General features: G+C 71.9%; 28 protein-coding genes and 2 pseudogenes (1 of these 30 running past the window's edge). 16 read left to right on the plus strand and 14 right to left on the minus strand.

Translation table 11 applies throughout. The features are described from left to right. On the plus strand, nt 1-6,318 hold a 6,318-nt coding region (locus ACZ53K_RS19785), incomplete at its 5' end, for an SDR family NAD(P)-dependent oxidoreductase (RefSeq protein ID WP_468838022.1). A gap of 135 nt (nt 6,319-6,453) precedes the next feature. Here the strand turns inward: ACZ53K_RS19785 and ACZ53K_RS19790 are convergent. After that, nucleotides 6,454-7,575 (minus strand): tyrosine-protein phosphatase, encoded by a 1,122-nt coding sequence (locus ACZ53K_RS19790; RefSeq protein ID WP_468838024.1) that lies wholly within the window; start codon nt 7,573-7,575, stop codon nt 6,454-6,456. A gap of 227 nt (nt 7,576-7,802) precedes the next feature. Here ACZ53K_RS19790 and ACZ53K_RS19795 point away from each other — a divergent pair, with 227 nt between their 5' ends. The 4 genes from ACZ53K_RS19795 (at nt 7,803) to ACZ53K_RS19810 (ending at nt 17,610) form a co-directional block, all read left to right on the plus strand. After that, nucleotides 7,803-9,461, plus strand: coding sequence for a GMC oxidoreductase (locus tag ACZ53K_RS19795; RefSeq protein ID WP_468838026.1), 1,659 nt, complete (start codon nt 7,803-7,805; stop codon nt 9,459-9,461). A gap of 216 nt (nt 9,462-9,677) precedes the next feature. Then, nucleotides 9,678-11,063, plus strand: coding sequence for a glycosyltransferase (locus ACZ53K_RS19800; protein ID WP_468838028.1), 1,386 nt, complete (start codon nt 9,678-9,680; stop codon nt 11,061-11,063). A gap of 70 nt (nt 11,064-11,133) precedes the next feature. Next, the gene (locus ACZ53K_RS19805) at nt 11,134-12,192 is read left to right on the plus strand and encodes a DegT/DnrJ/EryC1/StrS family aminotransferase (RefSeq protein ID WP_468838030.1); all 1,059 of its coding nucleotides are present in this window, start codon (nt 11,134-11,136) and stop codon (nt 12,190-12,192) included. Nucleotides 12,193-12,348: 156 nt separating this feature from the next. Next, a complete protein-coding gene (locus ACZ53K_RS19810) occupies nt 12,349-17,610 on the plus strand; it encodes a type I polyketide synthase (RefSeq protein WP_468838420.1) in 5,262 nt (1,753 codons plus the stop codon). A gap of 84 nt (nt 17,611-17,694) precedes the next feature. Here the strand turns inward: ACZ53K_RS19810 and ccrA are convergent, their stop codons facing one another. The 3 genes from ccrA to ACZ53K_RS19825 form a co-directional block, all read right to left on the minus strand. Next, nucleotides 17,695-19,041, minus strand: coding sequence for a crotonyl-CoA carboxylase/reductase (ccrA, locus tag ACZ53K_RS19815; RefSeq protein WP_468838032.1), 1,347 nt, complete (start codon nt 19,039-19,041; stop codon nt 17,695-17,697). A 295-nt stretch (nt 19,042-19,336) separates the two neighbouring features. Next, nucleotides 19,337-21,826: a SpoIIE family protein phosphatase gene (locus ACZ53K_RS19820; RefSeq protein WP_468838034.1), complete on the minus strand. Its 2,490-nt coding sequence runs from the start codon at nt 21,824-21,826 to the stop codon at nt 19,337-19,339. Nucleotides 21,827-21,900: 74 nt separating this feature from the next. Next, on the minus strand, nt 21,901-26,478 hold the full coding sequence (locus ACZ53K_RS19825; RefSeq protein ID WP_468838036.1) for a HAMP domain-containing protein: 4,578 nt from the start codon (nt 26,476-26,478) through the stop codon (nt 21,901-21,903). A gap of 363 nt (nt 26,479-26,841) precedes the next feature. Between ACZ53K_RS19825 and ACZ53K_RS19830 the strand changes: the two genes are divergently transcribed. Continuing rightward, nucleotides 26,842-27,246 (plus strand): AEC family transporter, encoded by a 405-nt coding sequence (locus ACZ53K_RS19830; protein ID WP_468838039.1) that lies wholly within the window; start codon nt 26,842-26,844, stop codon nt 27,244-27,246. A 35-nt stretch (nt 27,247-27,281) separates the two neighbouring features. Here ACZ53K_RS19830 and ACZ53K_RS19835 read toward each other — a convergent pair whose 3' ends face one another. After that, the gene (locus ACZ53K_RS19835) at nt 27,282-28,259 is read right to left on the minus strand and encodes an alpha/beta fold hydrolase (protein ID WP_468838041.1); all 978 of its coding nucleotides are present in this window, start codon (nt 28,257-28,259) and stop codon (nt 27,282-27,284) included. 341 nt (nt 28,260-28,600) lie between these two features. Between ACZ53K_RS19835 and ACZ53K_RS19840 the strand changes: the two genes are divergently transcribed. After that, a complete protein-coding gene (locus ACZ53K_RS19840) occupies nt 28,601-29,341 on the plus strand; it encodes an SDR family NAD(P)-dependent oxidoreductase (RefSeq protein WP_468838043.1) in 741 nt (246 codons plus the stop codon). Nucleotides 29,342-29,544: 203 nt separating this feature from the next. On the opposite strand, the gene ACZ53K_RS19845 is transcribed toward ACZ53K_RS19840, so the two are convergent. Further along, nucleotides 29,545-30,750, minus strand: coding sequence for a TIGR04053 family radical SAM/SPASM domain-containing protein (locus tag ACZ53K_RS19845; RefSeq protein ID WP_468838045.1), 1,206 nt, complete (start codon nt 30,748-30,750; stop codon nt 29,545-29,547). Between the two features lie 246 nt (nt 30,751-30,996). Between ACZ53K_RS19845 and ACZ53K_RS19850 the strand changes: the two genes are divergently transcribed. The 6 genes from ACZ53K_RS19850 to ACZ53K_RS19875 all read left to right on the plus strand — a co-directional run bounded on the left by ACZ53K_RS19850 (nt 30,997) and on the right by ACZ53K_RS19875 (nt 40,330). Further along, the gene (locus tag ACZ53K_RS19850) at nt 30,997-34,692 is read left to right on the plus strand and encodes a nitrate reductase subunit alpha (RefSeq protein WP_468838048.1); all 3,696 of its coding nucleotides are present in this window, start codon (nt 30,997-30,999) and stop codon (nt 34,690-34,692) included. Between the two features lies 1 nt (nt 34,693). After that, on the plus strand, nt 34,694-36,241 hold the full coding sequence (gene narH, locus ACZ53K_RS19855) for a nitrate reductase subunit beta (protein ID WP_468838051.1): 1,548 nt from the start codon (nt 34,694-34,696) through the stop codon (nt 36,239-36,241). Next, on the plus strand, nt 36,238-36,999 hold the full coding sequence (gene narJ / locus ACZ53K_RS19860) for a nitrate reductase molybdenum cofactor assembly chaperone (protein WP_468838054.1): 762 nt from the start codon (nt 36,238-36,240) through the stop codon (nt 36,997-36,999). Before narH ends, narJ begins: the two co-directional genes overlap by 4 nt. After that, nucleotides 36,996-37,778, plus strand: a complete 783-nt coding sequence (gene narI, locus ACZ53K_RS19865) for a respiratory nitrate reductase subunit gamma (protein WP_468838057.1) — start codon at nt 36,996-36,998, stop codon at nt 37,776-37,778. The genes narJ and narI overlap by 4 nt, the downstream gene beginning before the upstream one ends. Before the next feature lie 246 nt (nt 37,779-38,024). Further along, nucleotides 38,025-39,209: an MFS transporter gene (locus tag ACZ53K_RS19870; protein ID WP_468838422.1), complete on the plus strand. Its 1,185-nt coding sequence runs from the start codon at nt 38,025-38,027 to the stop codon at nt 39,207-39,209. 383 nt (nt 39,210-39,592) lie between these two features. Continuing rightward, a complete protein-coding gene (locus ACZ53K_RS19875) occupies nt 39,593-40,330 on the plus strand; it encodes a response regulator (RefSeq protein WP_468838060.1) in 738 nt (245 codons plus the stop codon). A 109-nt stretch (nt 40,331-40,439) separates the two neighbouring features. Here the strand turns inward: ACZ53K_RS19875 and ACZ53K_RS19880 are convergent, their stop codons facing one another. After that, a complete protein-coding gene (locus ACZ53K_RS19880; protein ID WP_468838063.1) occupies nt 40,440-41,144 on the minus strand; it encodes a CBS domain-containing protein in 705 nt (234 codons plus the stop codon). A gap of 276 nt (nt 41,145-41,420) precedes the next feature. Here ACZ53K_RS19880 and ACZ53K_RS19885 point away from each other — a divergent pair, with 276 nt between their 5' ends. Continuing rightward, nucleotides 41,421-43,112: a sensor histidine kinase gene (locus ACZ53K_RS19885; RefSeq protein ID WP_468838066.1), complete on the plus strand. Its 1,692-nt coding sequence runs from the start codon at nt 41,421-41,423 to the stop codon at nt 43,110-43,112. A gap of 132 nt (nt 43,113-43,244) precedes the next feature. Here ACZ53K_RS19885 and ACZ53K_RS19890 read toward each other — a convergent pair whose 3' ends face one another. The 4 genes and pseudogenes from ACZ53K_RS19890 to ACZ53K_RS19905 form a co-directional block, all read right to left on the minus strand. Next, nucleotides 43,245-43,745 carry a pyridoxamine 5'-phosphate oxidase family protein gene (locus ACZ53K_RS19890; RefSeq protein WP_468838068.1) on the minus strand — a complete coding sequence of 167 codons (501 nt, stop codon included), beginning with the start codon at nt 43,743-43,745 and terminating at the stop codon, nt 43,245-43,247. Between the two features lie 195 nt (nt 43,746-43,940). Then, entirely contained in the window at nt 43,941-44,933 is a 993-nt protein-coding gene (locus tag ACZ53K_RS19895; protein ID WP_468838070.1) for an aldo/keto reductase, read from the minus strand. Nucleotides 44,934-45,388: 455 nt separating this feature from the next. Continuing rightward, nucleotides 45,389-46,076 (minus strand): annotated as a pseudogene (locus tag ACZ53K_RS19900) (universal stress protein). Nucleotides 46,077-46,196: 120 nt separating this feature from the next. Beyond that, the gene (locus ACZ53K_RS19905; protein ID WP_468838073.1) at nt 46,197-46,892 is read right to left on the minus strand and encodes an SDR family NAD(P)-dependent oxidoreductase; all 696 of its coding nucleotides are present in this window, start codon (nt 46,890-46,892) and stop codon (nt 46,197-46,199) included. Between the two features lie 176 nt (nt 46,893-47,068). Here ACZ53K_RS19905 and ACZ53K_RS19910 point away from each other — a divergent pair, with 176 nt between their 5' ends. After that, nucleotides 47,069-47,905 carry a LysR family transcriptional regulator gene (locus ACZ53K_RS19910; protein ID WP_468838425.1) on the plus strand — a complete coding sequence of 279 codons (837 nt, stop codon included), beginning with the start codon at nt 47,069-47,071 and terminating at the stop codon, nt 47,903-47,905. A gap of 41 nt (nt 47,906-47,946) precedes the next feature. On the opposite strand, the pseudogene ACZ53K_RS19915 reads toward ACZ53K_RS19910, so the two are convergent. Then, nucleotides 47,947-48,639, minus strand: a pseudogene (locus tag ACZ53K_RS19915) (sirohydrochlorin chelatase); the annotation flags it as partial. A 220-nt stretch (nt 48,640-48,859) separates the two neighbouring features. Here ACZ53K_RS19915 and nirB point away from each other — a divergent pair. Beyond that, nucleotides 48,860-51,715, plus strand: a complete 2,856-nt coding sequence (gene nirB / locus ACZ53K_RS19920) for a nitrite reductase large subunit NirB (RefSeq protein WP_468838076.1) — start codon at nt 48,860-48,862, stop codon at nt 51,713-51,715. A 69-nt stretch (nt 51,716-51,784) separates the two neighbouring features. Here nirB and ACZ53K_RS19925 read toward each other — a convergent pair whose 3' ends face one another. Together ACZ53K_RS19925 and ACZ53K_RS19930 are read right to left on the minus strand one after the other, a co-directional pair. Continuing rightward, nucleotides 51,785-54,334, minus strand: coding sequence for a caspase family protein (locus tag ACZ53K_RS19925; protein WP_468838078.1), 2,550 nt, complete (start codon nt 54,332-54,334; stop codon nt 51,785-51,787). A 45-nt stretch (nt 54,335-54,379) separates the two neighbouring features. After that, nucleotides 54,380-57,671: the 3' portion of a CHAT domain-containing protein gene (locus tag ACZ53K_RS19930; RefSeq protein WP_468838080.1), read on the minus strand. It continues 209 nt past the right edge of the window; only the last 3,292 of its 3,501 coding nucleotides appear in the window; its start codon lies beyond the right edge, outside the window; the stop codon is at nt 54,380-54,382.

The following is a 57,671-nucleotide window of genomic DNA, read 5'->3' on the forward strand; positions in this document are numbered from 1 at the left end:
GCGTGTGATGTGACGGACGCGGCGGCGGTGACCGACCTGATTGCCCGTCATGCGCCTACGGCTGTGGTGCATACGGCCGGTGTGCTGGACGACGGTGTGGTGGGCTCGCTGACGCCGGAGCGGTTGGCGGCGGTATTGCGTCCGAAGGTGGATGCGGCCTGGAACCTTCACGAGGCGACTCGGGCCCTGTCTCCGGCTCTGGATGCGTTCGTGGTGTTCTCGTCCGTGGCCGGCACGATCGGCAGTCCCGGTCAGGCGAACTACGCGGCGGGCAATGCCTTCCTCGACGCCCTGGCCCACCACCGCCGTGCGGCGGGCCAGCCTGCCGTATCGCTGGCCTGGGGCCCCTGGTCCCAGAACAGCGGTATGACCGGCACCCTCACCGAAGCCGACCTCCAGCGCATCGCCCGTCAGGGGATGCCGCCGCTGTCCGCCGAGGAAGGCCTCGCCCTCTTCGACGCCGCGCTCGGCAGCACCGAACCCATGGCACTTCCCGTGCGCTTCGATCTGGCGGCCCTGCGCGAACAGGGCGAGGTGCCCCCGCTGCTCCGCGGCCTGATCCGTACGAAGCCCCGCCGCACCGGAAGCGCCGCGGCGTCCGGCATCGTGCAGCGCCTGTCCGGACTGTCCACGGCGGAGCGGCGCGAGGCGCTGCTCGACGTCGTACGGGCCCAGGTCGCGGCCGTACTGGGCCACGCGAGCCCGGACACGGTCGCCCCGGACCGGGCCTTCCAGGACCTCGGATTCGACTCCCTCACCGCGATCGAACTCCGCAACCTGCTGGGCAAGGCCACCGGGCTGCGGCTCCCCGCGACGACCGTGTTCGACTATCCGACGGCCGACGCCTTGGCGGGCCACTTCCTCGACGAGCTGTTCGGCACGGAAGCCACGGAGCCCCTCCCGGTGTCCGCCCTCCCGTCCCTGACCGACGACCCGGTCGTGATCGTTGGCATGAGCTGCCGGTTCCCCGGCGGCGTCGCCTCGCCCGAGGACCTGTGGCGGCTGGTGTCCGAAGGGGTGGATGCCGTTTCGGGCTTCCCCACCGACCGGGGCTGGGAGATCGACGCCACCTACGACCCCGACCGCGAGGGCGCCATCGCCACCCGCTCCGGGGGCTTCCTCCACGACGCGGCGGAGTTCGACCCCGAGTTCTTCGGGATGAGCCCCCGCGAGGCCCTGACCACCGACGCCCAGCAGCGGCTGCTGCTGGAGACGGCCTGGGAGGCGCTGGAGCGCTCCGGCATGGACCCGGCCACCCTGCGGGGCAGCCGTACGGGAGTCTTCGCCGGGGTGATGTACCACGACTACTCGACGCTGCTCTCCGGGCGCGAGTTCGAGGGCTACCAAGGCAGCGGCAGCGCGGGCAGCGTGGCCTCGGGCCGGGTGTCGTACACCTTTGGCTTCGAGGGTCCGGCGGTCACGGTGGACACGGCGTGCTCGTCGTCGCTGGTGGCCCTGCACCTCGCCGCGCAGTCGCTGCGCCAGGGCGAGTGCTCGCTGGCGCTCGCCGGCGGCGTGACGGTGATGTCGACGCCGCTGACCTTCGTGGAGTTCACCCGCCAGGGCGGACTCTCGCCCGACGGCCGCTGCAAGGCGTTCGCCGACGGCGCCGACGGCGTCGGCTGGGCCGAAGGCGCCGGACTCCTGGTGCTGGAGCGGCTGTCGGATGCGCGTCGTCACGGGCATCGGGTGCTTGCGGTGGTGCGGGGTTCCGCGGTGAATCAGGATGGTGCGTCGAATGGTCTGACGGCGCCGAACGGCCCGTCGCAGCAGCGGGTGATCCGGCAGGCGCTGGCAAGCGCGGGTCTGTCGGCGGCGGATGTCGACGCGGTGGAGGCGCACGGTACGGGTACGACGCTGGGTGATCCGATCGAGGCCCAGGCGCTGCTCGCCACGTACGGCCAGGACCGCCCGGAGGACCGGCCCCTGCGACTGGGCTCGGTGAAGTCCAACATCGGCCATGCGCAGGCGGCCTCCGGTGTCGCGGGCGTCATCAAGATGGTGCAGGCCATGCACCACGGCGTGCTCCCTGGAACGCTGCATGTCGATGAGCCGTCGTCGCACGTGGACTGGAGTGCCGGTGCCGTTGAGCTGCTGACCTCTGCGGCCGAGTGGCCGCAGGGCGACGGACCGCGCCGCGCGGGCGTCTCCTCCTTCGGCATCAGCGGTACGAACGCCCACGTCATCCTGGAACAGCCCGAAGACCAGCCCGGACCGGTCGCGGCCGACACCGCACCGGACGCCGCCGAGGACCAGACCGCTGAGTCTGGACCGCCGGTCCCGGTGCCGGTGCTGCTGTCGGGCCGGAGCGAGCCGGCGTTGCGGGCGCAGGCAGCACGGCTGCTGTCCCACCTGAACGGTGAGCCGGGGGCGCGCCTCACGGATGTCGCCTACACGCTGGCAACGAGCCGCTCGACGTTCCAGCACCGTGCGGTGCTGCTGGCCGCGGACCGTGACGACCTGCTGCGTTCGTTGTCCGCCCTGACCGAGGGCCGCAGTGAGACGGCCGTCGTGGCGCAGGACCGGGCCCGCTCGGGCAAGACGGCGTTCCTCTTCTCGGGGCAGGGCTCGCAACGCCTGGGCATGGGCCGTGAACTGCACAGCCGCTACCCGGCGTTCGCGGAGGCGTTCGACACGGTGTGCGCTGCCCTGGACGAGCACTTGGACCGCCCCCTCCGGGATGTCGTGTGGGGTGAGGACGCCGACCTGCTGAACCAGACCGCATACACCCAGGCGTCCCTCTTCGCGGTCGAGGTGGCACTGTTCCGCCTGCTGGAGTCGTGGGGTGTACGCCCGGACCAGCTGCTGGGGCACTCCGTCGGAGAGATCGCCGCGGCGCATGTGGCGGGCGTCTTCTCCCTCCCGGACGCCTGCGCGCTGGTCGCGGCCCGTGGCCGGCTGATGCAGCAGCTGCCCGCCGGGGGAGCGATGGTGGCGATCCGGGCGGCGGAGGACGATGTCCTCCCGCACCTGACGCCGGATGTGTCGATCGCGGCGGTCAACGGTCCGTCGTCGGTCGTGGTCTCCGGTGCCGAGGACGCGGTGCTTGCGATCGCACGCCACTTCGAGGGGGAGGGGTGCAAGACCAGCAGGCTGCGGGTCTCGCACGCCTTCCACTCACCGCTGATGGAACCGATGCTGGCCGGCTTCCGCGCCGTCGCCGACGGCATGACGTATGGAACACCACGCATCTCCGTGGTCTCGAACGTCACCGGCGAACCCGCCACCGCGGAGCAACTGTGCTCCCCGGAGTACTGGGTCAGCCACGTCCGTGAGGCGGTACGGTTCGCCGACGGCATCGGCGCGCTGCACGCGCAGGGCGTCACGGCATACCTGGAGCTGGGGCCCGACGGCGCCCTCTCCGCGCTCGCCGCGGAGTCCGCCACGGACGAGTCGGTACTGGCTCCCGTACTGCGCAAGGACCGCCCGGAGGCCCCGGCGCTGCTCACGGCCCTGGCCCGCCTGCACGCCCACGGCGTGCCGGCCGACTGGTCCGCCGTCTTCGCCGGTTCGGGTGCGCGGTGGGTGGACCTGCCGACGTACGCGTTCCAGCACGAGCGGTTCTGGCCGTCGGGCGGCGCGGTACGTGCGGGGGATGTGCGGTTCGCGGGTCTGGGGTCGGCGGGGCATCCGTTGCTGGGTGCCGCGGTGGAGCTGGCGGGCTCGGGTGGCTTGCTGTTCACCGGGCGGTTGTCGGTGTCCTCGCATCCGTGGCTGGCTGATCATGTGGTGCTGGGGTCGGTACTCGTGCCGGGTACGGCGCTGGTGGAGCTGGTGCTGCGAGCGGCCGACGAGGTGGACTGCGGTGAGCTGGAGGAGCTGACGCTGGCCGCGCCCCTGGTGCTGCCCGCCTCGGGCGCCGCGATCCAGGTGCAGGTATGGGTCGGCGAACCCGACGACGAGGGGCACCGGCCGACGTCGGTCCACGCGCGGGAAGGCGAGGGCCTATGGACGCTGCACGCCAGTGGCGCCCTGGCCCCGGCCGCCGCCGAGGCGGAGCCGTTCGACGCGACGGTGTGGCCCCCGCAGGGCGCCGAGCCGCTTGAGGTGGCGGGCTGCTACGAGCGGTTCGCGGATGCCCGGTTCGAGTACGGCCCGGTGTTCCAGGGCCTGCGGGCGGCCTGGCGGGCGGGCGAAGACCTCTACGCCGAGGTCGGGCTCCCCGAAGGCACCGACGGCGACGCGTACGGTCTGCACCCCGCCCTCTTCGACGCGGCGCTGCACGCGGCGCTGCTGGGCGACGGGGGAGCGGCCGAGGGGGCGGTCCCCTTCTCCTGGAACGGGGTGACGCTCCACGCCACCGGCGCCTCCCGGGTACGGGTACGCATCCGCCGCACCGAGAGCGGCATGTCGATCGCCCTTGCGGACACTGCCGGAGCGCCGGTCGCTTCGGTACGGTCCCTGACCGCGCGTCCGATCACCGCCGGGCAGCTGCAGACCGGCGACCGCGACTCCCTCTTCAAGGTCGACTGGACCGCCGGCCCCCGCACCGGCGAGCCCGCGGGCGCCCTCGCTCTGCTCGGCAAGGACACCGAGGGCATGCTCGACGGTCTCTCGCTGCGGCCCCACTCGGATCTCGACGACCTCGCGGAGACTGGCAGCCACGACACCGTGCTGGTCCCGCCGACGGCGGGAACCGACGGGACGGTGGAGTCCGTCCACGCCGCGACGGCGGAGGCGCTCGACGTGCTCCAGTCGTGGCTGGCCGACGAGCGGTTCGCCGCCTCGCGTCTGGTGTTCGTGACGCGTGGCGCGGTGTCCGGTACGGATCTCGCGGGCGCGGCGGTGTGGGGTCTGGTGCGGTCGGCGCAGTCGGAGCATCCGGGCCGGTTCGTGCTGGTGGACCTGGAGGGCGACGCCGATACGACGGTGCTGCCGCAGGCGCTGGCGTCGGACGAACCGCAGCTGTTGGTGCGGGGCGGCGAGGTGCTGGTGCCCCGCCTGGCCCGCGCTGAGGTACAGCGGGACGTCGCGTGGGACCCGGCCGGGACGGTTCTGATCACCGGTGGTACCGGTGGCCTGGGCCGCGCTGTCGCCCGGCACTTGGTGGCTGAACATGGCGTACGGAGCCTGCTGCTGGTCAGCAGGCGCGGCCCGGATGCCGAAGGCGTACAGGAGCTGGTGGCCGAACTCCGGGACGGCGGTGCCGAAGCCGTCGTCGAGGCGTGCGATGTGACCGATGCGGCGGCCGTGACCGACCTGATTGCCCGTCATGCGCCTACGGCCGTGGTGCATACGGCCGGTGTGCTGGACGACGGGGTGGTGGAGTCGCTGACGCCGGAGCGGTTGGCGGCGGTGCTGCGTCCGAAGGTGGATGCGGCCTGGAACCTTCACGAGGCGACTCGGGCCCTGTCTCCGGCTCTGGATGCGTTCGTGGTGTTCTCGTCCGTGGCCGGCACGATCGGCAGCCCCGGTCAGGCGAACTACGCGGCGGGCAATGCCTTCCTCGACGCCCTGGTTCACCACCGCCGTGCGGCGGGCCAGCCTGCCGTATCGCTGGCCTGGGGCCCCTGGTCCCAGAACAGCGGTATGACCGGCACCCTCACCGAAGCCGACCTCCAGCGCATGGCCCGCTCGGGGATGCCGCCGCTGTCCGCCGAGGAAGGTCTCGCCCTCTTCGACGCCGCGCTCGGCAGCACCGAACCCGCGGCACTCCCCGTCCGCCTGGACCTCGCCGCGCTGCGGCAGCAGGGTGACATCCCGCCGCTGCTGCGCGGCCTGATCCGTGCCCCGGGGCGGCGCGCTGCGGCGGCAGCTGCGGACGGTGACGCCTCGGCTGCCTTCGCCCAGCGCTTGGCCGGCCTGTCGGCGGCCGAAGGACGCGAGGTGGTGCTCGACGCCGTACGCGGCCAGGTCGCGGCCGTCCTCGGGCACGCCGGAGCCATGGAACTCGACGAGGACCGGGCCTTCCTGGATCTCGGATTCGACTCCCTCACCGCGGTCGAACTCCGCAACCGGCTCGGTGCGCTGACCGGCATCCGCCTGCCGGCGACCCTGCTCTTCGACTACCCGACCCCGGCGGAACTCGTCGGCCATCTCCATGCCCGGATCGCCCCCGAGCCGGCCTCCGGACCGGAGGCACTCCTGGGCGAGCTCGAAAAGCTGGAGAAGTCCTTCGGCGGTCTGGAGATCACCGAGGAGGTGCACGAGCAGATAGCCGGCCGGCTGGAAGTCCTCAGGGCGAAGTGGAACGACCTGCGGGACACCGCCGCGGCAGCCGAGCGGGACGAGTCCCGGTCCGACAAGGACTTCGACTTCGAGTCCGCCTCCGACGAAGAAGTCTTCGACCTGCTCGACAACGAACTCGGCCTGTCCTGACCGGACGGGACGACAGGTACCGCTGAGCCGGGGCTTTCGGGCCCCGGCTCCCGGTCCTCCCGAGCCGGCCGATTCGCACACGGCCATGGGGCGCCGCCGAGCAACTCGGCGGCGCCCCATGGCGTACGGAGCCGGTCAGCCGGTGAGCAGTGCCTCGCGCAGCCGCTCCAGAATCTGTGCGTTCAGGCCCAGCCCGTCCCGCAGATAGGCGTCGAAGGTGCCGAAGCGGTTCTCGATCTCGTCGAAAGCCGCGTCGAGGTACTCGGCCCTGGCGTCCAGGATCGGCGCGAGCCGGGCGGCGGCCTCGGGCGGCAGCGCGGCGAGGGTGGCGGCGTTGCCCGCGGCGAGGTGGTCGTTGCTGGCCAGGTAGTCGCGCAGGACCGTGTCGCGGTCCACACCCAGGGCCGTGAGCAGGACGGCGGTGGCCACGCCCGTACGGTCCTTGCCGTCTTTGCAGTGGTAGGCCAGCGCGTAGGAGCCGGGGTCGTCGGCGAGACCGAACAGCGCACGGTAGGCGCTGGTCGCCGAGGGCTTGGAGACGAGCCGCCGGTAGGAGCCGGTCATCAGCCGCTCGGACGCCTCGGCCGTGGCGGGCAGCTCGTCGTCGACGTCCCCGCCGAAGACGTCGGCGACGACATGGCGCGCGGCCGCGGGCACGCGGTCCGGGGCCTCGGCGCGCTCGGTCGGCGTACGCAGGTCGAAGGCCGTGCGGATGCCCAGGCGTTGGAGCGTGGCCAGGTCGGCGTCGGTGAGTGCGTGCAGGGCGTCGGCGCGGTACAGCACGCCCATCTTCACCCACCAGCCGTCGGCGGTGCGGTAGCCGCCCGCGTCACGGAAGTTGGCGGCACCCGCCAGGCGCAGCGACCGGTCGGCGAGGGTGAGCGGAGCGCCCCGGCCGGGCACCAGGCGGAACCACCGGCGGTCGGCGGCGGGCAGCCCGCGTACGGTGACGGTGCCCTCGGCCCCGCCGTGTGCCACGGCCTTGCCGCCGGTGTAGACGGTCACCGCGTCGACGCCGGGCGCCTGCCAGGACACGGTGAAGGAACCGTCCTCCTGCTGGGTCACCGTGGCGTCGGTGAACGGAATCCCGTGCGCGGCGAGCGGCGCCTGCGGCGCGTGCCGCCCCGCGCCGGCGGGGGCGGCGTGGGCCTCGGCCGGAGCGAGCGGCGCGGTGACCGCCACTGCCGACACGGTGGCCACGAACGACACGGCGATACGGCGGGCGGTCAGCACGGCCGCCGTGGAATGTGAGTTCATGGCCGGACCGTACGGCTCGAAACAGCCTGGAATTCCTAGAGTTGTGCTGCCTGCCGTGCCGGTCGAGGACTCCGTGACTCTGGAAGAATCCCCAGTCTTTTCCGGGCAGCATGGTGGCGCGCGGCGAAGCGGGCCGGTGGGCGACGTCTGCGGCCCCCACCGAGGGCGCCGCCGTGAGAACAGCCCTCCGGGGACGAGTCCAGTCGGCGAAGGTCGGTACTTCCAGCGTGTTCGAAAACCAGCAGAACCCTCATCTGTCACGGCGCCGTCTGCTCGGACTGGCCGCCCTCGGCGGTGCTGCCGCCGCCGGACTGACCACGATCACCGCCGCCCCGCGCGCCGCGGCCGCCGGCCAGGGCAGCCCGCGGGCCGACAGCGGCTCGTTCGTACCGGCCGTGGTGATCGGCACCGGTTACGGCGCCGCGGTCTCCGCGCTGCGGCTCGGCGAGGCGGGCGTCCCGACGCTGATGCTCGAAATGGGTCAGCTGTGGAACGAGCCGGCCGACGACGGCAATGTCTTCTGCGGGATGCTCAAGCCGGACCGCCGCTCCAGCTGGTTCAAGTCGCGCACCGAGGCCCCGCTCGGCTCGTTCCTGTGGCTGGACGTGATCAACAGGAACATCGACCCGTACGCGGGCGTGCTGGACAAGGTGCACTTCGACGAGATGTCGGTGTACGTCGGGCGGGGCGTCGGCGGCGGCTCGCTGGTCAACGGCGGCATGGCCGTCGTACCCAAGCGCTCGTACTTCCAGGAGGTCCTCCCGCGGGTGGACGCCGCCGAGATGTACGACCGGTACTTCCCGCGCGCCAACTCCATGCTCAAGGTGAACCACATCGACAAGGGCTGGTTCGAGGAGACGGAGTGGTACAAGTACGCCCGGGTCTCGCGTGACCAGGCCGGCAAGGCGGGCCTGAACACCACCTTCGTCCCCAACGTCTACGACTTCGGCCACATGCGGCGGGAGGCGGACGGTACGGCCCCCAAGTCGGCGCTGGCCGGCGAGGTGATCTACGGCAACAACCACGGCAAGCAGAGCCTGGACAAGACCTACCTGGCCCAGGCGCTCGGCACCGGCAAGGTCACCATCGAGACCCTGCACCGGGTCAAGGCGATCCGCCGGCAGCCGGACGGCAGCTATGTCCTGTCCGTGGAACAGATCGACGCCGACGGCAAGACCGTCGGCCACAAGGAGATCGGCTGCCGCCACCTGTTCCTCGGCGCCGGCAGCCTCGGCTCCACCGAACTGCTGGTGCGCGCCCGGGACACCGGAACGCTGCCCGACCTCAACGCCGAGGTCGGCGCGGGCTGGGGCCCCAACGGCAACATCATGACCGGCCGGGCCAACCACGTCTGGAACCCCACCGGCGCCCACCAGTCCTCGATCCCCGCCCTGGGTATCGACGACTGGGACAACCCGGCCGCCCCGGTCTTCGCGGAGATCGCCCCGATGCCGGCCGGCCTGGAGACCTGGGTCAGCCTCTACCTGGCGATCACCAAGAACCCCGAGCGCGGCACCTTCGTCTACGACAAGGCCACCGACCGGGCCAAGCTGCGCTGGACCCGCGACCAGAACACGCCCGCGATCGAGGCCGCGAAATCGCTCTTCGACCGGATCAACAAGGCCAACACGACGATGTACCGCTACGACCTGTTCGGGTCGCAGCTGAAGAACTTCTCCGACGACTTCAGCTACCACCCGCTCGGCGGCTGCGTCCTGGGCAAGGCCACCGACCTCTACGGCCGCGTCGCCGGGTACAGCAACCTCTATGTCACGGACGGCGCGCTCGTACCGGGCTCCATCGGCGTCAACCCCTTCGTGACCATCACGGCCCTGGCCGAGCGCAACATCGAGCGCATCATCGCGGAGGACGTCAAGACCGCGTAGCGGCGCCCCGGCCCCGGGCCGCCGCCCCCTTTCCCCGATTTCGCCGCTCCGGCCCTCCGTTCACGCGGAGGGCCGGTCCGCTGTCGCCCCCGATAATTCGCGCGCCGGGTCTAAGGATTTTCCGGTGCGTGCCGTGGGATCAATGGGGGGTGCGGCCAGTCGATCCGCACCAGGGTGTGCTTGCCGACCCCCGCTTGTCATCGCGAAAGGGAATCCATGGAATCCGCCCGACGGCCGATCCTCTTCGTCAGTCTTCCGGAGAGCGGACTGGCCAATCCGCTGCTCGTGCTAGCCGAGGAGCTCTCCCGCCAGAACGTGCCGGACCTCTGGTTCGCCACCGACGAGCCGCGGCGCGGGGACATGAAGAAGATCTCGGTCGGATCTCCGGTGGAGTTCGCCTCATTGGGGGAGGTCGTTCCCGAGCTGTCGGCGGTGACCTGGGACGACGAGATCTACCGGAAAGTCACCCAGTCGTCGCGGTTCCAGGCGCATCGCGCGGTCATCAAGCACTCGTTCGCCCCTGCCGCGCAGGAGGCGAAGTTCAAGAAGCTCGCCGCCATCGTCGACGAGGTCCAGCCGGCGCTGATGGTCATCGACTGCATCGCCGGGTATGCGGTGGAACTGGCCATCGCGCGGAAAATTCCTTTCGCGCTGAGTGTGCCGTTCCTGCCGAGCAATGTGCTGACCGCGTTCACGCCCTTCACCAAGGGATACACCCCGAAGGGCTTCCCCGTGCCGCACACGGGTCTGCCGTACCCGATGACGTTCCCGCAGCGTGTGAGCAACGCGCTGTTCAAGTGGCGGACCCTGGCGGCGTTCCTCACGCCCTCGATGGGCAAGCTGGTGGCGGAGGACAACCGGTGGCGCAAGGCGGCCGGGCTCGGGCAGGCCAGTCTGATATCGCGGATCGACCACGCCGACATGGTGCTGTGCCATTCGGTCGCCGAACTCGATTACCGCTTCGACATCCCGGAGAAATTCCGGATGCTCGGCGCGATGGTGCCGCCGCTGCCGGAATCCGCACAGGACGACGGCCTTTCACGGTGGCTGGACGAGCAGTCCTCGGTCGTCTACGCGGGATTCGGGACGATCACGCGGCTCACCCAGGAGCAGGTCGACGCCATGGTGGAGGTTGCCCGCCGGCTCGAAGGACGGCACCAGGTGCTGTGGAAGCTGCCGTCCGATCAGCAGCGTCTGCTGCCGCCCAGGGACTCCTGGCCGGCGAATCTGCGGATCGAGAGCTGGGTGCCGTCACAGCTGGACGTGCTGGCCCATCGGAACGTGAAGGTGTTCTTCACCCACGGCGGCGGCAACGGCTACAACGAGGGCATCTATTTCGGCAAGCCGCTGGTGGTGCGGCCGTTGTGGGTGGACTGCTACGACCAGGCCGCGCGCGGCCGGGACTTCGGCATCAGCCTGACCCTCGACCGGCCGCGGGACATGGATGTCGACGATGTGGTGGACAAGCTGACACGGGTGCTGGACACCCCTTCCTTCCGTGAGAACGCGGAACGGCTCGGCGCCCTGCACCGTGCGGCGGGCGGCCGGGAGGCCGCTGCCGAGGTGATCCGGGCACATGCGGCTCTGGCTGCCCCGGTGTAAGGCCGCGCACGCGCCCACGCGCACATACCGACGTCACAGGAATTCGTGGAAGGTAAGGAAGAGGCAGCCAATGTCTTTCAAGTACCCCGTGTCCAAGCCCACGCTGGACGGCAATGAGCTGGAATATCTGACCGGTGCCGTCGAGGACGGCTGGATATCGTCGCAGGGCCCGATGGTCGGGCGGTTCGAGCGGGCCTTCGCGGAATACAACGAGGTCGCGCACGGCGTTTCCTGTTCCTCGGGAACGGCGGCACTCACGTTGGCGCTGCGGGCGCTGGGCGTCGGCCCCGGGGACGAGGTGATCGTCCCGGAGTTCACGATGATCGCCTCGGCGTGGGCGGTCACCTACACCGGCGCGACACCCGTGTTCGTCGACTGCGCGGACGATCTCAACATCGATGTCACCCGCATCGAGGAAAAGATCACCGCGCGGACGAAGGTCATCATGCCCGTCCACATCTACGGCCGCCGCTGTGACATGGACGCGATCATGGATATCGCGTACCAGTACAACCTGCGGGTCGTGGAGGACAGTGCCGAGGCCCACGGCGTCCGCCCGGTCGCCGACATCGCGTGCTACTCGCTGTTCGCCAACAAGATCATCACGGCGGGCGAGGGCGGGATCTGCCTCACCGACGACCCCAAGCTCGCCGGGCAGCTGGCGCATCTGCGGGCCATGGCCTTCACCAAGGACCACAGCTTCCTGCACAAGAAGGTCGCCTACAACTTCCGGATGACCGCCATGCAGGCCGCCGTCGCGCTGGCCCAGACCGAGCGCCTGGACGAGATCCTCGAAGTGCGCCGCGGCATCGAGAAGCGTTACGACGAAGGCCTCGCCGACGTCCCCGGCATCACGCTGATGCCGTCCCGGGACGTGCTGTGGATGTACGACCTGCGAGCCGAACGCCGCGAGCAGCTGCGGGAGTTCCTGGCGGGGGAGTCCATCGAGACCCGGCTGTTCTTCAAGCCGATGAGCCGGCAGCCCATGTATTTCCACCCCGACTGGCCCTCGCTCAAGGCGAACACGTTCGCCGAGGACGGGCTGTATCTGCCCACCCACACCGGGCTGACCGCCGCCGACCAGGACTTCGTGATCGACCGGGTCCGCGCGTTCTACGGCGTCGGCTGACCCCCGTTCGACAGGAGTTGCCGGCCCACGACGCAACCGGCCCCGGCCCCGCCGCCGGCCCGCGTGGGCCGGCCTCCGGCCCGGGCAGGAGCTCGTGTCCGACCCCCGGTCCGCCTGCCACAACTGACGAGAGTGCTCAAGAGCGATCCGGGAGTGATGGTGCCCGTCCACACAGATGACTACGCGATCCAGCCGCCCACCGACGCGGCGGATGTACTGGGCGGCTGCACGCTGCCCGAGGTGTTCGAGGCCGCCGTGGGGTGCGTCCCGGACGGGGTGGCCGTCGTCGACGGGGACCGTTCGTGGACGTGGGCACAGTGGCGGGCGGACGTCGGGGCGCTGGCCCGCGGCCTGCAGGAATCGGGTGTCGCGCCCGGTGACGTGGTGGCGGTGCGACTGCCGAACTGCTGGGAGTTCCAGACCCTGCACCTGGCCGTCGCGACTGTCGGCGCGGTGCTCCTGCCCGTCCACCAGGGCACGCCGACCCCGGAGGTCCGCGCGCTGCTGACGCGGGCGGAGCCCGCCCTCCTCGTCCTGTCGGCCTCCGGGCGCGAGAGCCGGGCGGCGGCCCGTTCTCTTCTGGAGAGCGTGCCGTCGCTGCACGGCGTGCTGCTCGCCGGTGCGCCGGAGGCTGAGTGCGCGGAGCCGGAGCGTGACGAGCCGGAGAGTGAGGCCCCGGGGATCGCGTCGCTGGACGTGCTGCTGACGGCCTGGGCGGGCAGCAGCCCCCGGCCGGTGGACGTCACCCCCGACATGCCGCTCGCCCTGATCCCCTCGTCCGGTACGACCTCGGCGCGGCCCAAACTGTGTGTGCACAGCCACGACAGCCTGCTCTCGAACACCGCGGCCGTCATGGCGGAGGCCGCCGACGCCTTCGACGGTACGGTCCTCACGGCCTGCCCGATGACCCACCTGTTCGGCCTCCAGGCTATGCACGCGGCACTGTTCGCCGCCTGCGGGCAGGTACTGCTCACCGGCTGGGACCCGGACCGCTTCCTGGCCCTGGCCCGGGAGCACGACCCCCGCGTCGTCTTCGCCGTGCCCACTCAGCTGCGGGAAATCGTCGCACGGCTGGCCGGGGCGGACGAACCGGCGGGCTTCGCACCGAACCAGGTGCGTACGGCGGGAGCCGCCGTCGCGCCCGCGCTCGCCGTACAGGTACGCGCGGCCCTCGCCTGCGAACTGGTCGTGATCTGGGGCATGTCCGAGATCGGCACCGGTACCCGCACCCGGGCCCATCACCCCGACGGCAGTGTGGGAGAGCCGGTCGCCGGCGCGCGCCTACGGGTCGTCGACGAGAACGGCGAGGAGCGCGAGCCAGGCGCGGCCGGCGCACTTCAGTACCGGGGTCCCGGGCTGTTCCACGGCTACTTCCGCGAGCCGGAACTGACGCGCGCGGCCCTCACCGAGGACGGCTGGCTGCGGACCGGCGATCTCGCGGCCGTCGACGCGGACGGCGTGGTGGCCCTGCATGGCCGGGCGGCCGAACTGATCAACACCGGTGGCCGGAAGTTCTCCGCCACCGAGGTCGAGGGCCTGCTCGCGGACCTGACGGGCCTGGGCCCGCTGGCCGTCGCGGGCGCGCCGGACGACCGGCTGGGGGAGTACCCGTGCCTGGTCGTGACCGACCACGCGGACCGTACGATCGGCCTGACCGAGGTGACCGCGTTCCTGCGCCGGCGGGGGCTCGCCGACCACAAGATCCCCCTCGAACTGGTCACCGTGCCCCGGCTGCCGCTCTCACCCGCCGGAAAGCCCGACCGCCGGGCGCTCCGGCCGCTGCTCGCCGGCCTTGCCGCGGTGCCCGTGGCGGCCCGCCTCGGCGCGGTCCCGCCGTCCACGGCCGAGGAGGCGCTGGACGTCGTACGCGACTGCGTCGGCCAGCTGCTCGGGCACGGCGGCACGGCCGCCCCCTTCTCCCCGGACACGGACTTCCGCCGGCTCGGCCTCGACTCCATCCACGCGGTCCGGCTGCGGAACCTGCTGCGGGAGGAGACCGGACTCGCCCTCCCGGTCACGCTGGCCTTCGACTTCCCCACCCCGCGAGCCGTCGCGCACGCACTGACCGAACAGGAGAACCCGTCCCCGGAGGAGCCGCCGGAGACCCCGGCGGATGCCGCCGACCCGGTCGCGGTCATCGGCATGGCCTGCCGCCTGCCGGGCGGCGCCGACACCCCCGAGGCCCTGTGGGCCCTGCTCACCGACGGGACGGACGCGATGTCCGCGTTCCCGGACGACCGCGGCTGGGACCTGGACCGGCTCTTCGACGAGGACCCCGACCGCCCGGGCACCTCCTACGCACGCGAGGGCGGCTTCCTGCACGACGCGGGCGACTTCGACGCGGGCTTCTTCGGCCTGTCCGACCAGGAGGCCACGGCGACCGACCCGCAGCAGCGACTGCTCCTGGAAGCGGCCTGGGAGACCTTCGAGCGGGCCGGCATCGACCCGAGGTCCCTGCGGGGAACCCGTACGGGCGTGTTCACCGGCGCGATGGACCGCGGCTACGGAGCCAACGCATCCGCCACGCCCAGCGCATGGGAAAGCATGCTCATCACGGGGGCCGCGGGCAGCGCGGTCTCGGGACGCATCGCCTACACCTACGGGCTCGAAGGCCCCGCGCTGACGGTCGACACCGCCTCCTCGTCCTCCCTCGTCGCCCTGCACCTGGCCTGCCGCTCCCTGCGGTCGGGCGAGAGCAGCCTGGCGCTGGCCGGTGGCGTCACCGTCATGGCGACCCCGGCGCCCTTCGCGCACTTCTCCCGGCTGCGCGCGCTGTCCCCCGACTCCCGCTCCATGGCGTACGCGGACGCCGCGAACGGCTCCGCGTGGTCGGAAGGGGCGGGACTGCTGCTGCTGGAACGGCTGAGCGACGCCCGGCGCAACGGACACCGCGTCCTGGCGCTCGTACGGGGCTCCGCCGTGAACCAGGACGGCGCCTCCAACGGACTCACCGCGCCGAGCGGGCCCGCACAGCAGCGCGTCATCCGCCAGGCCCTGGCCGACGCCGGGCTGACGCCGCAGGACGTGGACGCCGTGGAGGGCCACGGCACCGGCACCCCGCTCGGCGACCCCATCGAAGCCCAGGCCCTGCTGGCCACGTACGGCCAGGAACGGCCGGAGGGCCGGCCGCTGTGGCTGGGGTCGGTGAAGTCGAACATCGGGCACACCCAGGCCGCCGCCGGGGTCGTCGGGGTCATCAGGACGGTGCTCGCACTGCGCCACCGCGTCCTGCCGCGGACGCTGCACGTGGACGCTCCCTCGGCCAAGGTGGACTGGTCCGCAGGTGATGTACGGCTGCTCACCGAGGCCCGGCCCTGGCCACAGGAGATCGGGCGCACGCGCCGGGCCGGGGTGTCCTCGTTCGGGCTCACCGGCACCAACGCGCACGTGATCCTCGAAGAGGCGCCCGACGGGCAAGGGGAGACGGAAGGGGAAACGGGACGGGCGCCGGGCGAAGCCCCCGAGGAGGCGCGGCGCGCGTCCGGGACGGCCGGGGCGGTGGAGCCGGCCGATGACACGGCCGCCCCCTGGATACTGTCCGCCCGCAGCCGGGCGGCACTGCGCGCGCAAGCGCGGCGCCTGGCCGAACACATCACCGCCCACCCGGGCCTGCGCGCCCAGGACGTCGCCCACGCCCTCGCCACCACCCGCGCCCTGCACCCGCACCGGGCCGTCGTCCACGGCTCCGACCGGGCACAGCTGCTGTCCGCGGCCACCGCGTTCGGGCAGGGGGAGCGCACCGCGGACGTCATCCCGCACGACTCCGTGCCGGGCGGGCTGGCCTTCGTCTTCCCCGGCCAGGGCAGCCAGCGCAACGGCATGGGCCGCGCGGCGGCCGAGGCGTTCCCCGTCTTCAGGCAGGCGCTGGACGAAGTGTGCGCCGCACTGGACCCCTTGCTGCCGCGGCCGCTGGCCTCGGTGATGTGGGCGGACCCCGACTCCGAGGAAGCGGCCCTCCTTGACGACACCACCTACACACAGCCCGCGCTGTTCGCCGTCCAGGTCGCCCTGTACCGGCTGTTCGAATCCTGGGGCGTGGTACCCGGCCACCTGGTGGGACACTCGGTCGGCGAGATCTCCGCCGTCCACGTGACCGGCGTACTCGGCCTTCAGGACGCCTGCACCCTGGTGGCCGCCCGGAGCAGGCTGATGGGCGCGCTGCCGCCCGGCGGCGCGATGGTGGCGGTGCGCATCACGGAGGACGAAGTCGCCCCGTGGCTCGCGGAGCTGACGGACGCGGTGTCGGTCGCGGCCGTCAACGGCCCGCACTCCCTCGTCCTCTCCGGCGCCGAGGCCCCGCTCGTCGGCCTCACGGAACGGCTCGCCGCCGCCGGCCACAAGACCCGGCGGATCACGATGAGCGTCGCGGCCCACTCACCGCTGATGGACCCCATGCTGGACGAGTTCCGCACGGTCGTCAGCACGCTGTCCTACGCGGCGCCCACCGTCCCCGTCGTCTCCACCGTCACCGGGCTCCCGCTGACCGCCGAGGTCGTGCGCGACCCGGACCACTGGGTACGGCACGTACGGCAGTCCGTGCGCTTCAAGGACGCGATCGGCCGGCTGCGCGAGGAGCGCGTCACCGGCTTCCTGGAACTGGGTGCCGAGCCGGCCCTCACGCCGATGATCGACGAGTGCCTGGAGTCGGCCGATCCGGAGTCCGGGGCCGCCGTGGTGCCGAGTCTGCGCGGCGGCGTACCGGAGCCGTACGCCCTGCTCACCGCGGTCGCCCGGGTGCACGCCCACGGCGCTCCCGTCGACTGGGACGCAGTGCTGCCCGGGGCCCGGCCCGCCGCCCTGCCGACGTACGCGTTCCAGCGGCGGCGGTTCTGGCTGGCGCCGGCCCCGGCGGGGCCGGCCGCCCACGGCGGGACAGCGGTCGCCGCGGTGACCGCGGACGTGCCGGCGGCCGGAGCGGAGCCCTCGCTGCTGGACGCCCGGCTGGCCGGCCTCGACGACGCCGAACAGGAAGCGCACGTACTGGCCCTGGTCCTCGCCGAGACCTCGGCCGTGCTCGGCGGGCAGGAAGCGAGCGACGAGGAGGGCAATCACACGTTCAAGGAGATGGGCATCAACTCCGTGAACGCCGTCGAACTCCGCAACCGCCTCATCGCGGCCACGGAGATGCGGCTGCCCGCCACGCTCGTGTACGACCACCCCACCCCGAAAGCCGTCGTCCGTCTCGTACGCGAACGGCTCGCGCGGCCGACGGCACCCCCGCGCGAGGTGGCCGCTGTCGTGGCCGAGCTGGAGTCCCTGCTCACGGCCGGTGCGGAGGTCTCGGAGGAGACACTGGCCCGTCTGAAGGCGGTGACGGCGGGGCGGAGCGGCGGTACGGACGCCGGACCCGGCGGCGCTCTGGACCTGGCGTCGGCCAGTGACGAGGACCTGTTCCGCCTGATGGACGCGGGAAGCTGACGCAGCTGACGGCGAAGTCCCGGCACCACCGACGAGGGGCCGGCCCACCGGGCCGGCCCCTCGCCGTTCGAGCGGTCACCGCACCTACAGCGCCTCGGGCCTGCGGAAGCGGTTGATGGCGTCGATGTGCCGGGCGCGCTTGGCCACGTCACGTACGCCCGTGCCCTCCTCGGGTGCCAGCGCGAGGATGCCGACCTTGCCCTGGTGGAGGTTGCGGTGCACGTCGTACGCCGCCTGTCCGGTCTCCGCCAGGGGGTAGGTCTGGGACAGCGTGGGATGGATCTTGCCCTTGGCGATCAGGCGGTTGGCCTCCCACGCCTCGCGGTAATTCGCGAAGTGCGAGCCCACGATGCGCTTCAGCGACATCCACAGATAGCGGTTGTCGTACTGGTGCTGATAACCGGAGGTGGAGGCGCACGTGACGACGGCGCCGCCCTTGCGCGTGACGTAGACGGAGGCGCCGAACGTCTCGCGGCCCGGGTGCTCGAAGACGATGTCGACGTCCTCGCCGCCGGTCAGCTCACGGATGCGCTTGCCGAACCGCTTCCACTCGCGCGGGTCCTGGTGGTGCTCGTCCTTCCAGAACTTGTATCCCTCGGCGTTGCGGTCGATGACCGCTTCCGCTCCCATGGAGCGGCAGATCTCCGCCTTCTGGTCGCTGGAGACCACACAGACCGGGGTACCGCCGCCGGCCAGCACCAACTGTGTGGCGTAGGAGCCCAGTCCGCCGCTGGCGCCCCAGATCAGCACATTGTCGCCGACCTTCATGCCCGCGCCGTTGCGGGAGGCGAGCTGGCGGTACGCGGTGGAGTTGACCAGCCCGGAGGCGGCCGCCTCCTCCCAGGTGAGGTGGTCCGGCTTGGGCATCAGCTGGTTGGACTTGACCAGCGCGATCTCGGCGAGTCCGCCGAAGTTGGTCTCGAAGCCCCAGATGCGCTGCTCGGGGTCGAGCATCGTGTCGTTGTGCCCGTCGGCGGACTCCAGCTCGACGGACAGGCAGTGCGCGACGACCTCGTCGCCGGGCTTCCAGGAGTTCACTCCGGGGCCGGTGCGCAGCACGACGCCCGACAGGTCGGAGCCGATGACGTGGTACGGCAGGTCGTGGCGCTTGGCGAGGTCGTTGCGCCTGCCGTACCGCTCCAGGAACCCGAACGTCGGCAGCGGCTCGAAGATCGAGGTCCAGACCGAGTTGTAGTTGACCGAGGAGGCCATCACGGCGACCAGGGCCTCGCCGGGGCCCAGTTCGGGCACCGGGACCTCGTCGAGGTGCAGCGCCTTGCGGGGGTCCTTGTCGTGGCTCGCGAGCCCCTCGAACATGTCGGTCTCGTCCTTGTGGACGGTGATCGCGCGGTACGACTCGGGCAGCGGCAGGGCGGCGAAGTCGGCGGACGTGGTGTCCGGTGACTGAATTGCGGTCAGTATTTCCTTCACGAGGGAGCCTCCGGAAAGGGGTGATCGGCGCGTGCGGCGACAAGAACGCCGCGCATCCGGCCGCGTGAGCGCAAAGCCGTGGATTCGCGTGCGGAGTCGCTTTCTCCCCAGGTATCTCCCTAGGAAAAACCCCGGAAAGCCCGCCCTGCGGGAGCACCCAAAGACGGCCTCCATCATGGCCGGGAGGCGCTAGGAGAATGCCTAGTGTTTCCTTCGGTAAGGTCGTGGCCGGCACGGAACCGGCAAAGTTCCATTCAAAACCGTACGGAACTGAATTCCGTTCGAAAGTGCCGGGTCAGATTACCTGGACGCCGATGAGGCAGGTGTCGTCGTCGGTGTCGGACTTGCTGTGGGTCAGCAGACGGTCGAGCCGGTGCTCAAGGGTGGGCGCGGGTGTCTGCGCGGTGGCGAGCAGCTGGGCCAGGGAGTCGTGAATGGCGGTGTCCCGCCGTTCGACCAGGCCGTCGGTGTACATCAGAAGGGTGTCGTCCGCCTCCAGCTGGAGCTCGCCCTCCTCGTACGTCGCGTGCGCGAGGGCCCCCAGCAGCAGACCGCGGACCAGCGGCAGCCTGCTGGCTTCGTGACCACGGACCAGGACCGGCGGCAGGTGACCGGCTCTGGCCCAGCGCAGGACGCGGGTCTCCGGGTCGTACACGCCGCAGACGACCGTGGCGGAGACCTGGTCGGTGAGATGGTGGGCCACGATGTTCAGCCAGGACAGCAACTGGCCCGGACCGGCGCCGGTGACGGCGAGACCGCGCAGGGCGTTGCGCAGCACGACCATGCCGGTTGCCGCCTCGATGCCGTGGCCCGCGATGTCACCGACGCAGAGCAGGACGCGCCGGGAGGGCAGCACGACGGCGTCGTACCAGTCGCCGCCCACCAGGGACTCGGTCTCCGCGGGCCGGTAGCGTACGGCGATCTGCAGCCCCGGCGCGTCGATGGGGCCGCGGCTCGGCGGCATGATGGCCTGCTGGAGCTGGAGCGCGAGACGGTTGCGCTCGGCCGACTCCTGCTCGGTGTGGGCGAGCTGGTCGCGGGTGGCGGCGAGCGCCACCTCGGTCCAGTGCTGGGAGGAGATGTCCTGGTAGGCGCCGCGTACGGAGAGCAGCCGCCCGTCGGCGTCGTGCACGGGCTCGGCGATGACCCGTATGTGCCGGGTGACGCCGTCGGGACGCCGGAGGCGGAAGGCCGCCGAGGCGGAGCGCTGGTGGTGCAGTACGGCGCGCAGGAAGCGGCCGATGGCTATGCCGTCGTCGGGGTGGGCGTGGGCCGCCAGGTCGTGCAGGGAGACGGGCGTGCCGGTGGCCGGCCGGCCGTACAGGGCGAAGAGCTGCCCGTTCCAGGTGACCTCACCGGTCAGCAGGTTCTCCTCGAAGCCGCCGATCCGGCCGAGGCGCTGGGCGTGCTGGAGGAGGCTGGCGAGCCGGGCGGTCTCGTCCTCGATGCGCCAGATGAGCAGCACACTGTCCCCGTGCCGGCTGACGCTGATGTCGGCGACGGCGGCGAGCGGCACCTGGTCCACCAGGGCGGTCAGCGTCATCCGCTGGGCGCGGAAGGGCTCGCCGGTGGCGTAGACGCGCTGGATCTTGTCGAACAGCTCGCTCTCGTCGGCGGCCATCGGGTACGCCTCGAGCAGCAGGGCGCCGTTGACGGAGCTGCGGGGGCGGCCCGCCGGGTCCAAGAAGCGCCCGTTGACATGGTGGATGCGGAAGTCGGTCAGCTGACCGTCGGCCGCGAGGTGCGGGGTGAGGATCAGCGCCGGGTCGTAGAGCCCGTCCGCCAGGTCCACCAGCTCGGCCACGGCGGGAACGCGCCGGACGGGGGGCGGTCCGTGCTCGGGCGATGCCGGGGCGCCCTCAAGGGTGTGGGCGCACAGCTGTGCCAGGGCCTCGATCTGGCGCATGATCACGGGCGGCTGCGGGGGGAGCGACTGATGCCAGCAGATCTCCAGGACCCCGTGGATGCGCCCGCCGGTACCGGCGGGCAGCGCCACGCGGCCGCCGTCGGGGTGGTGGGTGCGGCCGATGGAGGGGATGCCCGTGTCGGCCAGGGAGGCGAACCGGACGGTGTCCCGTTCGGTCAGCGCCTGGCGGGCGACGGTGAGCACGCCGGGAGGCACGTACCGCCAGCGCATCGCCTCTTCGGCGGAGAAGCCCGCATGGCCGGCCAGGGTGAGGGACGTGTCCGACCCGGCGGACCAGATGGCGACGGCCGTCGCTCCCAGCGGCGCCAGCGCGTGCTGGAGCAGCGAGTCGGCGACGGCCTGGGTGTCACCGGCGGCCAGCGCCGCGCTCTCGGCGGTCCGCAGGCGCACCCCGACGGCCGGGTCCGGCAAGGCATGATCGGCCTGGGCCCGCCGCAGGAAGGCGCTGGCGATGTCCGTCACCCGGTCGCGGGCCGCCTGGTTGATGAGGTCCACAGCCAGCTCCAGCTGCGAGACCGCGGCCTTCTCCGCGAGTTCGGCGAGCTGCCGGGTCGCCTCGGCCGGTCCGCAGTGCAGCCTTTCGATCATGATGCCCTTGGCGAGTTCGATCAGGGCACGGCCGTCGGCCGCCGCATGCGCCGCCTGGACCTCGCCGCGCAGGCGCTCGACGGTGGCGGCCAGGCGGCCGACGGCCGACGACTGGTCCGGCCGGGCGCGCACCGGGCCGGTGCTCCGTCCGGGCTCGGACGGTATGGCCAGGGGGCTCGCGGGGACGGGCGGGACCTGCCCCCGCCCGGTCTCGGGCGTCGGCGACACATCGTCCCCGGGCGGGGGCCCGACGTGCTCGGAAGTGCTCATGATGCTGCCGATTCCTCGATGCGGTGGATGCGTCCGGTGAGCGGGGCCGCGGGTGCCCGGCCGGGCACCCGCGGTCAGGAGTCCAGCCATCGGCGGACACAGGCGAGCAGGTCGTTGGTATCCACCGGCTTGGTGACGTAGTCGCTGGCCCCGGAGGCGAGGCTCTTCTCCCGGTCCCCGGGCATGGCCTTGGCGGTGACGGCGATGATGGGCAGATGGGCGTGCGCGGGCATCTGCCGGATCTCCGCCGTCGCGGTGTAACCGTCCATCTCGGGCATCATCACGTCCATCAGGATGAGATCGATGTCCGGGTGTTCGATGAGCGCTTCGATGCCCTTGCGCCCGTCCTCCGCATGCCGGACGTTCAGGCCGTGCATCTCCAGGATGCTGCTGAGCGCGTACAGATTGCGGGCGTCGTCGTCGACGACCAGGACGGTACGGCCGCTGAGACTGTCGTCGACGGACTGGGGAGCCTGCTGGACCGGCTCCTCCGGCCGCACCAGCGGCAGTACGTCACCGGGCTGCTCGGCGGAGAGGTGCAGGGCGATGCGTTCGCGCAGCTCGTCGAGGCTGGAGAGCAGTTCCAGCGGCTGGGTGCCGGCGCGCTCCTGCAGGATGCGTTCCTGCTCCGCCTCCATGCGCCTGCTGTTGTGCGCGAGGACGGCGACGGTGCGCACGGCGGCGTCGCCGTCCATCGCGTCCAGGAAACGCAGCGCCTCACTGTTGGACATGTCCAGGTCGAGAACCACGCAGTGGAACGGCCCGGCGGCCAGCGCGCCGGCGGCTTCCTGGGCACCGACCGCGGAGATGACCTCGATGTCCTCCGGACGGTCGCCCAGATCCTGCCCACCGGTCAGCTCGGCGACCGCGCTGTCGGCCACGTGGGAGAGCAGCCCGTGGGCACGCTCCTCGATCACCAGCAGCCGGCGGGGCGGCGCCGGGGTGGCGGCGGGCGGACGCGGCCTGCTCTCGCGCCTCTCGCCTCTGTCGCCCGCCGCCGCCTCGATCGCGGGCACCGTGCCGGTCTGCTCCGCGAAGTCGGCGCGCGCCACGGGCAGATAGAGGGTGAAGGCGCTGCCCTGGCCCGGCGCGCTCTCGGCCGTCACGGCGCCGCCCAGGAGGTGAGCGATCTCGCGGCTGATGGACAGCCCCAGCCCGGTGCCCCCGTACTTGCGGCTGGTGGTGCCGTCCGCCTGCTGGAACGCCCCGAAGATCACGGCGAGCTGCTGCTCGGCGATGCCGATACCGGTGTCCTTGACGCGGAAGGCGACCACCGCGCCGCCACGGCGGACGGTGGCCGGCAGTTCGCTGTCCGCGGCGGGCTCGATCCGCAGCTCGACGCCGCCCTGTTCGGTGAACTTGACCGCGTTGGACAGGAGGTTGCGCAGGATCTGCCGCAGCCGCGCGTCGTCCGTCAGCAGATCCACCGGGACCCCGGGCGCGGCACTGATCGTGAAGTCGAGGCTCTTCTGGGTGGTCAGCGGCCGGAACGTCGCCTCGACGTAGTCCAGCAGCCTGCGCAGCTCCACCCGCTCCGGATTGATGTCCATCTTGCCCGCCTCCACCTTCGACAGGTCGAGGATGTCGTTGATGAGCTGGAGCAGGTCCGAGCCGGCGGAGTGGATGATGCCCGCGTACTCGACCTGCTTGGACGTGAGGTTGCGCGTCGGGTTCTGGGCCAGCAACTGCGCCAGGATGAGCAGGCTGTTGAGCGGGGTGCGCAGCTCGTGGCTCATGTTGGCCAGGAACTCCGACTTGTACTTCGACGCCAGCGCCAGCTGCCGCGCCCGGTCCTCCAGCTCCTGCCGCGCCTGCTCGATCTCCAGGTTCTTCGTCTCGATGTCGCGGTTCTGGGTGGCGAGGAGCGCCGCCTTCTCCTCCAGCTCCGCGTTGGACCGCTGGAGTTCCTCCTGCTGCCGCGTCAGCTCCCCGGAACGGGCCTGCAGCTCCCCGGCCAGCCGCTGCGACTCGTCCAGCAGCTCGTCGGTACGCGCGTTGGCGACGATGGTGTTGACGTTGACGCCCACCATCTCCATGAGCTGTTCGAGGAAGGCCTGGTGCACAGGCGTGAAGGAGGTGAAGGACGCCAGCTCGATGATGCCGAGGACCTGGTCCTCGACGATGATCGGCAACACGATCAGACTGCCCGGCGCCGTCTGGCCCAGGCCGCAGGAGATGCTGATGTACGAGCCAGGCACGCCCTCGGCGACGATCGTACGGCGGCTGCGGGCGGCCTGGCCGACCAGCGACTCGCCCAGCTTGAACCGGTCGTGTCCGGTGCCGTCGACGGGCCGGCCGTACGCGCCGACGAGCCGCAGCACGGTGTTCTGCCCGCTCTCCTCCGCCAGGTAGAAGGCGCCGTACTGGGCCGAGACGAGCGGCGTCAGTTCGTCCATGACCAGCTCGGCGACGACCGCGAGGTCCCGGTGGCCCTGCATCAGCCCGGAGATGCGCGCCAGGTTGCTCTTGAGCCAGTCCTGCTCCTGGTTGGCCCGGGTGGTCTCCCGCAGGGACCGGACCATGTAGTTGATGTTGTCCTTCAGCTCCGCGACCTCGCCGGAGGCGTCCACCGTGATGGAGCGGGTCAGGTCGCCCTCGGCGACCGCGCTGGTCACCCCGGCGATGGCCCGTACCTGCCGGGTGAGGTTGCCGGCCAGCTCGTTGACGTTCTCGGTCAGGCGTTTCCAGGTGCCCGACACACCCTCGACCTCGGCCTGTCCGCCGAGCCGTCCCTCGCTGCCGACCTCGCGGGCCACCCGGGTGACCTCGGAGGCGAAGGAGGAGAGCTGGTCGACCATGGTGTTGATGGTGGTCTTGAGCTCCAGGATCTCGCCCCGGGCATCAACGTCGATCTTCTTCGACAGGTCGCCGTTGGCGACCGCGGTGGTGACCTGGGCGATGTTGCGTACCTGACCGGTCAGGTTGTTGGCCATCGAGTTGACGTTGTCGGTCAGGTCCTTCCAGGTACCGGCCACATTGGGTACGCGGGCCTGGCCGCCGAGCATCCCCTCCGTACCGACCTCGCGCGCCACCCGCGTCACCTCGTCGGCGAACGCCGACAGCGTGTCGACCATCGTGTTGATCACGCCGGCGAGCGCGGCCACCTCGCCCTTCGCCTCCACCGTGATCTTCTGCGACAGATCACCCTTGGCGACCGCGGCGGCCACCTGGGCGATGGAGCGCACCTGGCCGGTCAGATTGGAGGCCATCACATTGACGTTGTCGGTCAGGTCCTTCCATGTGCCCGACACGCCCCGCACGGTGGCCTGGCCACCGAGATTGCCCTCGGTGCCGACCTCGCGGGCCACCCGCGTCACTTCGTCGGCGAAGGCGGAGAGCTGGTCGACCATCGTGTTGATGGTGCTCTTGAGCTCCAGGATCTCGCCCCGGGCGTCCACCCGGATCTTCTGCGACAGATCGCCCTGCGCCACGGCGGTGGTGACCTCGGCGATGGACCGCACCTGCGCCGTGAGGTTGTCCGCCATCACATTGACGGACTCGGTCAGGTCCTTCCACGTACCGGATACGCCCTTGACGTCGGCCTGTCCGCCGAGCCGTCCTTCGGTGCCGACTTCGCGGGCGACGCGGGTGACTTCGTCGGCGAAGGCGGAGAGCTGGTCGACCATCGTGTTGATGGTGTTCTTCAGCTTCAGGATCTCGCCCCGGGCATCCACGGTGATCTTCTGCGACAGGTCGCCCTGGGCCACCGAGGTGGCGACCGCCGCGATCGAGCGGACTTGCGAGGTGAGGTTGCCGGCCATGAAGTTGACGGAGTCGGTGAGGTCGCGCCAGGTGCCGCCCACGCCGGGCACCTGCGCCTGTCCGCCGAGCCGTCCTTCGGTGCCGACTTCGCGGGCGACGCGGGTGACTTCGTCGGCGAAGGCGGAGAGCTGGTCGACCATCGTGTTGATGGTCGTCTTCAGCTCCAGGATCTCGCCCCGGGCATCCACCGTGATCTTTTGCGAGAGATCGCCCCGGGCGACCGCGGTGGTCACCTGCGCGATGTTGCGCACCTGCGAGGTGAGGTTGCCGGCCATGAAGTTGACGGAGTCGGTGAGGTCCCGCCAGGTGCCGCCCACGCCGGGCACCTCGGCCTGTCCGCCGAGCCGTCCCTCGCTGCCGACCTCGCGGGCCACCCGGGTGACTTCGTCGGCGAAGGCGGAGAGTTGGTCGACCATCGTGTTGACGGTGTTCTTCAGCTCCAGGATCTCGCCCTGGGCATCGACGTCGATCTTCTGCGACAGGTCGCCCTTGGCGACCGCGGTGGCCACCTGCGCGATGTCGCGCACTTGGGTGGTGAGGTTGCCGGCCATGACGTTGACCGAGTCGGTCAGGTCGGCCCAGGTGCCGGAGACGCCCGGGACCTGCGCCTGTCCGCCGAGCCGTCCCTCGCTGCCGACCTCGCGGGCCACCCGGGTCACTTCCGAGGTGAACTGGGAGAGTTGGTCGACCATGCCGTTGAAGACGGTCGCGATCTCGCCGAGCAGCCCGTCGTCCTCGTCCGGCAGCCGTGTCCCGAAGTTGCCGTCGCGTACGGCGGTGAGCCCCGCGAGGAGCTGCCGCAGCCCCGGCTCCCCGACCCGTGCCCCCGTACGCGCCGACCTCGTCCGCGATGCCGGACGTGTGTTCTCGCCGGCCGTCTCAGCAGCCATGACCCAACCTCGTTCCACTTACCGGTCCCCCTGCGCAGGGCACGACGGCGCTGTGAATCCTGGCCCGAAGACGCGCACACTGTGTCCCACGCCGACACCTCGTGACCTTGCCGCACGGCAAGTACGGCAAAGACTACCCTGCGGTGACACAACGGAAGACCTGACAACCTGACTTTTCGGCGCCTCTCCTTTGTGTGCCGACGGCCCGAACGCCGCCTGCCCCAGAGGCCGCTGTCCGTGGAACGGCACCCGGCATTGCCATGACGGTGGCATATCTTCCTAAGTTCCGTGCATGACGCAGCAATGGTTACCTGCCATGAGCTTGACCCGCGGCCGCGCTCCGTCGGCGGAGGTGCCCCGCGCATGGAGGCGGTAGCGCCGCTCGGCAAGCTGGTGCCCGTCGCCCTGGTCTTCGGGTGCGGTGTCCTGCTGGCGAAGCGGAAAACCGTTCCGGCGGAAAGCTCCAAGGCCTTCGCCGATTACGCCTTCCTCTTCGCCGTACCGTGCTATTTGTTCGGCAACATCTACACGAGCGATCTGGCGGACCTGTTCAACTGGCGGGCCATCGCCGGGTACGCGGCCGCGGCCGGCTGCGCGGACCTCCTCGTCGGCCTGCCGGCCCGGACATCGGGCGTGCGCGAACTGCGCGGCGTGGCCCTGCGCATCATGGCCGCGGTCCAGGTCAACACGGCGTACTTCGCGGTGCCGGTCTTCATCATGCTCTTCGGGAACGCGGCGCCGATCTTTTGTCGGTGCCCATGCCCCTGAAGCCCACGCCAGTCACATGACGGACGTACGTCGGGTCAGTCCGCGGACCGAGACGTCGCGAAGCCGGCCGGGGCGGTCGCCTGACGGGCCGTCACCATGCCGGCGGATTCCCTGCTGTGCGAGCGCGGAGTCTCGACGCGGCCGACCAGACGGGCGATCAGGTCCGCCAGCCAGGGCCACAGGGCGCGGGGCAGGTCGTGCCCCATGCCGTCGATGACGGCGAGCCCGGCACCGGGGACGGCGGCAGCGGTGGCCCGCCCGCCGCTGACGTCGATCATCACGTCTTCGGCGCCATGGATGACCAGCGCCGGAACGCACAGCGACCGAAGCCGTGCCGTGCGGTCGCCGGAGGTCACGGCCGCGACGAACTGCCGCACCATGCCCAGCGGGTCGTGGCCCCGGTCGTAAGCCCGTTCGGCGCGCTCTTTCACCGCGGCCTCGTCGAACGCGAAGCCCGGAGACGCCACGGCCCGCAGGGCCCGGACCTGCCAGGCGAGGAAGTTCCGGCGGTCCTGTGGCGGCGTGCCCAGCACGGTGAGCGCCGAGGGAGCGGGCCGGCCCACGGTGCGGTCACCGGTGGTGGACATCATCGACGTCAGTGACCGGACGCGGCCGGGGTGCTCGATGGCCATCGTCTGGGCGACCGCCCCGCCCAGCGACGCGCCCACCAGGTGGACGCTGTCCAGGCCCAGGACATCGAGCAGACCGGCCATGTCGTCGGCCATGTCCGACAACGTGTACGACACCGAGGAGAGACCCGCGTCCAGCGCCGCCCGCAGGTCGGGAACCGGCGCGTCGGGAAAGTGTGTCGACCGGCCGGCGTCCCGGTTGTCGAACCGGATCACCCGCAGGCCGTGGCCGGCCAGCCCGGTACAGAACCCGTCCGGCCAGGCGGTCATCTGCGCGCCGCCACCCATCACCAGCAGCACCGGCGGCGACTCGTCGTCACCGAAGCACTCGTACGCGACCTGTATGCGCGAGGGGCCGACATTCAGCGCCTGTTGTTCACCCATCGCCGGACCGCCCTCCTGAAAGGAGCTGGACGAGCGTCAACATACCGGGCTTACAGGTGGTTACGTAATCGAAAACAGTTAAACGCTTTGGCAATGGGAAAGGGGTCATGGGTAATCGCCAATCGGCAATGTGTGCGGTAAGGCGGGCACGGCGGCGCTCGGGCCGCTCGCCGGATGGGGCCTGAAGAAGATCCTTTAGGGTGGTCGCACAGCGTCGGCGAACACCTCGCCGCTGACCGCGGTACGAGCCCCGACCCCGACCGGATCACGGGCATTCCGTGCCTTCCCGCACGTTTTCGGTCCGCTCGGTGGGCCCGGCGCAAGAGGTGAGACTCCAGGACATGAAGAACGAACAAACGGACCGGCCCGTCGCTCTGGTCAGTGGGTCCACGTCGGGAATCGGGGAGGCCGTCGCCCGGCGGCTGGCGGCGGACGGGATGCGGGTGGTCGTGCACTCGCGGCGCAGCGCGGAGGCCGGGGAGGCGCTGGCCGCGGAGCTCGGCGGGATGTACGTGCGGGCGGACCTGGCGGTGGAGGAGGAGGCCCGGGGGCTGGTCGCGGCGGCGCTCGACCGGTTCGGGCGGCTGGACGTGCTGGTCAACAACGCGGGCATCAGCCGGCCGATCCCGCACGACGACCTGGCCGCGGCGTCCCCGGCGGACTGGCGGCAACTGCTGGAGGTCAATCTGATCGCGCCGTGGGTGCTGTGTACGGAGGCCCTTCCCGCGCTGCGCCGATCGCCCGGGGGCGGCAGCATCGTGAACGTCACCAGCCACGCCGGGGTGCGCCCCAAGGGCTCCTCGGTGCCGTACGCGGCGAGCAAGGCCGCGCTGAATCACGTGACCCGGCTGCTCGCGGCTGCGCTCGGGCCGGACGTCCGGGTGAACGCGGTGGCGCCGGGCCTCGTGGACACGCCCATGACCAAGGACTGGGCGCAGGCGCACGAGCTGTGGCGGGACCGTGCGCCCATGCACCGTCCGGCGCAGCCCGCCGACGTGGCCGGTCTGGTGGCGTCGGTGATCGCGAGCACCTATCTCACCGGTGAGGTCATCGTGCTCGACGGCGGGCTGAACCTGACGTGAGGGCCGCCGGCGCGGCGGGGTCCGGCTGAGAGCCTGTCTTTGAACCCCCGCCTGCGCCCCGACGCCCGGCACGCACTCCCCCGAGCTCTTCGAGCAGGGGGGACCCCCATCGCACGCACCGACCGCCGCTGCGCCCGCCCTTCGGGCGGACGAGGGGGGTTCAAAGACAGGCTCTCAGCAGTCGGTCAGGGGCGGGTGAGCCTTCAGGGGCCCGGAGCGATCCCGGTCGGCAAGTCCGCCAGTTCCCGCTGGTACGGGAACGAACCGGGCTCGTAGCCGCACCACGGCTCCTCCGCGTACGGATCGCCGGTGACGGCATGCGCGCGGGAGCGCGAGCCTCCGCACACGTGGCGGAACTCGCACCGGCCGCAGCGGCCGCTCAGCCGGTCGGCGTCGCGCAGACCGGTGAAGAGGTCCGAGCCGCGATAGATCTCCGTCAGCGGGCGGGTGCGCACATTGCCCGCGCCGAGCGGGAGGAAGCCGCTGGGGTGCACGGTCCCGGTGTGGGACACGAAGACGAAGCCCCGCCCGGCGTTGACGTCCAGGGGCGGCCTGCGGGCCCGGCGCCCGCCGCTGTACAGGCCCAGCTCTTCGGCGCGCTCGCGGAGACGGAGGTAGAGAGGGCCCAGGCGCAGCGCCTCGACGTGGTCCTCGCCCTTGGCGGCCAGTACGGCACGCTGCAGGGCGACGCGGCGGAAGTGGTGGGCCTCGGTGGTCTTGGCGGGCACCGACAGGCCGACGTCGTGGACGAAGTTGAGGACGTCCTCGGTCTCCGCGGGGCTGAGGGCGGCCAGCTTGCTGCCGCGTCCGGTGGGCACGAGGAAGAACGCGCTCCACAGCATGACCCCGTGTGCGCGGACCAGGGCCGCGATCTCCGGCAGGTCGTGCAGGTTGTGCCGGCTGACGGTGGTGTTGATCTGGACCTTCATGCCCAGGCTGCGGGCGGTGTCCCAGGCGTCGAGGGTCCAGCGGTAGACGCCGGGGACACCGCGGAAGCCGTCGTGGAGTGCGGCGGTGGAGCCGTCCAGGCTCAGGGACAGGCCCACCGCCCCGGCCTCGTGCACCGCTCGCAGGTTCGATGCGGTCAGAGTGGGGGTGCCCGAGGGCGAGACGGCGACCCGTACCCCTGCGCGTGTGCCGTAAACGACCAGTTCCAGCAGATCGGGGCGCTGGAAGGGGTCGCCTCCGGTGATGACGAACAGCGGGGCGGGCCGCCCGAAGGCGGCGATCTGGTCGATCAGGCCCTTGGCGGCCCGGGTGTCCAGCTCGCGGGGGTCGCGGTCGGGGACCGCGGTCGCCCGGCAGTGCACACAGGCCAGCGGGCAGGCCCGGGTCGACTCCCAGATGACGATGAACGGTTTGTCCGCCACGGCCTGGTGCTGCCGGCGGACCGGACGGGCGCCGCTCACCGGGGAAGGGGAGGGCACGGGGACGGGGCGGCGGGCCGGCCGCCGGGAGGGGGCGTCCATGGGAGGTGCCTCCGATCAGGTCCCCTCCAGGATGCGGCCGGGGGAGCGCGTACCGCCCGGGGCAGGCGGCCCCGGCGGTGGGTCGTTGGTCCCGGGTGGCCGAAAACATTCGGGGTCCTGTGGCCCTGCGCCGCGGGACGCTTCGCCCACCGTGCCCCGTAACAGGGCGATTTAACGTTCGGATTTATGGAGAACGAAAAGATCGGCGGCCCGACGGCGGCCGACGGAGAACACGGCTGGCCGCTGGCCGGCCGGCGGCTGCTCAACCGCCGCGAGGTGAGCGAGGACGGCCGCGCCGTGTTCGGCACGGGGGACCCGCGGTGGGAGGGCTTCTACCGCGACCGCTGGGCCCACGACAAGGTGGTGCGCTCCACGCACGGGGTCAACTGCACCGGGTCCTGTTCCTGGATGGTCTACGTCAAGGACGGGATCATCACCTGGGAGCACCAGGCCACCGACTACCCGTCCATCGGTGCCGACTGCCCCGAGTACGAGCCACGGGGCTGCCCGCGCGGCGCGTCGTTCTCCTGGTACACCTACTCGCCCAGCCGGGTCCGCTACCCGTACGTCCGCGGCGCGCTGCTGAAACTGTGGCGGGAGGCGCGCCGCCGGCTCGGCGACCCGGTGGCCGCCTGGGCGGAGATCACCGGCGATCCGGCCAAGGCCCGCGCGTACAAGAAGGCCCGGGGCAAGGGCGGGCTGGTGCGCGCCGACTGGGACGAGGTGGCCGAACTGGTCGCCGCCGCCCAGGTGCACACCGTCAAGACGTACGGTCCGGACCGGGTGGCCGGGTTCTCGCCGATCCCCGCGATGTCGATGGCGTCCTTCGCCGCCGGTGCGCGGTTCATGTCCCTGATCGGCGGCACGCTGCTGTCCTTCTACGACTGGTACGCGGACCTGCCCGTCGCCTCGCCGCAGGTCTTCGGCGACCAGACGGACGTACCGGAGGCCGCCGACTGGTGGAACGCCGGGTACCTGATCATGTGGGGGTCCAACATCCCCGTCACCCGGACCCCGGATGCCCACTTCCTGACCGAGACCCGCTACAACGGCACCAAGGTCGTCGCCGTCAGCCCCGACTACGCCGACAACGTCAAGCATGCCGACGAGTGGCTGGCCCCGCACCCGGGTACGGACGGGGCCCTGGCGATGGCGATGGGCCACGTCATCCTGCGCGAGTTCCTCGTCGACCGCGCGACGCCGTACTTCGAGACCTATCTGCGCCGGTTCACCGACGCCCCCTTCCTGGTGACGCTGCGCGAGCGGGACGGCGACCTGGTGCCGGACCGCTTCCTCACCGCGGCCGACCTCGGGGACACCGGCGAGAACGCGCGCTTCAAGACCGTCTTGGTCGACCGCCGCAACGGCGATCCGGTGGTCCCCAACGGGTCGCTCGGCTTCCGGTGGGGCGAGGAGGGCAAGGGCCGCTGGAACCTGGAACTGGGCGAGACCGATCCCGAGTTGAGCCTGCTGGAGGGGGCCGAGGGCACGGCCACCGTGGCGCTGCCGCGCTTCGACGAGGGCCCCACCGAGGGCGGCGGGGTGATGGTGCGCGGCATCCCGGTCCGCACGGTAGGCGGCCGGCAGGTGACCACCGTCTTCGACTTGATGCTGGCCCAGTACGGGGTGCGCCGCCCCGGGCTGCCCGGTACGTGGCCGGACTCGTACGAGGACGCCACCCAGCCGTACACCCCGGCCTGGCAGGAGACCATCACCTCGGTCCCCGCGGCCCAGGCGGCCCGTATAGCGCGGGAGTTCGCGCGCAACGCCGAGCGCACCGAAGGCCGTTCCATGATCGCCATGGGCGCCGGGACCAACCACTGGTTCCACTCCGACACCATCTACCGCGCCTTCCTGGCCCTGACGGCCATGACCGGCTGCCAGGGCGTCAACGGCGGCGGCTGGGCGCACTACGTGGGCCAGGAGAAGGTCCGCCCCGTCACCGGATTGCAGCATCTCGCGTTCGCCTTCGACTGGCAGCGGCCCACCCGCCACATGGCCGGCACCTCGTACTGGTACCTGGCCACCGACCAGTGGCGCTACGAGGCGTTCGGGCCGGACGAGCTGGCCTCGCCGCTGGGCGAGGGGCGCTTCGCCGGCCGTTCCACCGCCGACTGCCTGGCCCAGGCCGTCCGCATGGGCTGGACCCCCGGCCACCCCGGCTTCAACCGCAACCCGCTGGACCTGGCCGACGAGGCGGCCGAAGCGGGCCGCCCGGTGGCCGAGCACATCGTGGAGGGGCTGACGTCCGGCTCCCTGCGCTTCGCCGCCGAGGACCCGGACAACCCGGCGAACTTCCCGCGCGTACTGACCGTGTGGCGGGCCAACCTGCTGGGCTCCTCCGGCAAGGGCAACGAGTATTTCCTGCGCCATCTGCTGGGCGCGGACGCGGCCGTGCGCTCCGAGGAGACGCCTCCGGACAAGCGGCCCCGGGACGTCGTCTGGCACGAGGAGGCGCCCGAGGGCAAGCTCGACTTGCTGGTCTGCATGGACTTCCGGATGACCTCGACCGGACTGTTCGCCGATGTCGTGCTGCCGGCCGCCACCTGGTACGAGAAGGACGACCTGTCCAGCACCGACATGCACCCCTTCGTGCACGCGTTCACCCCGGCGATCGCGCCGCCCTGGCAGGCACGGACCGATTATGACACCTTCCTGACCATCGCCGACCGCTTCAGCGAACTGGCCAAGGACCACCTCGGCACCCGTACCGACGTCCTGGCCGTACCCCTCCAGCACGACACGCCCGACGAACTGGCCCAGCCCGGCGGCGTCGTGGCCGACTGGCAGGCCGGCGAGTGCGCGCCGGTCCCCGGCCGCACCATGCCCAAGCTGGTGACCGTCGAACGGGACTACGCGGCGGTGGCGGACAAGATGCGCGCCGTCGGCCCGCTCCTCGACCGGCTCGGGACCACCACGAAGGGTGTCACCGTCCGTCCGGACGAGGAACTGGAGCGGCTGCGGCGGACCAACGGCGTCCGGCGCGGCGGCGCCGCGGCCGGACGGCCGTCGCTGGCCACCGCCACGGACATGTGCGAGGCGATCCTCGCCCTGTCCGGCACCACCAACGGACGGCTGGCCACCGAGGGTTTCAAGGCACTGGAAGAACGTACCGGCACCGAGATGGCGCACCTGTCCGCCGAGCGGGAGGCGGAACGCATCACCTTCGCCGACACCCGCGTCCAGCCCCGCTCGGTGATCACCTCGTACGAGTGGTCCGGCAGCGAGACCGGCGGCCGCCGCTACTCCCCGTTCGTCATCAACGTCGAGCACCGCAAGCCCTGGCACACCCTCACCGGCCGCCAGCACTTCTTCGTCGACCACGACTGGATGACCGAACTCGGCGAGCAGCTGCCGGTCTTCCGCCCGCCGCTGAACACCGCCCGGCACTACGGCGACGAACACCTGGGCGAGGACGGCCGCGCCGAGGTGACGGTCCGCTACCTCACCCCGCACTCCAAGTGGTCCATCCACTCCGAGTACCAGGACAACGCCTACATGCTCGCGCTGTCCCGGGGCGGCCCGGTGATCTGGATGAGCACCGCCGACGCGGAGAAGATCGGCGTCAGGGACAACGAGTGGATCGAGGCGTACAACCGCAACGGCGTCGTCGCGGCCCGCGCGGTGGTCACCCACCGGATGCCCGAGGGCACCGTGTACATGTACCACGCCAAGGACCGCACGGTGAACGTGCCGAAGACCGAGGTCAGCGGCGTACGCGGCGGAATGCACAACTCCCTGACCCGGCTGCTGCTCAAACCGTCGCACCTGGCGGGCGGCTACGCCCAGTTCACCTACGCCTTCAATTACTACGGCCCCACCGGCAACCAGCGCGACGAGGTCACCGTCATCCGCCGCCGCGGCCAGGATGTGGAGTACTGACATGCGCGTCATGGCCCAAGTGGCGATGGTGATGAACCTCGACAAGTGCATCGGCTGCCACACCTGTTCCGTCACCTGCAAACAGACGTGGACCAACCGCACCGGCGTGGAGTACGCCTGGTTCAACAACGTCGAGACCAAGCCCGGCGTCGGCTACCCCCGCCGCTACGAGGACCAGCGGCAGTGGAAGGGCGGCTGGCAGCTGGACCGGCGCGGGCGCCTCGTCCTGCGCTCCGGCGGCCGGCTCAAGCGCCTGGGCTCCCTGTTCTCCAACCCCGACCTGCCGGCCATCGAGGACTACTACGAGCCGGTCACCTACGACTACGACACCCTCGTCAACGCCCCCGCGGGACAGGACGTCCCCGTCGCCCGCCCCCGCTCGGTACTCACGGGGAAGCCGACCGCCATCACCTGGGGCGCCAACTGGGAGGACGGCCTGGGCGGCGCGGCCGAGACGGCGGCCGGTGACCCCAACCTCAGCGGGGACCTGGCCGGAAAGGTGAAGTTCGAGTTCGAGCAGACCTTCCTGTTCCACCTGCCGCGGCTGTGCGAACACTGCCTCAACCCGGCCTGCGTCTCCGCCTGCCCGTCCGGGGCGATGTACAAGCGGGCCGAGGACGGCATCGTCCTCGTCGACCAGGACCGCTGCCGCGGCTGGCGGATGTGCGTCACCGCCTGCCCGTACAAGAAGGTCTACGTCAACCACGCCACCGGCAAGGCCGAGAAGTGCACCTTCTGCTTCCCGCGCGTCGAGGCCGGACAGCCCACCGTCTGCTCCGAGACCTGCGTAGGACGCCTGCGCTACCTCGGCCTGGTCCTCTACGACGCCGACCGGGTCGGCGAGGCCGCCGCCGTGGCCGACGAGCAGGACCTGCTCGACGCCCAGCGGAACGTCTTCCTCGACCCCGCCGACCCCGGGGTCCGCGCCGCCGCCCGGCGGTCCGGCATCCCCGAGGACTGGATCGACGCCGCCCGCCGCTCACCCGTACGCGCCCTGATCAGCGAATACAAGGTGGCCCTGCCGCTGCACCCGGAGTACCGCACCCTGCCCATGGTCTGGTACGTACCGCCGCTGTCCCCGGTCCTGGACGCCGTCGGCGAGGCGGGCGGCAACGCCGAGGACCCCGACCACGTCTTCGCCGCCGTCACCCGCCTGCGCATCCCGCTGGACTACCTGGCGAACCTCTTCGCCGCCGGGGACACCGACGTCGTCGCCGGGGTGCTGATGAAACTGACCGCGCTGCGCAGCCACATGCGGCAGCGCACCCTCGGCGAGCAGGGCGACGAAAGCGCCCTCAAGGCCGTCGGACTCACCTCCGCACAGGCCGAGGACCTGCACCGGCTGCTGGCCGTCGCCAAGTACACCGACCGGTACGTCGTCCCCGCCGCCCACCGGGAGGACGCCGCCGCGCTCAGCGCGATACAGGACCGCTGCCCCGTGGAGAGCACCGACGCTCCGTCCGGCACGGAGCGCAAGGTCATGCTCGGCATCCCCACCCTGCGGCGGCGTACCGCCACCTCGGACACCATCGCGGGAGGAACCGCGTGAGCGCCCTGCGTACGCGCATCCGCCCGGCGGCCGGGCGCCGCGGCCGCCCCGGCCCCGAAGAGGCCGCTGAGCGCGGGCTCCTGATGCGGCTGCTGTCGCTGCTGCTGCAGTACCCGGACGCCGAACTGACGCAAGAGCGGGACGCGTTGACCGCCACCGTCAACGCGCTGCCGCCGTCGCCCGCCGCCGCGCACCTCGCCTCCTTCACCGCCTGGTTCGCGGAACAACCGGCCGAGGCGCTGGAGAGCCATTACGTGGAGGTCTTCGACCTGCGCCGCAAGAGCAGCCTCTACCTCACCTACTACCTGCACGGCGACACCCGCCGCCGGGGCATGGCCCTGCTCGCCCTCGCCCAGACCTACCGGGCCGCCGGCTGGAGCGCCGACAGCGGCGAACTCCCCGACCACCTGCCCGTCGTCCTGGAATTCGCCGCGCTGGCCGGGCCGCGCGCCGGAGAAGCACCACTGCGCAGGCACCGGCGCGGCCTGGCACTCATCCACCACGCCCTGTCGGACATCAAGTCCCCCTACGCCGGGCTGATCGCGGCGCTGCTGTCCCTGCTGCCGCCGGCCGGCGCCGCCGACCTGGAGGCGGTGGCGAAGCTGGCAGCCGAAGGGCCGCCGGCCGAGGACGTCGGACTCGACCCGTACAGCGGCACCGGCTTCGCCCCGCCCGGCACGTTCGTACCGCCCCCGCCTGCGCAGCCCACCCTGATGCCCCCTCTGACCGGCCCCACGGACCCGGAGACCCGCCGATGAGCGCCGCCGACAGCCCGCTGACCGCGACCAGCGGCACCGACCTGCTGCTGTGGGTCGCCGTTCCCTACATCTGCCTGGCCGTCTTCGCCGCCGGGCACGTCTGGCGCTACCGCAAGGACCAGTTCGGCTGGACCAGCCGCACCAGCCAGCTGCTGGAACACCGCTGGCTGCGCTGGGGCAGTCCGCTGTTCCACCTCGGCGCGTTCGCCGTGATCGGCGGGCACGTCGTGGGCCTGGCCGTCCCCGCTTCCTGGACCAGGGCGGTGGGCATCGGCGAGCACACGTACCACACCGTGGCGGTGGCACTCGGTTCCGTGGCCGGGCTGGCCATGGTGGCGGGCCTGGGGATGCTCAGCGCCCGGCGCCTGCTGGCCCCGCGCATCCGCACCCGGACCAGCCACAGCGACAAGGTGCTCTTCCCGCTGCTGGCCCTCACCGTGCTGCTGGGCATCGCCGCCACCGTCGTCCACAACATCGCCGGGGGTGGATACGACTACCGCTCCACCGTCTCGGTCTGGTTCCGCGGACTGTTCCTGCTGCAACCGGAGCCCGGCGCCATCTCGGACGCGCCACTCCTGTTCCGGCTGCACGCCCTGACCGCGTGCCTGCTCTTCGCGGCCTGGCCCTTCACCCGCCTCGTCCACGTGTGGAGCGCGCCCATCGGCTATCTGCGCCGCCCGTACCTGGTCTACCGCCGCAGGACGGCCCTCCCGGCGCACGACCGGACTCCCGTCGCCGCCGCCCGGTGTGCGCCGACCGGGCCCGGGGCACCGCGGTGAACCGGCGGAACGGGCCGCCCGGACGAATGGCCCGTCCTCCGGTGGGCGGGTGCGAAGAAGCTGGAAGCCGGGAGCCGCGGAACGGCGACGGGACCCCGGGCCCCGCGCCGGCCGGCTCCCCAGAACGACTCGCACCACTTGCACGACTCGATCGAGAGGTACACGATGCGCCTGCTTGAGGACACCGCCGGCACCACACCGTCGAGGCCGGCCGGCCCCAGCTCCCCGGCCGGCCGGCCGGAGATGATGCTCACGCTGGCCACCCTGGGCTTCGCCGTGAACTTCTGGGCGTGGGCGCTGCTGAGCCCGCTGGGCCCGCGTTTCAAGGAGGCCCTGGCCCTCAGCTCGTTCGAGCAGTCCCTGCTGGTGGCGGTGCCGGTCGTGGTGGGGTCGCTCGGACGGATCCCGGTGGGCGCGCTGACCGACCGGTTCGGCGGGCGCGTGATGTTCCCCCTGGTGTCGGCCGCGACGATCGTGCCCGTGCTCTACCTCGGACTGGCCGGGCACTCCTCGCTGATCGCCCTGCTGATCGGCGGGTTCTTCCTGGGTATCGGGGGCACCGCCTTCGCTGTCGGCGTGCCGTTCGTCAGCGGCTGGTTCCCGCCGGAGCGGCGCGGGCTGGCGATCGGTGTCTTCGGCGCCGGCATGGGCGGCACCGCTGTCAGCGCGCTGACGACCGTCAAACTGGTCGACGCGCACGGCATGGCCAACCCGTTCCTGATCACCGCCGTGGCACTCGCCGGCTACGCCGTACTGGCCACCGTGCTGCTGCGGGACGTGCCCGGCCGCACCGTACCGACCGAACCACTGGCCCGCCGGATGGCCGACACCGTGCGCCTGCCCGTCACTTGGCAGGCATCCGCCCTGTACGCCGTGGCGTTCGGCGGATACGTCGCCTTCTCCGTCTATCTGCCGACCTACCTGAAAACCGGTTACGGACTCGGCCAGACCGACGCCGCCAACCGGATGGCCGGCTTCGTCCTGCTGGCGGTGGCCATGCGCCCGGCCGGCGGCTGGCTGTCGGACCGTATGGGCCCGGTCCGCGTCCTCGCCGGGACCCTGGTGGTCGTCGTGGCGGGAGCCGCCGTGCAGTCGGCGACCCCACCGCTCGCCCCGGTGGGCACCATCGCCTTCCTGGCCATGGCCGCCGCGCTCGGCGCGGGCAGCGGCGCCACCTTCGCGCTGGTGGCCCTGCTGGCCCCGGCGAACAAGGTCGGCTCGGTCACCGGCGTGGTCGGCGCCGCGGGCGGCCTGGGCGGCTTCATCCCGCCGCTGGTCATGGGCGCCATCTTCAGCGCCTCCGGAACCTACTCCCTGGGCCTGGTCCTGCTGGCCGTGGTCTCCGCCGCCGCCTTGGCGTTCACCGTCACCAGGGTGCGGCGGGCCGCCGCCCACGCAGGTACGGCCACGGACACCACGCACCTCGGGTGAGCGCGACGGCGCCATGGCGGAAACGTCACCTCGATGGCTGCACCGGCCCGGCGAACCCCCGCCGGGCCGGTGCCGCTTCGGGTGCGGTGGCCGTATTTCGCGTGGACAGTGCCCCTGAAGCCGTTCGCGGTGAACCGATCACTATGCGAAACACGGCGTCAACTGCAGGTGTATGTCAAGGACGGCATCATCACCTTGGAGGCGCAGCAGACCGCCTACCCGTGGGTCGGCCCCGGCCGCCCGGAGGCGGGTGGGGCGGTACCGGGCCGGAGGACCGGGGAAGAAGGGCCGTCCGGCCCTGGCTCTTCGGCCCTGGCGTGCGGCAGGCTGCACGTGGCACCGCCCGTGGGGGCGGGCCGGACGAGCAACATCGGAGCTGCGTGATGACGGAAAACCCTGCCGACGCCCGGACGAAGGCACCGGTCAGCGTCTTCCTGCTCGACGACCACGAGGTGGTGCGCCGTGGAGTGCACGACCTGCTGGACGCCGAACCGGATCTGACCGTGGTGGGGGAGGCCAACACCGCCGAGCAGGCGCTGGTACGCGTACCCGCGCTGCGTCCGCAGGTGGCGATCCTGGACGTCCGGCTGCCGGACGGCGACGGGGTGAGCGTCTGCCGCGAGCTGCGCTCGCAGCTGCCGGACCTGGTGTGCCTGATGCTCACCTCGTTCGACGACGAGGAAGCGCTGCTGGACGCGATCATGGCCGGGGCGGCCGGTTACGTGCTCAAGCAGATCACCGGAACCGACCTGGTCAACGCGGTACGGACGGTGGCCGCCGGCCACTCGCTGCTGGACGCCGGAGCGACCGCCCGCGTCATGGCCCGGCTGCGGGGCGAGACCGGCCGGGAGGAGCCGCGGCAGCAGGGCCTGCCGGGGCTGAGCGACCGGGAGCGGGAGATCCTGGCGCTCGTGGGGGAGGGACTGACCAACCGGGAGATCGGCAAGCGGCTCTACCTCGCGGAGAAGACGGTCAAGAACAACATCTCCCGCCTGCTGGCCAAACTCGGCGTGGAGCGCCGGGTCCAGGCCGCGGTCATCGCCACCCAGGCACTCGCGGCCGCCCCGGCTCCCCGTACGAGGGCCGCCGCCGCGCCCCGCGAAGGCGGCCCGCGACTCTGAGCCGGTCATCGGATTGCGGCCGAAGGACTTGGCGAGGGCACCGGCCTCCCCCGGGCTTCGGCTCCCCGGTCGGACGGCGCGGCGCCGGGCGCGGCCGGAGAGCGTCCGGTCAGCCCTGCGCCCGCCGTAAGGGCCCTGAGTGCGGTGCCGTGGCGTCACCCGCGCGCGGGACGAGGCGGCTGACCACGCCCACCACTCCGTCCACCCGCCAGGTCAGGCCGATCGCGGCCGGGATGTCGTCCTCGTGCGTGAGCGTGCCCCGCAGGGTCACGAGACCGTCCCGTACCGAGACCCGCACCTCGTCCGGCGGCACGTTCAGGATGCTGCCCAGCACCTCGCCGACCACCTCGGCGCGGATCTGCTCGTCCGGCCGCAGAAAGACCCGCAGCAGGTCCCGGCGGGTGGTGATGCCGATGAGACGGTCCTCCTCGTCCACGACGGGCAGCCGGTCGACGTGCCGGCGCTGCATGATGCGCGCGGCGTCCACGACGCGGTGCTCCGGGTGCACGGTGACCGCCGGTGTCGTCATCACCTCACCCGCCGTCGTGCCGCCGGTGGTACCGCCGCGGGCCGGGCGGCGCGGTGCCGGACGCGGCCGCCCGACGGCGGCCTGGCCGCCCGCGGTCCGGTGGCCGGGGGGCGCCGGCAGATCCGTCCGTGACACGACCCCCATGACCTTGTCGTCGCCGTCCACCACCGGCAGGCCGCTGATCCGGTGGACGTCGAGAAGCCGGACCAGTTCCTTCGCCGGGGTGTCCGGGCGGGCCTGTACGACCTCCCACGTCATCACCTCGCCCACGGTGTGGTTCTGCACGGCGATACCTCCCTCCGTCGGTGCCTCACGGGCCCGTCCCGCGGACCGGCCGATCTCCCCCGCCGATCGAGTCTCGTCGAGGACGGGACCGCGGAGCAGGGGCCTTTCCGCCTCCGTAGGAGGGCCACTTGCCCCTCCGGCGCACCGCGGGCGAGATCCGGACGGGACCGGGCGACCCGGGGGCCGAAACCGCTGTTCGAACAGGGATACGCTGACCGGGTACGGCGGGCGACCGAAGAAGGAGGACCGGTGGGCACGCAGGAGTCGTTGTCGCGGATGCCTCAGATGCGACTGGACGAGTTGCTGGAGGAACTGCAGGCGCGCATCGACGCCGCACGCGGCACCCGGGACCGGGTGCACAGCCTCCTGGAGGCCGTGGTCTCGGTGGGGCGGGAACTGGACCTGCCCCAGGTGCTCCGGCGCATCGTCGAAGCCGCCGCGCTGCTGGTCGACGCGGAGTACGCGGCGCTGGGCGTGATCGGCCCGGACGGCAAGCGGCTGTCGCAGTTCCTGACCGTCGGCCTGACCCCCGAGGAGGTCGCCGCGATCGGGCCGCTGCCGGCCGGACACGGGCTGCTGGGCGAACTGATCCGCAACCCCGAGCCGTTGCGGCTCACCGACCTCGGCACCCATCCGTCGTCGTATGGGTTCCCCGCCCACCACCCGCCGATGCGCACGTTCCTGGGCGTGCCGATCCGGGTACGTGACGAGGTCTTCGGCAACCTCTACCTGACCGACAAGCGCGGCGGGCACGACTTCGACGCGGAGGACGAGTCGGTGATCTCCACGCTGTCGGTCGCCGCCGGTGTGGCCATCGACAACGCCCGGCTCTACGAGGGGTCGCAGCGCCAGCAGCGCTGGCTGAAGGCGGGCGCGGAGATCACCAACAGCCTGTTCTCCGGTATGCCGCGCCTGGAGGTCCTGGAGCTGATCGCCCGCCGGGCGCAGGAGATCACCAGGGCCGAACTCGCGGACGTCTGTGTCCCGATGCACGACACCGGCGACCTGGTCGTCGAGCTGGCCCTCGGCGGGCACGGCGACAAGCGGCGTGGCCTGGTGGTCCCCGCCGACGGGACGCTGTCGGGCGCCGCTCTCACATCGGGCGGCCCGGCCACCACGTCCGGCCTGGCGCGCGACGACCGATACAGCGCCGGGCCCCGGCGGTTCGACGGTCTGGGGCCGGCGGTGGCCGTGCCGCTGGGCAGCGAGAGCGGCAGCGCCCGGGGCGTACTCCTGCTGGCGCGCGCCGAGGGGGAGGCGGTGTTCACCGAGGAGGAGCTGGAGCCGCTGCGCGCGTTCGCCGGGCAGGCGGCCCTCGCCCTCGAACTGGCCGAGCGCCGGCGCGACGCCGAGCAGCTGGCCCTGCTGGAGGACCGCGACCGTATCGCCCGCGACCTGCACGACCTGGCCATCCAGCGGCTGTTCGCCACCGGTATGACACTGCAGAGCGCCGCAAGGCTGGTCGATCACGCGGGCGCGGCGGAGCGGGTCACCCGGGCGGTGGGCGACCTGGACGAAACCATCAAGATCATCCGGTCGACCATCTTCGGCCTGCGGGTCAGGGAGGAGGACACCGCACCGAGCCTGCGCGCCCGGGTGGCACGGGCCGTGGGGGAGGCCGGTACGGCACTGGGCTTCCCGCCCCGGCTGAGCATGGAGGGCCTGCTGGACACGGACGTACCGGTCCAGGTCGCCGATCACGTCGTGGCGGCCCTCACCGAACTGCTGAGCAACGCGGCCCGGCACGCGCACGCGACCCGGGTCGAGGTGGCGCTCCAGGCCACCGGCGACGAGGTCGTGCTGACCGTGACCGACAACGGCAGGGGCATCCCGGAGACCGGGCGGCGCAGCGGTCTGGGCAACCTGGCCGAACGGGCGGCCAGTGTGGACGGGGTGATGGAAATCCTTGCACCCGCCGACGGCGGAAGCCGGATCGTGTGGCGCGCTCCGCTGTCCGCGGGCGCGTAACGGGCCGCCCGGCCTGACGCCACTCCGGCAGGCCGGGCCCGCCGTGGCAGGTGCCGTGGTGGGCCCGGACCCGCGTGGGCAGGCCCAGGCCCCCGTGTACGACGGGCCGTTCAGCCGCCGGGAGCCGACGGCTCAGCGCAGCTCGCCGCCCGCGGCACACACCGCGACCGCGGGCTGCGCCACCAGCCGGAACCCGGTGACCAGGTCCGGCTGGATACGCAGGACGCCGTTCATGGTCTGCGCCACCCACGGCCGCAGCAGGTCCTCGTAACGGGCCACCTGCGCCGGATCGGCCACCAGCCGGGCGTACCCGGTGACGATGACGCTCCAGCCCAGATGGGTGAGCGGGTCGATGGCATCGGCTTCGTACGCGACCACCAGGCCCGCCTCGCCCGCGGGCGGCGCGATCGAGGTGAGCGTCGCCCCGTCGTTGAGCCGGACGACGATCTCCTCCCCGTCGAGGAGGTGGTTCACGGGACGGATGGCCGGCAGGGCGTTCTGGGTGAACACGAGTCGGCCGAGCGGGACGCTGCCCAGCAGCCGCAGCGCTTCGCCCCGGGGCAGCTGCTGCATCCCCCGGGGAGCCACCGGCGCACGGCGATCCTGGACCTGCTGCGTGTCTTCGTCGTTCATCCTGCACACCCTCTGCTCCGGCGGCGCTCGTCCGGACACTCGTTGCCTGACTGTCCAGCCTTGCCGAGGCAAGCTCTTGACAACAGGGCCGAACGGACCCCGAAGCGGGCCGTCTCCTCAGCCTGTCTCAGGAAGAGGACGCTGCTGTTCGCCATCGGTGCGGTGACCTGTGGTTTCAGGAGTCAGAACAGGCTTTCAGCGGCCGAAATGTGACTGCAACTGCTCAGGGAGACGTTCGCCCTGGATCCGGATGCCGGCCGCGGCCTCTTCGATCCGGTGTAGGTCACCGGTTGTCAGCTCGACATCGAGTGCGCCCAGGTTCTCTTCCAGGCGGTGCAGCTTGGTGGTGCCGGGGATCGGCACGAACCACGGCTTCTGCGCCAGCACCCAGGTGAGAGCGATCTGGGCCGGCGTGGCTCCTTTGTCGTCGGCAATCTGCTGCAGCAGGTCGACCAGCACCTGATTGGCTTGCCGTGCTTCAGGGCTGAAGCGCGGAAGCAGGCGGCGGAGGTCGTTGTCGGCAAGCGGCGTGCTGGAATCGATCTTGCCGGTCAAAAATCCTTTGCCGAGCGGGCTGTAGGGCACCAGACCGATGCCCAGTTCCTCCAAGGCCGGAATGATTTCGGTTTCGTGCTCGCGCATCCAGAGCGAGTACTCGCTTTGCAGTGCCGTCACCGGCTGCACGGCGTGGGCGCGACGAATCGTCGCGGCACCGGCCTCGGACAAGCCGAAGTGCTTCACCTTGCCTTCGGCGATCAGCTCCTTGACCGTGCCGGCCACGTCTTCAATGGGCACGTTGGGGTCGACGCGGTGTTGGTAGAGCAGGTCGATGCTTTCGGTTCGAAGGCGCTTGAGCGAGGCCTCGGTCACTTGGCGGATCTGCTCGGGCCTGCTGTCGACCCCGGACATCGGGGTCGGCCCGTGCTCGCCGTGCCTGATTCCGAACTTGGTGGCGATCACCACCTGGTCGCGGACCGGCGCCAGCGCCTGACCGACCAGGTCCTCATTGGTGAACGGGCCGTAGACTTCGGCCGTGTCGAAGAACGTCACGCCGTGGTCAACGGCCGCCCGCAGCAGCTTCGTCATCTCGGCTGTGTCCTGCGGCCGGCCGTAGAAGAAACTCATGCCCATGCAGCCGAGCCCGAGAGCCGAGACTTCGAGGCCTTGCCCTAGTGTGCGTTGTTGCATTGGAGATGCTCCTGGGGTATCGATCGTCCGGCTCCCGCCTATTTCGTGTTTAGCCGGGAGCCGGTAGGGAAGTTGGGAAGCCTTCCGGGACGCCGGCGAGACCCTGGTGATACAGGCGTGCCCTCAACGCTATGGCCTTGGAGTGCACTCCAAGCAAGCGGAACAGATACGAGGGCGTTTTCTCCCGTTGTTTCATCCCGAATCAGCTTGTCACTTGACGATCGGTGTTGGCTCTCCGTGGTTTCGTGCCGACTTTGTGATGGGAGGGGCGGCCGTATGCCTCGCCGGTCGCGAGGACGCGGCCAACGTCGTGACGGGCGTCCGGACTGCGGGTCTACGAACCAAGAGATCGTTCTGGCCCGGGTGCCGAGGGCTTCGGTGCGCTGGCTGGAGATCCGGTCTTCGTGCGCAGGTCAAGTTCGAGCCGCGCCCGACCGGGGCCAGGGCGCAGGCTCTTACGGATGGGGCACCACGGCCACCGGGCACGGCGCATGGTGCAGCGCCGCGTGCGCGACCGCGCCGATCTTCCTCAGGTCGCGGCGGCCCGGGCTGCGGCGTCCCACGACCAGGAGCCGGGCCCGCGCGCCGGCGGACAGCAGAACCTGTCCCGCGCCGTGCGCCCTGGGCCGCGGCCGCCGCGAAGGCGAACTTCAGCAGCGGGTCGCTCTCCCGTACGTCCTGCACCCCCACCACCACTTCGTCACGCGTCTGCCCTGTCTCGTCGTGGCCCGGGCCGCGGACGAGGACCACGGGGGCGGTCGTCTGCCGCAGCACCTGCAGTCCCACGGAGCCGAGCAGATAGCCGACCAGCGTGCCGTGGCCGCGCGAACCCAGGACCAGCAGGTCCGCGGCGGAGGCCTCGGCGATCAGGGCCGGGACGGTCTCGGCCGCCAGGACCTCCCGGCTGACGGGCAGTTCGGGGAAGTCCTCGGCCACCCGGGCCGCGGCTTCCCGCAGTACGTCCGTGGCCCAGCGGCGCTGTACCTCTTCGTCTGCCGCGACCGGCACGTCCAAGGGACGCCACACCCACGCGTGGACCAGCCGCAGACGCGCTCCGCGGCGAGTGGCCTCGGCGGCGGCCCAGTCGGCGGCGGCGAGACTGTGGTCGGTTCCGTCCAGTCCGACGGTGATGGTGCCGGTCATGCGGGCCTCCTGGGGCGGGAACGGGAGTACGTCGTACTCCCACCCTCCTGGCCCGGCACAGCCGTGGGGACGGCCCCGAAGTCCCGCGCCCGGGGACCAACGGCCCTCAGGGGTGCCCGGTCACCAGGGCACGACCTGCCCTTGGTGGTCGACGAAGTGGAGGCCGGGCTTGCCCCGGTGGTTCTCCATCGTCTCCACGACGCCCGGCACGCTCTCCGCCACGCTGAGATCGGCGTCCGGCCCGCCGAGTTCGGTACGCACCCAGCCCGGGTCCATGAGCAGCAGCGTCCGGGCGTCCTCGGCGTACCGGGCGGCGTAGCTGCGCATGAGCTGGTTCAGCGCGGACTTGCTGGCCCGGTACAGATCCTGCCCGCCGTCCGTGTTCAGGGTGAGGCTTCCCTGGTCGGAGGACATCACGCCGATGGTCCCGGCCGGCGCGACCAGTGGGCGCAGCCGTTCCACGACCCGCATCGGGCCGAGCGCGTTGGTGACCATGACCTCGGTGAACATGTCCGTGGGGACCTCGCCGATCGGGAGGTCGCCGCGGGTGATGGCGGCGTTGACGAAGAGCAGGTCGAGGGTGCGCCCGGCCAGCCGGTCGCGCAGCGCCGAGATCTGATCCGGATCGGTCATCTCCAGCGATTCGATGGTCAGCCGCCCCTCGGACGCTTCGGCCACCTCGTGCAGGCCGGTGCGCCGGCTGCCGCGTACCGTGCCGATGACGTCCCAGCCGCGGCGGAGGTATTCGGTGGCGATCCCGAGCCCCAGGGTCCGGGAGGCCCCGACGACGAGGGCGGTCTTGGTGGTGCCGGTCATGTGATTCCTATCGTGGGTCAGGTGCGAGCCGAAAGCGCCGTACACGGCGGTGGCCGGCCGGCGGACGTCCGCCGGCGGGCGGTCGCAACGCGAGGTGCCCCAAGTCTCCGAAGGGCCCGGCCGGGCGTCCAATACCCTTCCGACCGCATTGATACCGTCACGGCATGGATGCGGATCTGGACCTGGACCTGCGGAAGCTCCGCTACTTCGTCGCGGTGGCCGAACACCGGCACTTCGGCCGGGCGGCGCAGGACCTGTTCATCGCGCAGCCGGTCCTCAGCCGGCAGATCCGCGCGTTCGAACAGGAGCTGGGCTGCCGGCTGTTCACCCGGACCACGCGCAGCGTCGAGCTGACCCCCGCGGGGCAGCAGCTGTACGACGAGTCGCGGCGGATCACCACGGTGGTCACCGCGGCGCTGCGGCGCGTGCAGGAGGCCGAGCAGGGTGAACAGCGGCTCGTCGTCGCCTTCTCGCCCGGACTGCACGTGTCGGAGGCGATACGGGCCTTCACGGCGCGCCACCCGGAGATCGACATCGACGTCTTCCCGCTGCGCTGGTGGGAACAGGACGCGCCGCTCCGCGACGGCCGCGCGCACGTCGGATACCTCCGGCGCCCCTTCGACGACTCGGGGTTGCGCACCGTCCCCATCGGCCACGAGACCAAGGTCGCCTGCCTGCCCGTGACGCATCCGCTGGCCGGCCGGGTCACCCTCACGGCCGCCGATCTCGACGGTGAGCCGATCCTCGACGCCAGGTCCCGGCGTACGTCCTCGCTGGACGAGAAGTTCGAACTGATCGCCTCCGGGCAGGGCATCGCCCTCGTGCCCCTCAGCGTCGCGGGCTCGTACTCCCGGGCCGACCTCGTCTACCTGCCCGTGACCGACGCGCTGCCCGTCGAGACCTGCCTGGCGGCACCGGAGGGCAACGGCACGGGCCCCGTACCGGCCTTTCTGGACATCGCCACCGCGACACTGCGCCCCGTGGCGAGGGCCTGTCCCGAGAGCCGGGCCTGACCCTGCCGGACTTCGTCGAAGCGGGCGAGCACGAGGCGCGCCATGGCGTCCTGGGCACCGAGCGGACCGGCGGTGCACATGCACCCCGTACGGGCGGCCTCCGCGGCGAGACGGTCGGAGAAGCGGCCGGCGGCCATCAGGTAGGGAAGGACCGCGATCCGCGTACGGCCCTCGGCCCGCAGGTCCCGTGCCGTACGGGCCAGGGACCGGTCTTCCTCGCCATCGGCTCCGGAACCGGCGCAGAGCAGGGCCGGCCGTACCGGGACGATGGCTCCGCGCCGGGCGCTCAGGACCGTGCCCAGGTGCCGGGCAGCGGCGTAGCAGCCGTCGTTGCCGCCAGGCCGGCGTGAGCCCGCGGCGGCCAGGACGACGGCGTCCGCCGGGGAACCGGCACACGCCTCGGCCTCCTGGAGGCGGTACATGAGCGCCTCGGTCAGCAGTGGGTGCGGCGCCAGCGGTTTCGCGGCGCGGGCGGGACCGAGCAAGGCGGGAAGGTCCACGGTGAAATGAAAGCCCGCCCCAAGCAGCAAAGGCACCACTATGGCGGGCACGTCGTGCAGGGCGGCCACAGCCTCGTCGACCGTGGGGCGGTGAATGTCGAAATACGCGGTCTCTACCCGCAGCGCGGGACGCAGCTCGCGCACACGCGCCAGCAATTGGCCGGTTTCCCTTTGCGCCCGGGCCTCGCGACTGCCGTGCGCGGCAGCGATCAGCACAGGTGAATTGGAGGCCATACCGGCACGCTAATGAGGTGTTCCCACCGCGGCAATGCACTGCTGGTCCCGACTGCACAGGGACGAAAGGTCCTGGTCAGAGGGCCCTTCGGCGGACGGGGAGGGCAACGGGCGGGCATAGTCTGAAAGTGCTGCGGCCCGAGAAGGCGCGGGTTTTGGGCGGCAGCCGAAATCGCGGAAATACGCTTCCCGTCGCCAAGCAGCTGGCAGGAGTGCTCACATGGTGTCATCCGATCGGCCCACCCTTGTCCTCGTCGGTCACGGCATGGTCGGCCAACGGCTGCTGGAAGAGCTGGCCGTACGGGACGCGCTCGCCGGCCCGGACAGAACGGACGACGCGGGAGACGGCGAGCGGTGGCGCGTCGTGATCCTCGCCGAGGAGGAACGCCGCGCCTACGACCGCGTACACCTCTCCTCGCTCTTCACCGGCACCACCCCCGAGGAACTGAACCTCGCCGAACCGGACTTCTTCGAACGCCACGACATCACCCTGCGTCTCGGCGACCCGGCCGCCGCCATCGACACCGCCATCCGCACGGTGACCACCCGCCGGGGCGCGGCATGGCACTATGACGCGCTGGTGCTGGCCACCGGCTCATACGCCTTCGTCCCGCCGGTCCCCGGCCGGGACGCGCCCGGATGCTTCGTCTACCGCACCGTCGAGGACGTCCGGGCCATCCAGGAGGCGGCGCACGGAGCCCGCACCGCGGCCGTCGTCGGCGGCGGGCTGCTGGGCCTGGAGGCGGTGGGGGCCCTGCGCTCGCTCGGCCTGGAGACCAGCGTGGTGGAGGCCGCGCCACGGCTGATGCCCGGTCAGGTGGACACCGGCGGCGCCGATGTGCTGGCACACACCGTCGAGGCGATGGGCGTCCACGTGCACACGGACGCGGCGATCACCGAGGTGTGGACCGGCGAGGACGGACGGGTACGCGGCCTGTCGCTGTCGGACGGCGGGAGCGTCCAGGCCGACATCATCGTCTTCTCCGTAGGCGTACGGCCCCGCGACGAACTCGCCAGGCAGGCGGGCCTCGACGTCGCGGACCGCGGCGGCATCGTGATCGACACCCGGTGCCGTACCTCCGTGCCGGAGATCTACGCGCTCGGCGAATGCGCCCGTGCCGCCGACGGCAACGTCTACGGACTCGTCGCGCCCGGCTACCGCATGGCGGAAGCCCTGGCCGACACCCTGACCGGCGGACAGGGCAGCTTCACCGGCGCCGACACCTCCACCAAACTCAAGCTGCTGGGCGCGGACGTCGCCTCCTTCGGCGACCCCTTCGCCCCGGACGCCGGCGGCTCGGTGCTCTGGGCCGACTCCGGCTCCGGTGTCTACAAGAAGCTGGTACTCGGCCCGGACGGGCAGCTGATGGGCGGCATCCTGGTCGGGGACGCCGACGCGTACGGCACCCTGCGCCCCCTGGTGGGCGCCCAGCTGCCCGGACCCGCCGCCTCCTTCCTGCTGCCCGCCGGCGGGTCGGGGCCGGTCGACACCACCGCGGTGCTCCCCGACGACGCGGTGATCTGCTCCTGCAACGGCGTCACCAAGAAGGCGCTGCGCGACGCCGTCCACGCCGGGGCGCACGACCTGGCCGCCGTGAAGAAGTGCACCGGCGCCGGCACCCAGTGCGGAGGCTGCGTCGGCGCGGTGACGTCGATCATGGAAGCGCAACTGGCGGCCGAAGGCGTCGAGACCGGACCGGGCGGACTGTGCCCGGACTTCACGCAGACCCGGCGGGAGCTGTACGAGATCATCCGGGTGACCGGCATCGACAGCTTCTCGCGCCTGGCGGCGGAGTACGGCGTTCCCGGCCCGGACGGCAAGCCGCCGCACGGCTGCGCCGTCTGCCGCCCGACCGTCGCCTCGCTCCTCGCCACCCTCGGCCCGGAACTGGGACTGCACCACATCCTGGACGGCGAACAGGCCGCCCTGCAGGACACCAACGACCTCTTCCTCGCCAACCTCCAGAAGGACGGCACCTACTCCGTGGTGCCCCGCCTGCCGGCCGGTGAGATCAGCCCCGACCACCTCGTCGTACTCGGCGAGGTGGCCCGCGAGTTCGGCCTCTACACCAAGCTCACCGGCGGCCAGCGCATCGACCTGTTCGGCGCCACCGTGGACCAGCTCCCGGACATCTGGCGCAGGCTGGTCGACGCCGGCCTCGAATCGGGCCACGCGTACGGAAAGTCCCTGCGCACCGCGAAGTCCTGCGCCGGCTCCCGCTGGTGCCGCTTCGGACAGCGCGATTCCGTCGGCATGGCCGTGGAGCTGGAACTGCGCTACCGCGGACTGCGCTCCCCGCACAAGCTGAAGCTGGCGGCCTCCGGCTGCATACGCGAGTGCGCCGAGGCCCAGAGCAAGGACGTCGGCGTCATCGCCACGGCGAAGGGCTGGAACCTGTACGTCGGCGGCAACGGCGGCGTCAAACCCCGCCACGCCGATCTCCTCGCCCAGGACCTGGACGACGCGGAACTGACCCGCGTCATCGACCGCTTCCTGATGTTCTACATCCGCACCGCCGACCGCCTGGAGCGCACCGCGGCCTGGATCGAACGCATCGACGGCGGTATCGACCACGTCCGGGACGTGGTCCTGCACGACTCCCTGGGGCTGGCCGAGGAACTGGAATCCCAGATGCAGCGGCACGTGGACGCCTACCGCGACGAATGGCGGGCCGTCCTGGAGGACCCGGCGAAGCTGCGGCGCTTCACCACCGCCTTCCCCGCCCCCGCCGGTCCGGCCGCCCCCGGACACGTACAGGTCCGGACGGACGAGGGCGACTGGCAGTCGGTCTGCCTGCTGGAGGAACTCGAACCGGGGCGTGGCGTGCCGGTCCGCGTCGGCGACGACGGAGAGACGGTCGCGCTCTTCCGCTCCCCGGACGGCGAGGTCTTCGCCGTCTCCGACACCGACCCCGTCTCCCGGGCCGGGGTCATCTCCCGCGGTATCTACGGGGCGGTCGACGGAACGCCGGTGGTGACCTCACCCATGTACAAGCAGCGGTTCGACCTGCGCAGCGGCGCCTGCCTGGACGATGACGACCAGCACCTGCCCGTCCGGGCGGTACGGGTGCTCTGACCAGTGAAGACGTCTTGCAGGTCAGACGTCGGGGCGGGGCCGGCCGGGGGCCGGCCGGGGGCCGGCCGGTCACCCGCCCCCGCGCGTCCCGTCCGGCCTCTCCTCGATCTCGTACGCGAAGGACACGTCCTCGGTACGGCACAGTCCCGGCTCCTGGTGGTGCCCGCCCGGGGCGGCCGCGCCGAAGCGCTCGTGCGGAAGGCGGGTGGTGCGGAACACGCAGAAACTCTGGCCGGTGGACCCGGAAAGCAGCCTGGTGCCGGTGCTCATGAGGACGGCGACGGCTCCCAGGGCGTCGGCCGCCGGTGTGCGCTCGTCCGCTGTGGCGAGCAGGGTTACCGCTTGCCCGGCCTCGCCTGTCCCGGTCTCCGTGGCCAGCAGCCGGGCGAGGGACGGCTCCTCTTCCCCGTGGTCCGCCGACACCCAGACGGCCAGGTCGAGGGAGCCGCCGACCGGCCCTTCGTACAGGGGGAAGCGGTCCGCCGTCGGCTGCTCGGCGCCGCGTGCGCGGGCCGTGTGATGGGTGGCCGCACAGTACGGGGTCTGGCCGCCGCCGGGCCGGGTGATGACCAGGGAGTCGATCCGCACGGACGCCGTGCCCAGGGTGTGACCGGCATGCAGCACAAGGTCCCGCAGGCTGACCGCGACACGGGCCGGTGGCGGGGTGACGGCTTGTGGCGGTACCAGCCGGTACGACAGGCCGGGCCGCTCGTCGACGGTGAACGGCGGCTCCTCGCCCGGGCGGGGCCGGGAATGCAGGTGGAAGTCGAAGCGCCGCACCTGGTAGCGCACCTGATCCGGCCAGACCCTCGGCCGGGCGTCGCGCTCGCCGACGGCGATGCTCTCCACCAGGCTCTGCAGCTCCGAGCCGCACGGTTCCGTGCGCGCCACGGCGGCGCCGGGCTGGGTGAGCGGGGTCAGGCTCTGCGGCCGGTCGGTGACGATGACGACGAACGTCTCCGGGCGGGGCGGGCCGGCCGGAAGGTCGTCCGGCCAGTACAGTTCGATGCCGGCGAGCGCGTGCGAGGCGGGCAGCCGGAACAGTTCGTAACGCCCGTCCGGGTCGATGCCGATCCCCGAGGGCTCCGCCGTGGAGAGCAGCGTGACGGCCCCGCGCAATCCGATGTCGAAGACGGAGACATAGCGTTTCGCAGTGCTCCGATTGTGCAGGCGCACCACCACCTCGTCGCCGTTGAAGAGATGCGCACCGCTGCGTTCGAGCGGCTCCTCACCGCCGTCCGCGAGCAGCCGTACGCAGCCGGACTCCACGTCGCCGTCGAGCTCCGCGGTGCCCGTCCCGGAGCCGAGGCCGCGCAGATGTGTGGCACGGGCGAGCTGTCGGAGGTCGGCGGCCAGCACGTCCAGGTCCTCATCGGCGCGGGGGCGGGCAAGGAGCGGTTCGCCGTGCCGGTCCAGCAGGTGCAGGCCGTCGTCCAGCGCCACCGTGGCCATGACGGGCTCGCCGCCGTGGCTGACACGCAGGAAGGGGGAGAGGCCGAGCGTTTCCGCCACCCGCGGATGGCTGGGGTGGTCCGGCGGCACCACGGCGACAGGCCGGCGGCCGAGCGCCACCCGCAGGGGGTGGGCCTCGACCCCCGCGGGCAGGTCGGCGGAAAGAGCGGCATCCGGCCGCAGCCGCGCCCGGCCGCCGGCGACCAGGTCCACGGTGGCGGTGGCCGACGGCGCCGTACGGTCACCGCCCGGGGGCACGATCGCATACTGGTCCCCTTCGCCGATGCCGAAGAGTTCCGCACCCTCCAGGAGCATGGCCCCGCCTTCCACGAGCACCGGCAACGCCCCGGTGACGTCTTCCTCCCTTAGCTCGAAGAGGAACCGGCGCGTCGGCCCTTCCGCGTCCGGCCGCTGGCCCGGCGACAGCACGGCGACCGCGGGACGCAGCAGTCCGATCAGCCGGTCCCAGGTCAGCGCCCCGCTGCCGGGCTGCCGCAGCAGGCGGGCGAGCGTGCTCGTCAGCGCGCTGTGATACCCGCCGGAACCCGCCGCCGGCAGCTCGAACGCCGTCTCGTCGGGCGCGCAGGCCACCAGCCGCACCACCGAAGGGTGCGACTCGGCGTGCGCGGCGCGGGTCGCGGGAGCGGCGCGGGTGGCCGTGCGCCACGCCGCTGCCACGGCTTCCCACCCGAAGGAGCCGGGCCGGGGGTCGGCTTTGGGGAGCTGCGCCGGGTCCCGCGCCATCCGGGCCGCGTGGCAGCAGTCGAGGATGGTCGTGACGTTCTTCGTCTTCTCGCTCAACTGCCTTTGCAGGGCACTGAGTTCCTCGGCCAGCAGTCCTCGGAAGGCGTCCCCGGGCCGATGGAGGTCCGTCGGGCAGAGGTACTGCATCCGGTCCGGCAGGCCGGTGTCCCGTGACCATCCCGGTTTGCGCAGGCGGCCCCCGTGCCCCGTGTAGTACACCACCGCCGCGTCACCCGCGGCGGTATCGGCGATCAGCGCCCGGTACGCGTCGATGACGCCCTGGCGCGTCGCCGCCTCCTCGTGGACGAGGGCGGTCGTCTCGAATCCGAGCGGAGTCAGGACGCTGTCCATGAGCCGGACATCCGCGTGGACGCCGCGCAGGTTTCCGGTACGGCAGCCGATGAGCAGTGCTCGTTTGCGCATATCAGTCCCCCGGGGACGTGTCGTGACAGCCGGTACGGTCCGTGCTCATGGGCTTTCGGCTTGCTGGGCGCGGGGGCCGTCCGCGCCTCCGATGTGGATGAACGGTGCCCAGTGGTACGGGATGTCGGGCTGTGCCGCGCGCACGGCCGCGGAGGGCCGGGCGTCCCGCGGGCCGGGTGCCGCCGGGCCCGTACCCGCCCGGTCCCGCAGGTGTTCGTACGCCCGGGCCCGTTCCGCCGCGTCCAGGACACGGATCCGCCGCTGGGCGGCGGCCAGCGCGTCGGACACCCCGAGGCCGGACACCAGCTCCTCGTACAGGGCGGTCATCAGGAGGCAGCCTGCCTCGTCGTCCACCGGCCACAGCGAGACCACGACGTGCCGGGCTCCCGACGCGACCGCCGCCCGGGCCAGCCCGACGACATCGCCGCCGGCCGTCGCGGTGCCGCGGCCGGTGTGGCACGCGGACAGGACCACGAGGTCGGCGTTGAGGTCGAGCCCCAGGACGTCACCGACGGCCAGCCGGTCATGCCCCGAGAGGGCCACGAAGCTGCGGTTCGGGCCCTGTTCGTACAGCATTCCGTGGGTCGCCAGGTGCAGGACCGGGCGCCCGGGAGCGGCTTCGGCCACCGCCTCCGCCGTCGCCGCCGAACGGATCAGCGGCGTCGTACCGAGCAGCCGTGCCACGGCCGCGGCCTCCGTCGCCGTCCCCGGCAGGCGCTGAAGTCCCCGGTCCGGGGCGTAGTCCGGGTCACCCACGATCAGCGCGGTGCCGTCGAGCCGGGGCCGACGGCCGGCGGACGTACGGGTGAGCAGCCCGGCGGACGGCAGGTAGGAGACGGTGAAGCGCTCACCCAAGAGCCCTCCGCGCACGGGCAGGGCGTGGAACGGCAGGAGCGACAGCGCCCCGTGCGGCACCACGAACAGCCGTCCGCAGGCGCCGAGCCGGCGCACCACAGGGGTCAGGAGCAGCTCGCTCAGCGCGGCGGCACCGCGTTCGTCGTTGCTGCCGGTCGCGCAGGCCGTGTGGTACCGGCGGACGTCGCAGGCCAGGTCACGGGCCCGGGCCGACGTGCGGTGACAGCGGATCGTGTGCCGTTCGACGGTCCAGACGATCAGTTCGTCGTCGAGCGTCTCGTACATGACGAGCGCGCTGTCCGCCGGCAGCGCCCGCTGGATCTCCGCGACACCGGCATCCGGCCGGGCGAGCCGCCGGTGGCCGAGCAACTGCGGGGCGAGCCGCGCCACCGCGGACTCCGCGTGGTCCAGGGTGTCCTCGGCGGCGAGCACTTCGCGCCGCAGGGCGGCCGAGGACGGAGTGCGCTCAGGATCGGCCGACACTTCGTCGACCAGCCCCTCATAGGTGGCCGCCCAGGCCGAACCGGCACGCAGCCAACGCCGGGCCGCCACTGTCGGCGCACCGGTGGGCAGGGTGTCGAGGGAGCGCGCGACCCCAGCGGCGATGCCACGGCAGCGGTCGGACAGTTCGAATGCGGTGGCCAGCTCGGCCCGCGCCCGGTAGCCGGTCGTCCGCGCCGCCAGCCCGAGGTGGGCCAGGGCCGCCGTGTGGTACATCCCGGCGACGAGCGGGTGATCGGTGGCCGAGGAGCGGAGCGTGTCGCGCACGAGCTGCGCCGTCCGGTGCTCGAAGAGGTCCACCGCGCGCTCGGCCGTCCGCGCCGCGGCCGCGTGATCACCCAGCGCCTCGTACAGCTCGGCACGGCGCGCCGGGTCCTCCCACGGCCGCTCGGCGTTCCGGGCCCGGCCGACGGGGTCCGGGCCGGAGGCGTCGGGGGCGCAGGCGTCCAGGGCGGACTGCGCCTGCCGCGCCGCTTGCGGGTCCCGTACCGCCAGGAAGAGGCTCACCGCGTGGTCGGGGTGGATCCCGCCCGCGGCGAAGAGCCGCCCGGCCAGATCGCGGGCCTCCTGCGGCCGCCCGAGTTCGCCCAGCAGCACCGTACGCAGCAGGTCGTCACCCTGTTCCTCGGCCAGCGCCAGCGCGCCGAGCAGCAGGGTCCGGGCCTCGTCGCGGAAACCGGCCGACTCGGCACGCCGGCCGCGGTAGCGCAGGAGCAGCGTCCGGGTCCGCCGGGCGCTCTCGCGTACCGCCTCGGCCATCTGGCCGGCCGCCTCCCGGTGCCGGTCCGGGAGGGTCGCGCCGAGGGCCTCGACCTCGGCGAGCCGGGCGGCGGAGATCGCCTTCAGGTCGGGATCGGTGAGCGCTTCGGCGGCCTGGTCGAACCTCATCGCGAGTAGGGCGGCGCGCGACCAGTCCGGCACATCGGCCGGGGACCGGCGCAGCCGCGACACCGCGTCGGCGGTGTCGGCGGCGAGCAGCACCGCCGGGGCCCGCCCGTAGTTCGCCCCGCCCACGATGTCGACGTGGGCGGCGTCGATGAGTTCCTTCTCGAAGGGCGCGTCCACCCTGGCGGCGATCCGGCGTGCCAGGCGCAGCGCCCGGAGGGCGGGCAGCGTCGCGCCCGTCTCCCGCCAGGCCCGGCAACGGGCGACGGCCAGCCTGAGCAGCCCGCGGGTGAAGCTGGTGCTGCCGTCCCGTACCGTCCAGCCGGTGACCGCGTCCAGTGTGCCGTCCGGAAGCTGAGCGCCGTCCCCCAGGCGGTCGAGCGCGTGATGGAACTCGATGAGCCGGAGCAGCGCTCCGCCACCGGCCCGTTCGGCCCGTCGTCGTGCCTCTCCGACGAACCGGTCACGGGTCGCCGCATCACCGCTGCGGCGCGCCAGGTGCGCGCGCCGCAGCGCGATTTCTGCACCGCCCAGCTCGGCACCGGCCCGTGCGTACAGCGCGTCGGCCCGTGCGTAGCACGCTTCGGCGACCGCGGAATCGCCCGCCGGGGACGGCGAGACGGCCCCAGGTGCTTCCTCCAGGCGCAGTCCGAGCAACTCCGGGTGGGAATCCGGCTCCAGGGCGAAGTCCCCTTCCACGAGCAGCAGATGGGCGCTGGTCAGAGCGTCGTTCCGGGCCGGCGGCCGGCAGCTCTCCAGGCGAGCCTTTGCCTCTTCCGTACGCCCTGCCCGGCGTGCCACGTCGGCCATGGCCATCCGGTGGTGCGCCACCAGCGCCGCCGCTCCCGACGCCTCGATGTCTCCGCTCAGCTGGTGCAGCAACGCCAGGGCCTGCGTGGCCGATTGCGGATCGCCCGCGATCCGGGAGTTGTCGGCGATGTCGCGAGCCGACTGCGTCACGGGGACGAGACGAGCCGCCGCCAGGACCACCAGCGCGGCCTCGGGACTGCCCGTCTCCGGTACCTCTCCCGAGGCGTGGTGCATCTCCTCCCACGTCATGACGGCGCCACCCTGCCCCGGGTACCGGTTGAGGTCG

The organism is Streptomyces sp. NPDC033221, from assembly GCF_055577005.1.

Excerpts from the sequence above, each read along its gene's own strand:
- ACZ53K_RS19875 (WP_468838060.1), top strand. The coding sequence starts at position 39,593 with ATGACGGAAAACCCTGCCGACGCCCGGACGAAGGCACCGGTCAGCGTC.
- ACZ53K_RS19840 (WP_468838043.1), top strand. The coding sequence starts at position 28,601 with ATGAAGAACGAACAAACGGACCGGCCCGTCGCTCTGGTCAGTGGGTCC.
- narI (WP_468838057.1), top strand. The coding sequence starts at position 36,996 with ATGAGCGCCGCCGACAGCCCGCTGACCGCGACCAGCGGCACCGACCTG.
- nirB (WP_468838076.1), top strand. The coding sequence starts at position 48,860 with ATGGTGTCATCCGATCGGCCCACCCTTGTCCTCGTCGGTCACGGCATG.
- ACZ53K_RS19820 (WP_468838034.1), bottom strand. The coding sequence starts at position 21,826 with ATGAGCACTTCCGAGCACGTCGGGCCCCCGCCCGGGGACGATGTGTCG.
- ACZ53K_RS19895 (WP_468838070.1), bottom strand. The coding sequence starts at position 44,933 with ATGCAACAACGCACACTAGGGCAAGGCCTCGAAGTCTCGGCTCTCGGG.
- ACZ53K_RS19885 (WP_468838066.1), top strand. The coding sequence starts at position 41,421 with ATGCCTCAGATGCGACTGGACGAGTTGCTGGAGGAACTGCAGGCGCGC.
- ACZ53K_RS19800 (WP_468838028.1), top strand. The coding sequence starts at position 9,678 with ATGGAATCCGCCCGACGGCCGATCCTCTTCGTCAGTCTTCCGGAGAGC.
- ACZ53K_RS19890 (WP_468838068.1), bottom strand. The coding sequence starts at position 43,745 with ATGAACGACGAAGACACGCAGCAGGTCCAGGATCGCCGTGCGCCGGTG.
- ACZ53K_RS19805 (WP_468838030.1), top strand. The coding sequence starts at position 11,134 with ATGTCTTTCAAGTACCCCGTGTCCAAGCCCACGCTGGACGGCAATGAG.
- ACZ53K_RS19825 (WP_468838036.1), bottom strand. The coding sequence starts at position 26,478 with ATGGCTGCTGAGACGGCCGGCGAGAACACACGTCCGGCATCGCGGACG.
- ACZ53K_RS19850 (WP_468838048.1), top strand. The coding sequence starts at position 30,997 with ATGGAGAACGAAAAGATCGGCGGCCCGACGGCGGCCGACGGAGAACAC.
- ACZ53K_RS19790 (WP_468838024.1), bottom strand. The coding sequence starts at position 7,575 with ATGAACTCACATTCCACGGCGGCCGTGCTGACCGCCCGCCGTATCGCC.
- ACZ53K_RS19835 (WP_468838041.1), bottom strand. The coding sequence starts at position 28,259 with ATGGGTGAACAACAGGCGCTGAATGTCGGCCCCTCGCGCATACAGGTC.
- ACZ53K_RS19810 (WP_468838420.1), top strand. The coding sequence starts at position 12,349 with ATGGTGCCCGTCCACACAGATGACTACGCGATCCAGCCGCCCACCGAC.
- narH (WP_468838051.1), top strand. The coding sequence starts at position 34,694 with ATGCGCGTCATGGCCCAAGTGGCGATGGTGATGAACCTCGACAAGTGC.
- ACZ53K_RS19870 (WP_468838422.1), top strand. The coding sequence starts at position 38,025 with ATGCTCACGCTGGCCACCCTGGGCTTCGCCGTGAACTTCTGGGCGTGG.
- ACZ53K_RS19830 (WP_468838039.1), top strand. The coding sequence starts at position 26,842 with ATGGAGGCGGTAGCGCCGCTCGGCAAGCTGGTGCCCGTCGCCCTGGTC.
- ACZ53K_RS19925 (WP_468838078.1), bottom strand. The coding sequence starts at position 54,334 with ATGCGCAAACGAGCACTGCTCATCGGCTGCCGTACCGGAAACCTGCGC.
- ACZ53K_RS19905 (WP_468838073.1), bottom strand. The coding sequence starts at position 46,892 with ATGACCGGCACCACCAAGACCGCCCTCGTCGTCGGGGCCTCCCGGACC.